41 protein-coding genes, 1 tRNA gene and 1 pseudogene are annotated in these 46,529 nt (G+C 70.4%); 32 read left to right on the top strand and 11 right to left on the bottom strand.

What is annotated here, in order from left to right; genetic code table 11:
* Positions 1–581 precede the first annotated feature (581 nt).
* Positions 582–1,085: a MarR family winged helix-turn-helix transcriptional regulator gene (locus tag ACZ4XD_RS24360; protein ID WP_468045272.1), complete on the top strand. Its 504-nt coding sequence runs from the start codon at positions 582–584 to the stop codon at positions 1,083–1,085.
* Between the two features lie 153 nt (positions 1,086–1,238).
* Here the strand turns inward: ACZ4XD_RS24360 and ACZ4XD_RS24355 are convergent, their stop codons facing one another.
* On the bottom strand, positions 1,239–2,084 hold the full coding sequence (locus ACZ4XD_RS24355; protein WP_468045270.1) for a hypothetical protein: 846 nt from the start codon (positions 2,082–2,084) through the stop codon (positions 1,239–1,241).
* A 638-nt stretch (positions 2,085–2,722) separates the two neighbouring features.
* Here ACZ4XD_RS24355 and ACZ4XD_RS24350 point away from each other — a divergent pair.
* The 5 genes from ACZ4XD_RS24350 to ACZ4XD_RS24330 all read left to right on the top strand — a co-directional run bounded on the left by ACZ4XD_RS24350 (position 2,723) and on the right by ACZ4XD_RS24330 (position 8,614).
* Complete coding sequence (locus tag ACZ4XD_RS24350) at positions 2,723–5,671, top strand: nitrate- and nitrite sensing domain-containing protein (protein WP_468045268.1); 2,949 nt, start codon at positions 2,723–2,725, stop codon at positions 5,669–5,671.
* Positions 5,668–6,165, top strand: a complete 498-nt coding sequence (locus tag ACZ4XD_RS24345) for a roadblock/LC7 domain-containing protein (RefSeq protein WP_042148678.1) — start codon at positions 5,668–5,670, stop codon at positions 6,163–6,165. The genes ACZ4XD_RS24350 and ACZ4XD_RS24345 overlap by 4 nt, the downstream gene beginning before the upstream one ends.
* Positions 6,166–6,238: 73 nt before the next feature.
* On the top strand, positions 6,239–6,634 hold the full coding sequence (locus tag ACZ4XD_RS24340; RefSeq protein ID WP_387244189.1) for a DUF742 domain-containing protein: 396 nt from the start codon (positions 6,239–6,241) through the stop codon (positions 6,632–6,634).
* Positions 6,635–6,671: 37 nt separating this feature from the next.
* On the top strand, positions 6,672–7,289 hold the full coding sequence (locus ACZ4XD_RS24335; RefSeq protein WP_468045285.1) for a GTP-binding protein: 618 nt from the start codon (positions 6,672–6,674) through the stop codon (positions 7,287–7,289).
* A 71-nt stretch (positions 7,290–7,360) separates the two neighbouring features.
* On the top strand, positions 7,361–8,614 hold the full coding sequence (locus tag ACZ4XD_RS24330) for a styrene monooxygenase/indole monooxygenase family protein (protein ID WP_468045265.1): 1,254 nt from the start codon (positions 7,361–7,363) through the stop codon (positions 8,612–8,614).
* Between the two features lie 91 nt (positions 8,615–8,705).
* Here the strand turns inward: ACZ4XD_RS24330 and ACZ4XD_RS24325 are convergent, their stop codons facing one another.
* The 3 genes from ACZ4XD_RS24325 to ACZ4XD_RS24315 form a co-directional block, all read right to left on the bottom strand.
* Positions 8,706–8,969, bottom strand: a complete 264-nt coding sequence (locus tag ACZ4XD_RS24325) for a hypothetical protein (protein WP_042148688.1) — start codon at positions 8,967–8,969, stop codon at positions 8,706–8,708.
* Between the two features lie 36 nt (positions 8,970–9,005).
* Complete coding sequence (locus ACZ4XD_RS24320; RefSeq protein WP_042149910.1) at positions 9,006–9,746, bottom strand: TetR/AcrR family transcriptional regulator; 741 nt, start codon at positions 9,744–9,746, stop codon at positions 9,006–9,008.
* A 73-nt stretch (positions 9,747–9,819) separates the two neighbouring features.
* A complete protein-coding gene (locus ACZ4XD_RS24315) occupies positions 9,820–10,767 on the bottom strand; it encodes an AurF N-oxygenase family protein (protein ID WP_468045262.1) in 948 nt (315 codons plus the stop codon).
* 180 nt (positions 10,768–10,947) lie between these two features.
* On the opposite strand from ACZ4XD_RS24315, the gene ACZ4XD_RS24310 reads away from it, so the two are divergent.
* On the top strand, positions 10,948–12,054 hold the full coding sequence (locus ACZ4XD_RS24310; RefSeq protein ID WP_468045260.1) for a ferritin-like domain-containing protein: 1,107 nt from the start codon (positions 10,948–10,950) through the stop codon (positions 12,052–12,054).
* A 30-nt stretch (positions 12,055–12,084) separates the two neighbouring features.
* On the opposite strand, the gene ACZ4XD_RS24305 is transcribed toward ACZ4XD_RS24310, so the two are convergent.
* On the bottom strand, positions 12,085–12,963 hold the full coding sequence (locus tag ACZ4XD_RS24305; protein WP_468045258.1) for an alpha/beta fold hydrolase: 879 nt from the start codon (positions 12,961–12,963) through the stop codon (positions 12,085–12,087).
* A gap of 117 nt (positions 12,964–13,080) precedes the next feature.
* Between ACZ4XD_RS24305 and ACZ4XD_RS24300 the strand changes: the two genes are divergently transcribed.
* Positions 13,081–13,548: a MarR family transcriptional regulator gene (locus tag ACZ4XD_RS24300; RefSeq protein ID WP_468045256.1), complete on the top strand. Its 468-nt coding sequence runs from the start codon at positions 13,081–13,083 to the stop codon at positions 13,546–13,548.
* A 95-nt stretch (positions 13,549–13,643) separates the two neighbouring features.
* On the opposite strand, the pseudogene ACZ4XD_RS24295 reads toward ACZ4XD_RS24300, so the two are convergent.
* The 5 genes and pseudogenes from ACZ4XD_RS24295 to ACZ4XD_RS24275 all read right to left on the bottom strand — a co-directional run.
* Positions 13,644–13,786 (bottom strand): annotated as a pseudogene (locus ACZ4XD_RS24295) (ABC transporter ATP-binding protein); the annotation flags it as partial.
* A gap of 263 nt (positions 13,787–14,049) precedes the next feature.
* Positions 14,050–14,535: an HD domain-containing protein gene (locus tag ACZ4XD_RS24290; protein WP_468045254.1), complete on the bottom strand. Its 486-nt coding sequence runs from the start codon at positions 14,533–14,535 to the stop codon at positions 14,050–14,052.
* Between the two features lie 55 nt (positions 14,536–14,590).
* On the bottom strand, positions 14,591–16,045 hold the full coding sequence (locus tag ACZ4XD_RS24285; RefSeq protein WP_468045252.1) for a penicillin-binding transpeptidase domain-containing protein: 1,455 nt from the start codon (positions 16,043–16,045) through the stop codon (positions 14,591–14,593).
* Complete coding sequence (locus ACZ4XD_RS24280; protein ID WP_468045250.1) at positions 16,042–17,652, bottom strand: FtsW/RodA/SpoVE family cell cycle protein; 1,611 nt, start codon at positions 17,650–17,652, stop codon at positions 16,042–16,044. Before ACZ4XD_RS24280 ends, ACZ4XD_RS24285 begins: the two co-directional genes overlap by 4 nt.
* A gap of 118 nt (positions 17,653–17,770) precedes the next feature.
* The gene (locus tag ACZ4XD_RS24275) at positions 17,771–18,133 is read right to left on the bottom strand and encodes an SH3 domain-containing protein (RefSeq protein WP_468045248.1); all 363 of its coding nucleotides are present in this window, start codon (positions 18,131–18,133) and stop codon (positions 17,771–17,773) included.
* Between the two features lie 771 nt (positions 18,134–18,904).
* Here ACZ4XD_RS24275 and ACZ4XD_RS24270 point away from each other — a divergent pair.
* Complete coding sequence (locus ACZ4XD_RS24270; protein ID WP_468045246.1) at positions 18,905–20,191, top strand: cytochrome P450; 1,287 nt, start codon at positions 18,905–18,907, stop codon at positions 20,189–20,191.
* 380 nt (positions 20,192–20,571) lie between these two features.
* Here ACZ4XD_RS24270 and ACZ4XD_RS24265 read toward each other — a convergent pair.
* Positions 20,572–20,643 (bottom strand) — tRNA-Arg (locus ACZ4XD_RS24265).
* A gap of 233 nt (positions 20,644–20,876) precedes the next feature.
* Here ACZ4XD_RS24265 and ACZ4XD_RS24260 point away from each other — a divergent pair.
* From ACZ4XD_RS24260 to atpD, 23 genes are all read left to right on the top strand, one after another.
* Complete coding sequence (locus ACZ4XD_RS24260) at positions 20,877–21,395, top strand: response regulator (RefSeq protein WP_468045283.1); 519 nt, start codon at positions 20,877–20,879, stop codon at positions 21,393–21,395.
* Positions 21,396–21,493: 98 nt separating this feature from the next.
* The gene (gene nrtL, locus ACZ4XD_RS24255) at positions 21,494–22,567 is read left to right on the top strand and encodes an ArgS-related anticodon-binding protein NrtL (RefSeq protein ID WP_468045244.1); all 1,074 of its coding nucleotides are present in this window, start codon (positions 21,494–21,496) and stop codon (positions 22,565–22,567) included.
* 26 nt (positions 22,568–22,593) lie between these two features.
* Positions 22,594–23,985 (top strand): diaminopimelate decarboxylase, encoded by a 1,392-nt coding sequence (lysA, locus tag ACZ4XD_RS24250; protein ID WP_468045242.1) that lies wholly within the window; start codon positions 22,594–22,596, stop codon positions 23,983–23,985.
* Positions 23,986–24,122: 137 nt separating this feature from the next.
* Positions 24,123–25,415 (top strand): homoserine dehydrogenase, encoded by a 1,293-nt coding sequence (locus ACZ4XD_RS24245; protein WP_468045240.1) that lies wholly within the window; start codon positions 24,123–24,125, stop codon positions 25,413–25,415.
* An 8-nt stretch (positions 25,416–25,423) separates the two neighbouring features.
* Positions 25,424–26,500, top strand: a complete 1,077-nt coding sequence (thrC, locus tag ACZ4XD_RS24240; protein WP_042148722.1) for a threonine synthase — start codon at positions 25,424–25,426, stop codon at positions 26,498–26,500.
* Positions 26,501–26,843: 343 nt separating this feature from the next.
* Positions 26,844–27,761, top strand: a complete 918-nt coding sequence (gene thrB, locus ACZ4XD_RS24235) for a homoserine kinase (protein WP_468045238.1) — start codon at positions 26,844–26,846, stop codon at positions 27,759–27,761.
* A gap of 373 nt (positions 27,762–28,134) precedes the next feature.
* Positions 28,135–30,177 (top strand): transcription termination factor Rho, encoded by a 2,043-nt coding sequence (rho, locus tag ACZ4XD_RS24230; protein WP_468045236.1) that lies wholly within the window; start codon positions 28,135–28,137, stop codon positions 30,175–30,177.
* 404 nt (positions 30,178–30,581) lie between these two features.
* Positions 30,582–31,706: an LCP family protein gene (locus ACZ4XD_RS24225; RefSeq protein ID WP_468045234.1), complete on the top strand. Its 1,125-nt coding sequence runs from the start codon at positions 30,582–30,584 to the stop codon at positions 31,704–31,706.
* Between the two features lie 174 nt (positions 31,707–31,880).
* Positions 31,881–32,102 carry a 50S ribosomal protein L31 gene (gene rpmE / locus ACZ4XD_RS24220; protein WP_042148733.1) on the top strand — a complete coding sequence of 74 codons (222 nt, stop codon included), beginning with the start codon at positions 31,881–31,883 and terminating at the stop codon, positions 32,100–32,102.
* A gap of 175 nt (positions 32,103–32,277) precedes the next feature.
* Entirely contained in the window at positions 32,278–33,357 is a 1,080-nt protein-coding gene (prfA, locus tag ACZ4XD_RS24215) for a peptide chain release factor 1 (RefSeq protein WP_468045232.1), read from the top strand.
* A 79-nt stretch (positions 33,358–33,436) separates the two neighbouring features.
* The gene (prmC, locus tag ACZ4XD_RS24210; protein ID WP_042148741.1) at positions 33,437–34,282 is read left to right on the top strand and encodes a peptide chain release factor N(5)-glutamine methyltransferase; all 846 of its coding nucleotides are present in this window, start codon (positions 33,437–33,439) and stop codon (positions 34,280–34,282) included.
* A gap of 70 nt (positions 34,283–34,352) precedes the next feature.
* A complete protein-coding gene (locus tag ACZ4XD_RS24205; RefSeq protein ID WP_432146428.1) occupies positions 34,353–35,000 on the top strand; it encodes an L-threonylcarbamoyladenylate synthase in 648 nt (215 codons plus the stop codon).
* Positions 34,997–35,674: an arsenate reductase/protein-tyrosine-phosphatase family protein gene (locus ACZ4XD_RS24200; RefSeq protein WP_468045229.1), complete on the top strand. Its 678-nt coding sequence runs from the start codon at positions 34,997–34,999 to the stop codon at positions 35,672–35,674. The genes ACZ4XD_RS24205 and ACZ4XD_RS24200 overlap by 4 nt, the downstream gene beginning before the upstream one ends.
* Positions 35,675–35,848: 174 nt before the next feature.
* A complete protein-coding gene (locus ACZ4XD_RS24195; RefSeq protein WP_468045227.1) occupies positions 35,849–37,237 on the top strand; it encodes a serine hydroxymethyltransferase in 1,389 nt (462 codons plus the stop codon).
* Positions 37,238–37,336: 99 nt separating this feature from the next.
* Entirely contained in the window at positions 37,337–38,692 is a 1,356-nt protein-coding gene (locus ACZ4XD_RS24190) for an MraY family glycosyltransferase (protein WP_468045225.1), read from the top strand.
* Positions 38,693–38,981: 289 nt separating this feature from the next.
* Positions 38,982–39,419, top strand: a complete 438-nt coding sequence (locus ACZ4XD_RS24185) for a hypothetical protein (protein ID WP_042148745.1) — start codon at positions 38,982–38,984, stop codon at positions 39,417–39,419.
* A 279-nt stretch (positions 39,420–39,698) separates the two neighbouring features.
* Complete coding sequence (gene atpB, locus ACZ4XD_RS24180) at positions 39,699–40,493, top strand: F0F1 ATP synthase subunit A (protein ID WP_042148749.1); 795 nt, start codon at positions 39,699–39,701, stop codon at positions 40,491–40,493.
* Positions 40,494–40,569: 76 nt separating this feature from the next.
* A complete protein-coding gene (atpE, locus tag ACZ4XD_RS24175) occupies positions 40,570–40,818 on the top strand; it encodes an ATP synthase F0 subunit C (protein ID WP_018087389.1) in 249 nt (82 codons plus the stop codon).
* A 38-nt stretch (positions 40,819–40,856) separates the two neighbouring features.
* Positions 40,857–41,423 (top strand): F0F1 ATP synthase subunit B, encoded by a 567-nt coding sequence (locus ACZ4XD_RS24170; protein WP_042148755.1) that lies wholly within the window; start codon positions 40,857–40,859, stop codon positions 41,421–41,423.
* On the top strand, positions 41,420–42,235 hold the full coding sequence (locus ACZ4XD_RS24165; RefSeq protein WP_468045222.1) for a F0F1 ATP synthase subunit delta: 816 nt from the start codon (positions 41,420–41,422) through the stop codon (positions 42,233–42,235). Before ACZ4XD_RS24170 ends, ACZ4XD_RS24165 begins: the two co-directional genes overlap by 4 nt.
* Before the next feature lie 214 nt (positions 42,236–42,449).
* A complete protein-coding gene (gene atpA, locus ACZ4XD_RS24160) occupies positions 42,450–44,042 on the top strand; it encodes a F0F1 ATP synthase subunit alpha (protein ID WP_398826703.1) in 1,593 nt (530 codons plus the stop codon).
* Between the two features lie 20 nt (positions 44,043–44,062).
* Positions 44,063–44,983 (top strand): F0F1 ATP synthase subunit gamma, encoded by a 921-nt coding sequence (locus ACZ4XD_RS24155; protein ID WP_468045220.1) that lies wholly within the window; start codon positions 44,063–44,065, stop codon positions 44,981–44,983.
* A gap of 5 nt (positions 44,984–44,988) precedes the next feature.
* A complete protein-coding gene (atpD, locus tag ACZ4XD_RS24150; protein WP_398826707.1) occupies positions 44,989–46,431 on the top strand; it encodes a F0F1 ATP synthase subunit beta in 1,443 nt (480 codons plus the stop codon).
* Positions 46,432–46,529 lie beyond the last annotated feature (98 nt).

Here is a 46,529-nt window from a genome sequence, read left to right as displayed (position 1 = left end):
GGTGGGCGCCCTGTCTCCGGGGGGTCACGCGGGGAGGGTTGCTGGTGGGGTGGGTGACGCCCCCCCCGTTCGGGGGAGGAGGGGGGGTGGGGGGCCCCCCCCCCCCCCCCCCCCGTGCCCTCGTGCCGGGCGATCTGGGAACCGGCCCAGTCCTGTCCGGGGTGGCTGGGTTCCGGTGCGCGCTGCGCGGCCGCTGCGCCGGCGGTGCCGGGCAGGCCGAGGAGGAGGGAGACGAGGGTGAGCAGGATCCCGGCCACGGTCGCGAGGGGACGTGCGGGGCGGTGGGGGGAGCCGGATCTGAGCACGGACATACGTGCCTCCGAAGATCTCGGTGGATGACCTGAGGGGGGAGGTACTGACGGCATGGCGCAGACGTGCTGACACGGAGGTGCGAGGTGCATGACGCCGCGGCGGGATACCCGGGCCGCTTGGTATGGCCATGCCAGAAATGACGATACGCGCGTAGACCGAGGTGACAAAAGAGGGTCCGTGGGCTGCCGTTGGTCTAATCCTGCGAAATACTGGCCGAGCTGCGGCTTCGACCGCCGCCGGCAGAAACTTTCAGGTGAGGAAACGCGGGAATGGGCGCTGACGTGCACAACACCGGAGCCGACGGGACCACGGCGGACGGTGAGCCGACTGGTGTGGACCACGTATTTCTCGCCCTGGAACGGGAATTGGCGGTATTTCTCCGCCGCGCCCGGGCCTCTTCCGGCGAACTGGCACGAGAGGTGCATCCCGACCTGGAGCCCGCCGCGTACGGCCTCCTCGTACGGCTGGCGGACGCCGGCTCCCAGCGCGCCACCGACCTCGCCGGCTACTTCGGGGTCGGCAAGGCCACGATGAGCCGCCAGCTGCACGCCTTGGAAAGGCTCGGCCTCGTCGCCCGCGAACCGGACCCGGCGGACGGCCGCGCGGTCCTGGTGCGCCTGACCGACGAGGGCCGCGAGCGCTTCACCCGCGTCCGCACCGGCCGCCGCGCCCAGTACGCCCGCCGCCTGGCCTCCTGGGACCGCGGCGAGGTCGCCGAGCTCGCCCGTCTGCTGCACCGGCTGAACGCGGAGCAGGAGAGCGACGAGGCGTAGGCGCGGTGCCCGCGCGGGGTTTGGGGCGACCCCGCGCGGACCCCGGCACAGCGCCGCATTCCCGCCGGTCGCGGCCGTGGTGGCCGCCGGACGGGGTTCGCCGCGCGGCCGTTCCCACCCGGCGGGAAAACATGCCCCGCCCGTCCGTGGTTGTCACGGCGCCACAAAAATCACCGCCGCATCGTCCCGCGCCTTCCCGCGCGGAAACGCCACGCCCGACGGGTCCGCCGCCTCCGCGGCCCGCACCCGGTCGATCAGCGCCTGCGGGCCCTGCCCGGCCACCAGGGCCACACAGTCCGCCCAGGAACCCTCCCGGAAGACCTCCACCCAGCGGCTCGCACCGTCGCTGAGCGCGGTCAGGGAGCGGACCTCGGCGCGCGGAGTACTGCCGGTCACCGCGCGGGCGGCCACCGACGGATCGGCGGCCGCCGTGAAGAAGCCGCCCTCCGCATTGCGCAGCGCCTCGACCGCCCGGCCGTACTCCCGGCCCGCCGCGGCCCGTTCCGCCGAGCCGCGGGGCAGCGCCCGTACGGCGGCCCGCAGCTCCCGGACCGCGGGCGGCAGTTCGTCCAGCCGGGTGTCGAGCACCGGCTCCACCGAGCCGTCCGTCCGCTCCAGGAGCAGCACCGAATCGGACAGGACCAGGTGCTCGACGCTGACCCCGGACCATCGTGCGGCGATCACGGTTGCCTGCGGAGTGCGGACGTGAGAAAGGTCACAGGAGTCCCGGTGGCTGTCGGCCGTCCGGGAGATGGCCGCGGCGAGCGCCTCAGTCAGCGTCATATCCCGGTGTGAAACCGACAGTTCGAGCATTGCGCCACCGAGCCGCGCGGTGAACCACGGCACCCCGTGGGTGCAGCCGTAGCCCTCCTCGGGTGGCGTCACGCCGTCCAGCAGGACCAGAGCTCCGCCCTGGCCGGAAGCCGGCAGAGCTACCGATGCGTAGTCCTCGTTTGGGTGTTGGGGGTCGCCCGGCTCGGTGGCGAGTGCGATGTGCATACCCGGAAGTCTGCCGGAGAGGGGGGTTCCGGCCCTGCCGGCGGGCACCGGTGGCGGCGTCGGAGTCCGGGCGGGGCGGGGGCTTACCGACGGTAGGGGGCGCCGGTCCTGCGGTGTGCGGGCGGGCATCTTTCCAGGACGGCGACGCATCTCCAAACCCGTTCGGGGGTTGCGCGGGGTTGCGGCCGAAACCAGTGGCGCACGGAAGTTGATGGTCAAACTCCGAGTGATGTTCACTCGTTCAGGTGGCCGGGCATGTGTTGCCGAGCCACTGCGCGGCGCCGGTGGAATGGTCGTTGCCCGAATCATGGGGTGAGGTCCGGACATTCGTCGCGACGCGCAGAGCCGGGCTGTTTCCCCTCGCGGAATGTGCGCTGCTGCGGTCTTCGCGCAGATCTGCTCCGCGAGCGGAGAGCGAGCCGGGTCCGCGACGCCATTTGGCGTGAGCAGGCGAGACAGGAATGCGAGCAGCGGTGCGGAAGATGCGGCTTCGAGGCGGCGCAGGGAAGCCGGGTTCACCGGCCGGTTCGATCCCGGGACCGGGCACGGGCTCGGCTCCTGGTAAGGGCCCCGGCACGAAGGGCGGTCCGGACGCGACGGGCCGTGACGAGAGCCCCACGGGACGGCGTCCCGCACGGGTGCGCAACCGGCTCGTCGGGGCGGTGGCCGTCGTGGCGGCCGCTGTCATCGGCGCCGGCGTCCCCGGTCTGACGGCGACCGCCGACGAGGCCAACACCGGCCAGCAACTGGTCGATCTGGCCGAACTGAACGCCCGCGCCATCGCGCTCGCGCACTCCCTCGCCGATGAACGCGACGGTATGACCGCCTACGCCGCCACCGGGCGGGGCGGCCGGGCCGCCGCGGGGACGGGTGCCGCCCGGGCCGACGCGGCCGCGGCCGCCCGGGCCCAGCGCGCCCGTGTGGACCGGCAGATCGACGAACTGCGCTCCGAGGCCCAGGACGCCACCGGCGACACCGCCGTGTACCGGGCCGCCGCCAAGGCGCTGGCCGCCCTGCCGCAAACCCGTCAAAAGGCGCTGTCGGGGCCGACATCGGCCGAGCAGATCTACGCCGCCTATACCGACGCACTCCAGGCACTCGGTGCGATCAGCGACGACATCGCCCGCGGACTGCCGGCCCGCGCGGACTCCGCCGACGCCGACACCCGCGCGCTGCCCGCCCTCGGCCGCGCCGCCGAACAGGCCGCGGGCGCCCGCGCGCTGCTGCTCGCCGGGCTCGACACGGGTGGCAGCCAGCCCCGGCTGGTTGCCCTGGCCCAGGTCGCCCACGTCCGCGAACAGGGCGCGCTGGGCGACTTCCGGCAGACCGCGAGCCAGGCCGCCCGGGACCGCTACGACCGCACCGTCACCGGCGCGGACGTCAACACCGCCGAGCGTTATCTGACCCGGCTGACCGACCAGCCCCGGCTGGACGCCACCGATCTGCGGCTCAACCACCGGCGGGTCCAGCAGACCCTCACCACCCGTATCGGCCTGATGCGGGGCGTCGAATCCGCCATGGCCACCGCGGACATCCAGCGGCTCGGCGCGCTGCGCGACGACGCGGTGACGGAGCTGGAGATCCGCATCGGGCTGGAAGCGCTGTGCCTGCTGCTGGCCGTCGGCGCCGGGGTATGGGCCGCCCGCTCCCTGACCCAGCCGCTCGCGGCGCTGCGGATCGGCGCCAAGCGGGTGGCCGCGGACCCGGCGCACGAGGAGCCCATCACCTACAAGGGCCGCAACGACGAATTCGCCACCGCCGTACGGTCCGTCAACGCGCTGCACGCCCAGGTCGGCGAGCTGGCACGGCGCACCAACGAGCTGGAGGGCGAGCGCAAGCGGCTGGTCGGCGGCCGGCAGCGGCTGGTCGCCGAGCGCGAGGTGCTCCAGGAGCAGGGCGAGACGCTCAAGGAGGAGATCGCCGATCTCACCGAGCGGCTGGCGGCCCTGCGCAGCGGGGTGCACGGCCGGTTCGTCAACCTCTCGCTGCGCACCCTCGGGCTCGTGGAGCGCCAGCTCGGCGTCATCGAGTCGCTGGAGGAGAGCGAGCAGGACCCGGAGCGGCTGGAAACCCTCTTCAAGCTGGACCACTTCGCCGCGCGGATGCGCCGTAACAGCGAGAACCTGCTCGTCCTCGCGGGCGCGGAGCAGCACAGCACCAACCACCAGGGCCCGGTGCCGCTGCTGGACGTGCTGCGCGCCGCGATCAGCGAGATCGAGCGCTACGACCGGGTGCGCATCCAGTCGCTGCCGCCGCACTCGCAGGTCGCCGGGTTCGCCGCGGACGACCTCAGCCACCTGGTCGCCGAACTCCTGGAGAACGCCACCGGGTTCTCGCCGCCGAACGCCCATGTGGAGCTGTCCGGCTGGCTGCTGGAGAGCGGCGAGGTCATGCTCTCGGTCCAGGACGAGGGCATAGGGATGACCTCGGAGCGGATGGCCGAGCTCAACGAGCGGCTGGCGGACGTCGACGCCGCCTCGTCCTCGGAGACCATCGACGAGGCGCTGGGCCTCGGGCTGTACGTCGTGGTGCGGCTGGCCGCCCGGCACGGCGTCCGGGTCCAGCTGCGGGACGCCAAGCAGGGCGGCGTCACCGCCGTCATCGTGCTGCCCGGCTCGATCCTGCCCACCCGCCCCGCCCCGTCGGCCGCCCCGGCCACCGCGCCCCAGTCCGTGGCGCACACCCCGAGCCTGCCCGGCTCGGTCGCCGAGGCGAACTCCAACGCGCTGCCGACCCGGGCCGCGCGGCCCGAACCGGCCCCGGCGGCCCCGGCGGCCCCGGCCGCGCCCCCGGCCCAGGACGCCCCCCGCACCCACGGGCCCGGCGCCGCACCGGCCACCGGCCAGGAGGACGCCCCGGACGCGGAACCGGCGCCCGCCGCCGACCCGTTCGTCGCCGCAGCGGAGCGCGCGATCGACGCCGCCGGACTCGGCGCCCCGGACAGACCGGCCCCGGCGCCCGCCGTGCAGCAGCCGTCCGGCCCCACCACCCAGGCCGCATCCCAGGCGAGCCCGTACGGCCCGCAGTCGCCCGGCCCGTACGGCGCCACCACCAGCGGCAGCGGCGAGCATGTGCGGCCCGGGGAGGAGCCGCGCCCGGCCGCGGACCCGGCGCCCAAGGGCAGCGGCCGGCACGCCGCCCCGGCCCCCGGGCCCACCACGTCCGACGCGCCCGCGGCCGACCCGTACGCCATCGGCCCGGACCAGCACACCCGGGCCGGGACGGACGCGGCACCCACGGAGGCGGCGGCACCCGCCGACGCGTCCCCGGCCGGTACGCCGGCCGACCCACAGACCGCTGCCGCCCCGTCCGAGGGGAAGCAGCGGACGACCATGGGGCTGCCCAAGCGCACGCCCAAGGTCGTGGCGCAGCAGCAGGCGCCCGCCGCCCCGCGCAAGAGCGGAGCGGCCAACGCCGAGGCGCTGCGGCGCCGGCTCGGCGGATTTCAGGCGGGGGCGCGAGTCGGCAGGCGTGATGTCGAGGCCGAGATCGCGGAACGTACAGCGGAGCAGACCAGCCCACAGACGGACACCGACGGAGCGGGGGCCCCGGGAGAGAGCCACATTGTCGAGGAGGCACGCGATTGAAAGCGCAAGCGCCCACTGCTTACGGCCAAGGGCTGAGCAGCCAGGCACGGAACCTGCACTGGCTGCTGACCAACCTGGTGGACGAGGTGCCGGGCATCCGCTCGGTCGCGGTGGTCTCCTCCGACGGTCTGCTGCTGCTGTCGTCCGACCCGGACCGGGTGGACGAGGCGGCGGCAGGGCCGGGCGGGGGTGACGGTCCCCGGGGGTCCAGCGCGGACCTGGCCACCATCGTGTCCGGACTCGGCAGCCTCACCAACGGTGCCGCGAAGCTCATGGACGGCGGGCCGGTCAAGCAGACAATGATCACGATGGACGAGGGCAGCGTGTTCGTCATGGCGATCAGCGACGGTTCGCTGCTCGGCGTGCACGCCACCCCGGACTGCGACATGAACGTCATCGCCTACCACATGGCGCTGTTCGTCGGCCGGGCCGGCCACGTCCTCACCCCCGAACTCCGCAGCGAATTGCGCAAGTCGATGGAGAACGTCCAGTGAGCGAACGTAGTGAGCGACCCGTTATGGGGTGCCTGCTGAGCGGATGCGAGGCCGAGCGAAGCGAGGTTTCGGCATGAGTAGTCACAAACTCCCCGTACGCGGGGACCGGAAGCCCGCGCGCGTGCGGCCGTACTCGCTCACCGGCGGCCGGACCCGCTTCGGCCATGTGCTGCTGGTCGAGACGTTCGTGGCGGCACTGGAGGCCCCCGAGGAGCGCCGTGAGCTGACCTCCGGCGGCTGGGGCGACCGGGTGATGCCGGAGATGCGGGCGATCGTCGAACTCTGCCGCCGGATGCGCTCGGTCGCGGAGATCTCCGCGCTCCTCAAGATGCCGCTGGGCGTGGTCCGGGTACTGCTCAGTGACCTCGCCGACCAGGGAAAGATTCGCGTCTACGGCACCGGGCACGGCTCCGGCCGGCCCGACCGCGCGCTGCTCGAAAGGGTGCTGAGTGGACTTCACAGGCTCTGACACGATATCGGCCGGATCGACGGCGGCCGCCGGTTTTGTGGGTCAGGCCGGTTCAGCGGCCGCGGCCGCCGACGCGGGGCTGCAGAGCTGGCAGACGGACCGCTCGCAGGCACCGATCGCCACCAAGATCGTGGTGGCGGGCGGCTTCGGCGTCGGCAAGACCACGTTCGTCGGATCGGTCTCGGAGATCACCCCGCTCCAGACCGAAGCGGTGATGACACAGGCCAGCGCCGACACGGACGATCTGACCGCCACCCCGGAGAAGACCACGACCACGGTCGCGATGGACTTCGGGCGGATCACCCTCGACCAGGAACTGGTGCTGTACCTGTTCGGCACGCCCGGACAGCAGCGCTTCTGGTTCATGTGGGACGACCTGGTGCGCGGCGCGATCGGCGCGATCGTGATGGCCGACACCCGGCGCCTGGAGGACTGTTTCCCGGCGCTCGACTACTTCGAGAGCTGCGGGCTGCCGTATGTCGTCGCGGTCAACCACTTCGAGGGGACCGAGGCGTACGCCGTCGAGCATGTCCGCGACGCGCTGACCGTGCCGCCGCAGGTACCCGTAGTGATCATGGACGCCCGGGAGCGGCCCACGGTGATCCAGTCGCTGCTGGCGCTGGTCGGCCACGCCCTGGAGACCGCACCGGAGTGACCGGTGGACAAGGTCTCGCTCCTCCCCCCCACTCTCCCCGAACCACCAGCAGTAATAGAGAAGAGCCCGCTATGCGGAAAATACTCATCGTCGGAGCCGGCCAGTCCGGTCTCCAGCTCGCCCTGGGCCTCCAGTCGCAGGGCTATGAGGTCACCCTCATGTCCAACCGCACAGCCGACGAGATCCGCGCCGGCCGGGTCATGTCGACGCAGTGCATGTTCGACACCGCGCTCCAGCACGAACGCGACCTCCAGATCAACTTCTGGGAGAGCCAGGCCCCGCGCATCGAGGGCCTCGGCGTCTCGGTCGCGGCGCCCGGCAGCCACGAGGCGCCGGAGGGCTCGCAGCGGGCCATCGACTGGGTGGGCATGCTGGACGGCTACGCCCAGTCCGTCGACCAGCGGGTGAAGATGGCCGGCTGGATGGAGACCTTCGCGCAGCGCGGCGGCCAGCTCGTCATCCACGGGGCGGCCGTGTCCGACCTCGACTTCTTCGCCAGTCGCTACGACCTGACGCTGGTCTCGGCCGGCAAGGGCGAGCTGGTGTCCATGTTCGGCCGCAACGCCGAGCGTTCCCCGTACGACGCCCCGCAGCGCGCGCTGGCCGTCGCCTACGTCCACGGTCTGGGCCCGCGCCCCGAGCACCCCGACTTCGACGCGGTGCGCTGCAACCTGGTGCCCGGCGTCGGCGAGCTGTTCGTCATGCCGACGTACACCACCTCCGGCCGCGCCGACATCCTCTTCTGGGAGGGCATACCCGGCGGTCCGCTGGATGTCTTCCAGGGCGTCAAGGACCCCGATGAGCACCTCGCCGTCACGCTGGAACTGATGGAGAAGTTCCTGCCCTGGGAGTACGCCCGCGCCACCAAGGTCGAACTGACCGACGCCAACGCCACGCTGGCCGGCCGCTACGCCCCCACCGTGCGCAACGCCGTCGGCCGGCTGCCCTCCGGCGGTCTGGTGCTCGGCGTCGCGGATGTCGTGGTCGCCAACGACCCGATCACCGGCCAGGGCTCCAACTCGGCCTCCAAGTGTGCCGCCTCCTACCTCGCCTCCATCGTGGAGCGCGGGGACCAGCCCTTCGACGAGGACTGGATGCGGACCGCCTTCGAGCGGTACTGGACCACCGCCCAGCACGTCACCAAGTGGACGAACGCGATGCTGGCGCCGCCGCCGGAGCACATCCTGAACCTCATCGGCGCGGCCGGGCAGCTGCAGCCGGTCGCCGACCGGTTCGCCAACGGCTTCAACGATCCGTCCGACTTCGAGAACTTCTTCTACGACCCGGAGAAGACGAACGCGTATCTGGCGTCGTTGACGAAGTGACGGGCCCTCCCACGTTTTCGGGAGCGGCAGCCGTGTGTGTCCCTCCCCGCTTTTGGCGGGGAGGGACTTTCTGTTGCCGGGGCATTCCGGGTCAGTGGGGCTTGCGCCAGGGCCACTTGGGTCCCGTGGAGGGTTTGCCGGCCGGGTCGTACTCGTACTTCCAGCCGCTGGGCAGGCCGAGGCGGCCCACCCGCGCCGGGACGCGCCGGTAGAAGTGGACGGTCGGGGGGCGGCCGTCGTCGTGTGGTTCGGGCACCTCGTACGTCTTGGGCGGCTGGCCTGTCATGCCGACCAGTACGGGCAGGACCCGGCCGTCCAGCGGGCCGCCGACGAAGAGGGTGTTCTCACTTCTCACGTCCTCAGTGTCACACCGGCCCGGCCCGGCGGCCGCTCACAGCAGATGCGCGGCGTCGCTCACGACGGGCAGGGTGCGGCGCGCCAGATCGCCGGCCGGGCCGTCGGAGGTCTCCAGCTTCAGCGCCGCCCGGGCCACCCGGGCGGTCTGCGGGTCCCCGGCCGCGGTCGCGGTGAGCAGCGCGATGAAGTGGTCGACCAGCCAGTTCCGCAGCTCGTCGAGGGTCGGCTGCTTGTCCTCGTCGAGCCAGATCAGTGAGGCGGCCTCGACCGCGGTGATCCACATCCGGACGGTCATCCGCAGCCGCAGGCCCGGCTCCGGTTCGCCCAGGTGCCGCAGGATCTGATCGGCCGCGGCCCGCCGTACCTCGTCGACGATCGCGGTCGTACGGGTGGTCTCCACGACGCTGCCGCCCTGGAGGAGCGCGCTGAACCCGGCGTCGTGCTCGTCGACGAACGCCAAGTAGCGGTCCAGCGCGCGTGAGAGCCGCTGGGTGAGCGGCCCGGTGTCCGGCTCGGCGAAGCAGCGCTCCAGGATGTCGGCCGCGCTGCGCAGCGCGGCCTCGTACAACTGCTGCTTGCCGCCGGGGAAGTAGCGGTAGACCAGCGGCCGGGAGACCCCGGCGGCCAGGGCGACATCGTCCAGGGAGACGTCCTCGGGCGCGCGCTGGGCGAACAGGTCCAGCGCCGCGGTGAGCAATTGGCTGCGGCGCTGCTCCACGCTCAGCCTGCGATAGGCGGGTCGGGGTACTGCTGGGGCGGTGCCGCTGCCGTTCATGAACAGCAGCGTAACCGGCCCGGATGTCGGCTCGTACAGGTGCTCGGGGTCTACGGGGCCCATTCCGTCCGCTTCAGGCCAGCAGGCCCGAGCTGCGCCACAACCGGCGGCCCATACCGCGCAGTACGCCGATATCGTCCAGGAAGTCGGTGAGCCGCCGGGCGCCGGACTGCATCACCTCGCGGCGGTGGCCACTGGCCCTGACCTGGGCGACGGCCGCCCGCTTGTCCAGCCCGACCTGCGCGTAGACCTCCGGATTGACGAAGGCGAGGGAGAACACCCGGGCCGCCTCGCCGGAGCTGATCCGGGTCAACTCCCGCTCCCAGCGCGGCGCGGTGACCATCTGGCGGCGCAGCTCCTCACGGGCGTAGCGCACATGCCGGGCCTCCTCGACGACATGGATACGGGTCACCCCGCGCACGATGCTCTGCACCCGCTCGTCCGGGAAGGTCAGCCGCTGCATCCAGTCCAGGATCTCCTCGCCGAGCAGGGTGCAGGCGAACGACCCCGGGGTGGTGGAGACCGTCTTGAGCACGCGGGCGAGGTTGTGGTGGAGGCGGGAGACCGGATACGCCGGTGCGCCGCCCTTCTGGATCATGCGCGCGAACATCTTGGAGTGCCGGCACTCATCGGCGATCTCGGTGAGCGCGTAGCGGACATGCGCGCTGGTCACCGGCTTGTCGTAGATGTGCCGGACGAGCAGCTGCATCAGGATGATCTCGAACCAGATGCCCAGCGAGGCGAGCGAGGCGGCCTCGTGCCGGGACAGGTCCTGCTGCTGCTCCAGGGACATCTTCCGCCACAGCGGGGTGTCGTAGAGCGAGACCAGCTCCGGCGGCCAGAACCACTTGCCGTCCTCCAGGGGAGCGTCCCAGTCGAGTTCGGTGTCGGGGTCGAAGGAGTGCTTGGCGGAGGAGTCGAGCAGTCGCTCGGCAACCTGTTCCCGGTCCTTGAGCAGACCGAGGGCGTCCCGCAGCACTTCGGTGTCCGTCTCGGTCATCGCGGTGGGCGCGCTCGTCATCGCTGTGGCTACCTCGCTCTGGGGTCGGGGCCTGTCCTGCCCGCGGTCATCTCTTATGAGACTGCGCGTCAGCAAGCTCGTCAATCCCCCGTGCACGACTTATTGACCCGTCGGTAAGAAACGTGTGAGCCTGCCAACGACCGCCCATGACAAGGCGTTTGGCGACCGTAGGAGGCGTCCGTGTCGACCCGAGAGCTCTACGTGCAGGACCCAGGCGACCCCGTGTGGAAGGTGCCCGCCTCCGGTGCGGCCCGCTTCAGCTGGGACTACGACGACGGACGCGAACGGCTGCTCGCGCTCTACCAGAAGGGCAAGGACAAGCAGTGGGACGCCAATCTGCGGATCGACTGGGACCTGGAGGTGGACCCCCAGGACCCGCTCGGCACCCCGGATGAGTCCATGTCCCTGTACGGCACCAAGTACTGGGACAAAATGACCGAGAAGGACCGCGGCGATCTGCGCCGGCACTACACCTCCTGGCAGTTCAGTCAGTTCCTGCACGGCGAACAGGGCGCGATGGTGTGCGCCGCGCGGATCGTCGAATCCGTTCCGGACCTCGACGCGAAGTTCTACTCCGCCACCCAGACCATGGACGAGGCGCGGCACGCCGAGATATACAGCCGTTTCCTCCAGGAAAAGATCGGGATGCTCTACCCGGTCAACGACAACCTCCAGGCGCTGCTTTCCGACACCCTCAGGGATTCGCGCTGGGACATGCCGTACCTCGGTATGCAGGTGCTGATCGAGGGCCTGGCGCTGGCCGCCTTCGGCATGATCCGCGACACCACCACCAAGCCGCTGCCCAAACAGATCCTCGCGTACGTCATGCAGGACGAGGCGCGGCATGTCGCCTTCGGGCGCATGGCGCTGCGCGACTACTACAAGCAGCTCACCGATGCCGAACTGCGCGAACGCGAGGAATTCGTCATCGAGGGCTGCTATTTGATGCGCGACCGGCTGCGCGGCCTGGAAGTCCTGGAGAACTTCGGCGTGCCGCATGACGAAGCCGCCGAATTCACCGAGAACTCCGAATTCCTGCACCTCTTCCGCAAGCTGCTCTTCAGCCGCATCGTGCCCTGTGTGAAGGACATCGGCCTGTGGGGCGAACGCCTCCAGCGCGCCTACGTCGACATGGGCGTCTTCGAGATGGGCGACTCCAACCTCGACCTCCTCATGGCCCAGGACGAGGAACTGGCCGAGAAGCTGGACGCGGAGCGCTTCGCGGCCGAGGAGGAGGCCCGCACGGCCGAGGTCGCGGCGGCCATCGAGCAGGGCGCGGAGGACTGACCGCCGGGCGGCCGGACCTCCGCCCGGCCGTCAGGGGGCCCCGCCGGGAAGCCCGGCGGACAGAAAGCCGAGCACCTCGCGGCCGAGCGCGTCGGGATCGGCGTACGGCAGCGAGTGGTGCGTGGCCCCCGCCAGGGTCGCGATCCGTACGCCCGCCAGGGTCCGTTCGGCCCGGGCCGCGACCCGGCGCGGATCGTGCGTCCGGCTCCGCCCGGCCGGCAGCACCAGGGTCGGTACGGCCCGGGTGGCATCCGGTCGCGGTCCCGTGACCACCTTCGCGCTGCGGAACTCCACGGCGCCCAGGCCCATCAGCCGCACCAGTTCGGGCGCCGGCGGCGCACCCCCGGTCTCCCACTCCAGGAACCGCCGGGTGCTCCGTTCCCCGGGCCGTACGAACAGCGGCAGCGCCCGCAGCAGATACGACGGCCGGAATCCCGCGAAGCACTGCGTCGGATCCAGCAGTACCAGCCGGTTCACCCGCCCCGGCCCCGCGTGCCCGGCATAGCTCAGCGCGAGCCACCCGCCGTACGAGTGCCCGAGCAGCGCGGCCGAGGTCAGCCCCAGCCCGCTGAACACCCCGTCGAGCCAGTCGAGCAGATCCGCCGGCCGCCGCAGCGCCCGCCCGGTGTGCACGCTGAGCCCCGGCCCGCCCATCTGGTCCACTGCGTACACCCGGTGCGTACGGGCGAGCGGGGCGGCGAGCGCGTACCAGACGGCCGAGGTGGTGCCACCGCCGTGCAGCAGCACCAGCGGCGGACCGTCGGCCGGGCCGCACACGGTGACCCGGGTACTGCCGAATTCCGACGGCAGATCGAGTCGTTCCACCGGGACCCGCCACAGCGCCATGGCCTGTTCGTAGGCCGCGCGAAAGGCCGCGGTGGGGGCGGGCGCAGGGGTGTCTGCTGTCATGGTGCACCTCCGGGACGAGACGAAGAGACGCACGAGGCCGTCACTCCTGCCTCGCTCGGCAAGTATCTCGCTGAGCGAGGTAATAATGCGGAAGTCCGGAAAGAAAGGCGGCGGTGCATGGCGAAGCAGCAAGTGGCGGACGAACCGGCGGGGATGGACCTGGTCCATCTGCTGCGGGAGGTGACCGTGCGACTCGACCTCGCCGGAGCCCGGTTCGCCGGCCGCAACGGCCTGCACCCCACCGACCTCCGGGCCCTGATCAGCCTGCTGGACGCGGCACGGGCCGGCGAGGAGTCCACCCCCGGCCGGCTCGGCGACCGGCTGGGCCTCAACTCCGCCGGCACCACGGCACTCATCGACCGCCTGGAACGGCTCGGCCTGCTCCGCCGGGTCCGCGACACCCGCGACCGGCGCCGCGTCCTGCTGGAGGTCGACGACCGCGCCCTCGCCCTGGGCCAGGACTTCTTCGGCCCGCTGATCGACCGCACCCTCGCCCTGCTCGCCACCTTCGAGGCCGGCGAACGGGCGGCGATCCGGCGGTTCCTGAGCGGGGTGGGGGAGGCGGTGACGGAGGAGGGGGCGTAGGGGCGCCTGAAGGGGCGCGGGGAACTGCGCGACCGGCCACGACGTGGCCGCGGACGCAGGACGGCGGACGGCGCCCCCGCACGTCCCGCGGAACGTCAGCGCTTGCCCGACCGCGCCAGCCGGCGCCCCTCGTGCCGGGACACCTCGATCGGACGGCCGAAGCAGGCCGTCATCCGCTCACCGGTCAGCACCTCGTTATCGGGCCGCGGGCCTGCACCCGGCCGTCGCGCAGCAGGCCGACGCCCTCCAGGGCGGCGGTCACCCGGGCGGCTTCGGGGCCGGCCGCGGTGCGGTCCGTCCGGACGGCGGCACGGGATCGGCGGACTCCCGGGGGCGCGAAGGCGGCGAAGGCTGCGTGGCGCTCATCGCCGCAGATGAGCTGTGTGGGGCATCTTTCTGTGCGGGTGTCCGATGCGCGGACCCCGGTGGAGAGCGGCAGCGGGGCGCGGATCCCCGGCCGCTACGGCGCGGGGAGCCCCGACAGCGCCCGCGCCCGGGTGGTTACGGCGCGGACAACCCCAACAGCCCCCGCACCCGCACGTACTTCGCCGTCAGCCGCTCGCGCGTCGGCGCGTCCAATACGGCCAGCCGGTCCGGATCCGCGTTGTGCGCCAGATCGGCCTCCTTGACCAGCAGCGCCCCCGGCGTGGCCAGAATGCGTGCGGTGTACTCCTCGACCGGCTCGCCCGCCCGCTTGGTGACGGCCAGGATCATCGCCTTGACCGCCGCACTCAGCGCCGCACCGGCCAGCCACTCCTCGCTCAGCGCCCCGTCCTCGACCGCGTCATGCAGCCAGCCCGCGGCGATCTGCTCGTCACTGCCGCCCCGTTCGCGTACGCCCGCCGCGACCGCGGCCAGATGCTCGGCATACGGGCGGCCCGCCTTGTCCGTCTGCCCCGAGTGCACGCGCCGCGCCAGCGCCTCCACTTCGGCCAGGGACAGCAGCGGGGGCGGGGCGGGCTCCATGGGCGGGATCGCGTCAGCCATGGGGCCATTGTGACGCGGACGGCCCGGTACGCAGCAAGGCGCCGGCCAAGGCATCTCAGCGCACCGCCGCCGCCATCACCGCTTGCGCGATCGGCGCCGCGCTGCCCCCGCCGCTGATGTCCGCACGGTCGGCGGCCGCGTCCTCGACCACCACGGCCACCGCCACGGCCGGCTCGAAGCCGTCCTTCGCCCGCGCCCAGGAGATGAACCAGGCGTACGGCGTTCCCTCGTTGCGCACCCCGTGCTGCGCGGTACCGGTCTTGCCGCCGACCGTCACGCCCTTGATGGCGGCCCGTTTGCCGCTGCCGTGCGCGACGACGTCGATCATCATCTCCTGGATCTGCTGGGCGGTGACCGGACCGATCACCTGGCGGGTGGGGCGGTGCGGACCGGCCGCGATCATGACCCCTCCGGCATCGGTCACCTTGTCGACGAGCGTCGGCGGCGCCAGCCGGCCCCCGTTGGCGACCGTCGCCGAGACCATCGCCATCTGGAGCGGCGTGGCGGCGGTGTCGTACTGCCCGATGGCGGACAGCGCGACCTGCGAGGCATCCATCCGGGTATCGAAGTTGCTCGGCGCGACCGGCGAGGGGATGCGCAGCCGGGGGTCGTTGAAGCCGAACCGCCGGGCCATGCCGGCCATGTCCCGCAGCCCGATCCCGGCGCCCAGCCGCGCGAAGACGGTGTTGCAGGAGGCCCGGAACGCGTCCTTCAGCGGGGCGTCCTCGCAGCCCTCCGCGGCATTGCCGAGCAGGGTGGCGGTGCCCGGCAGCGGGTAGGGATCGGGCGAGTTCGTCGGGGCGTCGATATCGGTGACCTTGCCGCTCTCCAGCGCGGCCGCCGCGGTGACGACCTTGAAGGTGGAGCCGGGCGGATAGGTCTCCTGAAGCGCCCGGTTGAGCATCGGCCGCGGCCCGGCAGCGTTCAGCCGGCGCCAGGCCGCGCCGACCGCGGCGTCGTTGCCGGACAGCTCACCCGGGTCGTACGAGGGCGTGCTCACCAGCGCCAGGACCTTCCCCGTACGCGGCTCGATCGCCGCCACCGCCCCCTTCTTACCGCCCAGCCCGTCGAACGCGGCGCGCTGCATCCGGGGATCGATGGTGGTGTGCACACTGCCGCCCGGCCGGTGGGTGCGGGTCAGCTGGTCCCACCAGGGGAAGGTGGCGAGCCGGTCGTCGAAGCCGGACAGGATGCCGTCCTCGGCGCTCTCCAGCAGCGAGGTCCCGTAGGTCTGCGAGGAGTAGCCGGTGACCGGCGCGTACAGCGGTCCGTCGGTGTAGGTGCGCTCGTAGCGCAGCCGCCCGCCGCTGTCCCGGGAGCCGGTGACCGGCCGTCCCGCGACGAGCACGGCCCCGCGCGGCTGCTCGTAACGGGCGATCACCCCCCGGCGGTTGGCCGTATTGGCGCCGTAGCTCTCCGTCTTGAAGACCTGCACCCGCGCCGCGTTGACCAGGAGCGCGACGAGGAGCAGGAAGGAGAACGCGGCGGTGTGCCGAATGCAGCGGATCAACGGCCCGCCTCCGGTGACGCGGTGTCATCGGCGGAGGCCGGGGGCTGGTTCTTCGCCTGGGACCGCGTCGGCTTCAGAAACCCCACCACCCAGCTCCGCGCCCCGAACCCCCCGGCACTTCCCCCGTCCTGCGCCACCAGGCTCCTCGTCGGGCTCCCCGGAGAACTCCCCGCCGACGCGCCCGCGCCGGCCCCGCCACGGCTCCCCGCACCCGCTCCGCCACGGCCGCCCACGCCGCTCCCCGAACCGCTCCCCTCCGGCCGTGGTGCCCGCGCCCGATCGCTGATCCGCAACAGCAGCGCGATGATGATCCAGTTCGTGACGACGGACGACCCGCCCTGCGCCAGAAACGGCATCGCCATCCCCGTCAGCGGAATCAGCCCCGTCACCCCGCCCGCGATGACGAAGACCTGAAGGGCGGGCAGCGCCGCCAGCCCCACGGCCAGCAGGCTGCCGAACGGATCCCGCAGCCCGAGCGCGGCCCGGTAGCCGCGGGCCACCAGCAGCGCGTACAGCAGGAACAGCGCGGTCAGCCCCGCCAGCCCGAGTTCCTCGCCGAAGGTCGCCAGGATGAAGTCGGACTTCATGGCGAAGCCGATCAGGTACGAGTGGCCCTGGCCGAGGCCGGTGCCGAGCATCCCGCCGGCCGCGAAAGCGAACAGCGACTGGGCGAGCTGACCGGGCCCCCGGCCCGCCGCGATACCGGCGAACGGATGCTGCCAGTCCTCGACCCGGCTGTGCACATGCGGCTCCAGCGTGCCGACGGCGGCCGCCCCGACGCCGGCCAGGATCAGCCCGACCGCGATCCATCCGGTCCGCCCGGTGGCCACGTACAACAGGACGACAAAGATCCCGAAGAACAGGAGCGAGGTGCCCAGATCCCGCTCCAGCACCAGCACCGCGACGCTGATCAGCCAGATCGCCACGATCGGCCCGAGCACCCGGCCGGTGGGCAGCCGCAGTCGCCCCATCCGGCGGCCCGTGTGGGCCAGCGCGCTGCGGTTGGCGGCCAGATAGGCCGCGAAGAAGACGGTGATCAGCACCTTGGCGAACTCGCCCGGCTGAATGGAGAATCCGGCGATACGGATCCAGATCTTCGCCCCGTTGATCGCGGGGAAGAGGATCGGCGCAGCCATGAGCACCAGCGCGAGCGCCGCACAGACATAGGCGTACCGCTGGAGCACACGGTGGTCGCGCAACAGCACCACCACCCCGATGAAGAGCCCGACGCCGACCGTCGACCACATCAGCTGGGTGGGCGCGGCATGGTCGCCCGGGGTGTCCAGATCGAGCCGGAAGATCAGCACCAGCCCGAGCCCGTTGAGCAGTACGGCGGTGGGCAACAGCAGCGGATCGGCATACGGGGCGCGGAAGCGGACGGCGAGATGCGCGAGCAGCGCGAGCCCGGCGAGCCCCGCCCCGTACCGGACCGCACCGCCCGGCAGCGCATGCCCTCGGGCCAGCCCCACGACGAGGTACCCGCAGACGCTGATCAGGACCGCGCCTGCGAGGAGGGCCAGTTCGATGCCCCGCCGCTTGGGCAGCAGCGGCAACGGGGGAGGGGTGTCCGCCGGGCGCGCGGCCGCCGCCCTCGCCATTGCCGTCATGCCTGGCAACGTAGCAAGCGGCGGCCGCTATTTCCGTTATGTCCGATGCGACGTTCGGGGTGTACGCAGCGGCGCACCGCCTGGGCGCACCGCCTGGGCGCGCCGCCTCAACGCCGCCTCAACACCACCGGGGCTCCGCCCCCTCGTTCACGATGTCCCGCGTCGAGGACCAGACGTACGAGGCGTCGCTGAGCTTGTACCAGACCGGGTTGTCCTCGATGAGCTGCCCGTTGAGCCGGCAGGAAATGCCGACGACGGACCCGTACTCCTTGAGGCCGATCGCGCGGAACTCGGTACTCGGCCCGGTACGCAGCACCAGGCCCTCCTTGGCCACGACCCGCCCCTCGTACTCCGTGCGGTCGTTGCCCTCACTGTCATGGGCCGCCAGGGCGGGATCGGCCGCGAGGACCCCGGCGAGCGCACCGGACAGAAAGCAAAGAGCGAACGTGCCGAACTTGCCGGACTTCGACTTCGGAAACATGCGCTTCCTCCTGCGAAGGGAGAGTCCCAGGGGAATCCCTGTGGGGTGAATCGAGCGGAGTCGCCGGGCGTCACTCAACGGACGGGCCGGGGCGGACGCCCCGCCGGTGCGGTGCCTGTCGCACCCTTCCCCGGCTGCGAGTGCGGCATCTCCGCCACGCGCCGCCCTCTCGCACCGCGCCGTACCGCCTGCCTCGCTCTCCTCTCACGCTAAGGAGGGCGCGGAGAGTCCGCAACTCATCACACTCTGTGATCGCGTGGGCGTGCCGGCCTACTGGAAGCGCCAGTTCACCGCACCCACCCCCTGGTCCGCGCGGACGGAATGACGGCGGAGCCGGACGATCGCCTCGCCGCTCCGGGCAACGCGTAGCGGCGAACGCGTGTCTAAGGGGGCGGGGCGCCCATCCAAGGGAGGACTCGGGGCGGACTCAGGGAGGACGCAGGGAGGAAGCGAGGACTCAGGGAGGAGTCAGGGATGAACCAGGGGCCTCCCAGGGGCATCCCGGGTTGTTCCGTGAACGCCGCCAATGGCACTTTGTAAACTCGTCCAGACCGAATAGAAGAAGAAGGCCGAGGCCGAGCTCGTCACGCTGATGCGGACGACCGAAGACTCCGGTCAATGGCATGGACCTGTGCCATGACCACCGCAAGCGAGGGGCTATGGCGTACGTCACACCCGTAGACGCCGAGTGGGGGTTCCGTGCTGTCCCGGCTGTCTTGGGCCGCCGAGCGCGGGTGACCGTCCCCCTCGACGAAAGGCAGTATTAGCGTCATGACGACTCTCCGTTCCCGGATCATCGCCTGGGCCGGCCGCATGTATCTGGCGAGAACACAGAAGAAAGGCTTCGACCTGTCTCGAATGTCTTTCTTGCCCGAGTCCGTCCTGATGCCATTGCGGCGTGACGGCCTCAACCCGGTGGGCGATTTGGCGGCCGTCCGGGAGCGGGAGCCCGTCAGCAAGCTTCCCGTGCCGATAGCCGCCAACGTCTGGCTGGTCACCGGCTACGACGAGGTCAAGGCGGTGCTGGGAAAGGCCAGTGCCTTCAGCTCCGACTTCACCAACCTCGTCGGCAAGGCCGGCGCCGGTGCCGAACAGAACCCCGGCGGACTCGGATTCGCCGACCCGCCCGTGCACACCCGTCTCCGCCGGCTCCTGACGCCCGAATTCACCATGCGGCGCCTCGGGCGGCTCACACCCCGTATCCATGAGATCGTCGAGGAACGCCTCGATGCGATGGAAAAGGCGGGAAAGGACGGCGACCCGGTCGACATCGTCCACTCTTTCGCCCTCCCCATTCCTTCCCTCGTTATCTGCGAGCTTCTCGGCGTCCCTTATGAAGACCGCGCCGACTTCGAACGCCTCAGCGCCGCCCGTTTCGACCTTTTCAGCGGAGCGAACGCGTCCTTCGGCGCCATATCTGAATCCCTTTCCTATTTCCGGGACATCGTCAAGAAGCAGCGCGAAAACCCGGGCGACGGCCTGCTCGGCATGATCGTGAAGGAACACGGCGACACCGTCAGCGACGAAGAACTGGCAGGTCTCGCCGACGGCGTCCTCACCGGCGGCTTCGAGACCACTGCCAGCATGCTGGCCCTCGGCGCCCTGGTCCTCCTCCAGGACCCGAAGCACTTCGCGGCCCTCCATGACGGCGACGACGTCGTCGACAGCTATGTCGAGGAACTCCTCCGTTACTTGACCGTCGTACAGGTCGCCTTCCCGCGCTTCGCCCGCGAGGACCTGGAAATCGGCGGCGTCCAGATCGCCTCCGGAGATGTGGTGCTGTGCTCACTGAGCGGTGCGGACCGGGACGGCAAACTGGGCCCGGAAATGGAACAGTTCGACCCCACCCGCAACGTTCCCTCCCATCTCGCCTTCGGCTACGGAATTCACCGCTGCGTAGGCGCGGAACTGGCCCGCATGGAACTCCGCGCCGCCTACCCCGCCCTGGTACGCCGCTTCCCGAACATGCGCCTCGCCGCCAAACCCGAGGACCTCGAATTCCGCAAACTCTCCATCGTCTACGGAATCGAATCCCTCCCGGTCCACCTGAACAGCTGACCCCACCCCTGCGCCCCTCCTGACCGGGCACTTGGCCGAGGCGCCGGGTGCCCGGTTTTGCGGTGTCCGGACCGCGCCCGGCCGCCCCTCCGTCCACCATGTGACTCACCGTCAAGTGACGCAAAGTGCACAGCGTTCCGGCCGCCGGCTCAGGAACTCCCGGGACACGCCCTCGAATACGACGGAGAAGTGGTCCGGTACGCGTACGTACCGGGACCCACGGGCCCCGTCCCTCTCGCTCCCCCAAGCACGCCGGACACGGTGCGTATCCGCTCCCGTCACAGCAGGTGCTCGCGCTTCATGATCGGGCACGCGCGGACATGAAAAGACCCCGCCCAGCATCTCTGCGCTGGCGGGGTCTTCAGGCACCTCATCCAAGGTGCCCCCGGCAGGATTCGAACCTGCGCACACGGCTCCGGAGGCCGTTGCTCTATCCCCTGAGCTACGGGGGCGTTGCCGCCTGTGTTCTCTTGGCGACGGGTAGAACACTACCAGCTCTGATGGGGTGTTCATGAACAGGTTTCGTCGGTGGCGGGTACGGGGGGTGTGGCCGGGTGGCCGGGCCCTAGCGCATCCGAGGGCAGTGGCGCGTGACGCTCGGGGAAAGGTCCCTCACATGGGGGCGGAAGTGGGGAAAACCGGGACGCAGTCGCAGGTGGGGTCCTAGTCTCATGGTGTGCCTGGCTTGTCCGGTCGGATCCTTGTTGTCGACGACAACAAGGTGATCCGCCAGTTGATCAGGGTCAATCTCGAGCTGGAGGGCTTCGAGGTCGTGACCGCGGCTGATGGTGCCGAATGTCTGGATGTCGTGCACCACGTGAGACCTGATGTCGTGACCCTTGATGTCGTGATGCCGCGGCTCAACGGTCTGCATACCGCGGCGCGATTGCGCTCCGATCCGCGGACGTGGGACATCCCGATCGCCATCGTCAGTGCGTGCACCCGGGGTGAGGTGGATAACGGCGAATCGGTGGGCGTGGACGCTTTTCTCGCGAAGCCTTTCGAGCCGGCCGAGCTGGTGCGGATCGTGGGGATGCTGGTGCGCGAGGGGCGGCAGCGGCAACGGGAGCGTGGGCCCGAGGGCGGGGCCGAGGAAGAGGACGGGGAGAGCGACGGGGGCGGGGGAGTGGAGGGGCGTGGTGCCTCGCCCGGTGAGGTCGCGGCGCCCGGTGGCGTCGGCATGGTGGACGCGGGCGGGGAGTAGCCGGAAGAGGTGACCGAGCGCCCTGGAGCGTCACGTGGAGTGTCCACAGGGCGAAACCGGGTCGCATGGGTACCCCAGGTCTCCCATACGCTTGTCCTGTGACCCCGGCTGAGCTCTCCCGTACCGTCCTGCGCTCCGTGCGTGGTGCGGTGGAGGAGCAGGAGCTCTCCGTGTCCGTGCCGGCGCGGATCGTGGTGCAGCCGCCGCCGCGGCCCGGGTGTGGGGACTACGCCTCCAATGTCGCGCTCCAGCTCGCCCGGCAGGCGGGGCGGCCGGCTCGGGAGGTCGCCGAGATTCTGCGGAAGCGGCTGAGCGGAAGCGCCGGGATCGCCCGGGTCGAGATCGCCGGGCCGGGGTTCTTGAACTTCACGCTGGGGGACGGGGCGCAGCTCGCGCTGGTACGGGAAGTGCTGGCGCAGGGGGACGCGTACGGGGGAGCGGCTGCGGGCCGGAGCCCGGTGACGGCTGACCCGGCGACCGACTCGGCGGTTGACCCCGCGGCCGGCTCGGCGGGTGACGCCCGTGCCGCCGTCGTCGCCGAGGCGCTGGCGCGGATCGACGCGGTGGCGGGGCCCGTCGGCCACCGCCAGGCCGGTGGACAGCCCGCCCTCGCGCCCGCTCCGTACGACCTGGCCACCCTTGTCGCCCGCCTCGGCGCCGATGAAGCGCGCTGGGTGTTGTTGCGGCCGGCCGCGCAGGATCCGGTGCGGGTGCCCGAACGGCCCGTGCAGCGGGAGAGCAATCCGCGGTTCCGGGTGCAGTACGCGCAGGCGCGGGCACGGGCGCTCGGGCGTTATGCGCGGGAGCTGGGATTCGGGAGCGAGCCGGGGGACGTGGGTGCTCCGGTTCGGGGGCAGGCCGCGGACGACGGCTCGTCGGACGGGGCCGGGTCCGCCGCGCAGGCCCTGAAGAGCTTTCACACCCTCCTCGCCACCTACCCCTCCGCCGTCGAGAGCGCCGCGCGGCTGCGGGCGCCGGACCGGGTGGTGCGGCATCTGGAGGCGACGGCGGACGCGTTCTTCCGGTGGCATGACGTCTATCCGCCGCTGCCCGTCGGGGAGCAGAAACCCTTGGCCGTGCATCGCGCCCGGCTGGCCCTTGCCGAGGCCGGCCGGACGGTGCTCGCCAACGGCCTGCGTCTGCTCGGCATCTCCGCTCCCGAACACCTCTGAACGATTTTGAGGGGATCTCCACTGTCATGAGCCGTTCCGCGCACCCCGCAGGACCCCGGCACGCCGATGTGCTGCCCGAGGGGCACTACGCCGGGCCGCCCGCCGATCTGAACATCCTCGACCCGCAGGTCTGGTCCCGTACGGTCCAGCGTGACGCCGACGGTGTGGTCACCGTCGGCGGGCTGGATGTCGCCGCGCTCGCCGCGGAATTCGGCACCCCGGCGTATTTCCTGGACGAGGACGACTTCCGGGCGCGCTGCCGGGCCTGGAAGGACGCCTTCGGGCCGGGAGCCGATGTGTTCTACGCCGGGAAGGCATTCCTGTCCCGGGCCATCGTGCGGTGGCTGCACGAGGAGGGCCTGAACCTCGACGTCTGTTCCGGGGGCGAGCTGGCCACGGCGCTGGCGGCCGGAATGCCTCCCGAGCAGATCGCGCTGCACGGGAACAACAAGAGCACCGAGGAGATCACCCGGGCCGTCGAGGTGGGCGTCGGGCGGATCGTGCTCGACTCGTTCCAGGAAATGGTGCGGGTCGCTCATGCCGCGGAGCGGCTGGGCAAGCGGCAGCGGGTGCAGATCCGGGTCACGGTCGGTGTCGAGGCGCATACGCATGAATTCATCGCGACCGCGCACGAGGACCAGAAGTTCGGTATCGCGCTGGCCGGTGGGCAGGCGGCGGAGGCCGTGCGCCGGGCGCTCAAGCTGGACGGCCTGGAGCTCGTCGGAATTCACAGCCATATCGGGTCGCAGATCTTCGACATGGCGGGATTCGAGGTCTCGGCCCGCCGGGTGGTGCAGCTGCTGACCGAGGTACGGGACGAGCACGGCATCGAGCTGCCCGAGATCGACCTGGGCGGCGGCCTCGGTATCGCGTACACCTCCGACGACGATCCGCGCGAGCCGCACGAGATCGCCACCTCGCTGGGCGACATCGTGCGCCGGGAGTGTGAGTCGGCGGGGCTGCGGATGCCGCGGCTGTCGGTCGAGCCGGGGCGCGCGATCGTGGGCCCGACGGCCTTCACGCTGTACGAGGTCGGCACGGTCAAGGAGCTGGAGGGGCTGCGGACGTATGTGTCCGTGGACGGCGGGATGTCGGACAACATCCGCACGGCGCTCTACGACGCGGAGTACAGCGTCGCGCTGGTGTCGCGCACCTCCGACGCCGAGCCGATGCTCGCGCGCGTGGTCGGCAAGCACTGTGAGAGTGGCGACATCGTCGTGCGCGATGCCTTCCTGCCGGCGGATGTGGCGCCGGGGGATCTGCTCGCGGTGCCGGCGACCGGTGCGTACTGCCGTTCCATGGCGAGCAACTACAACCACTCGCTGCGGCCGCCGGTCGTAGCGGTCAAGGACGGTGCGGCCAGGGTGATCGTCCGGCGGGAGACGGAGGAAGATCTCCTGCGGTTGGATGTCGGGTAGGGCCGGATCGCCGGATCCCGACCTCGGGTGAAATAAATGTCTCGGCATCTGGACGACGGGCGGAAACTGCCGTCCGGTGCGTGAGACTTGTGCATGAGCAAGCTGGAATTCGCTGATCGATGAGAAGCAGAGGTCGAATGATGCGTACGCGTCCGCTGAAAGTGGCGCTCCTGGGCTGTGGTGTTGTCGGCTCAGAGGTGACGCGCATCATGACGACGCACGCCGACGACCTCGCCGCCCGCATCGGTGCGCCCGTGGAGCTCGCCGGGATCGCCGTCCGCCGCCCCGACAAGGTGCGTGCGGGCGTCCCGGCCGAGCTGGTCACCACCGATGCGACCGCGCTCGTCAAACGCGGTGACATTGATGTCGTGATCGAGGTCATCGGCGGGATCGAGCCGGCCCGCACGCTGATCACCACCGCCTTCGAGCACGGCGCGAGCGTGGTCTCCGCCAACAAGGCACTGGTCGCGGCGGACGGTGCGGCGCTGCACGCGGCGGCCGAGACCAATGGCGCCGACCTGTATTACGAGGCCGCCGTCGCCGGCGCGATCCCGCTGGTGCGGCCGCTGCGCGAGTCGCTGGCCGGCGACAAGGTCAACCGGGTGCTGGGCATCGTCAACGGCACCACCAACTTCATCCTCGACAAGATGGACTCCACCGGAGCCGGCTACAGCGAGGCCCTGGACGAGGCCACCGCGCTCGGCTACGCGGAGGCCGACCCGACCGCCGATGTCGAGGGCTTCGATGCCGCCGCCAAGGCCGCGATCCTGGCCGGTATCGCCTTCCACACCCGCGTGACCATCGACGATGTGCACCGCGAGGGCCTCACGGAGGTCACCGCGGCCGATATCGCCTCCGCCAAGCGGATGGGCTGCACGGTCAAGCTGCTGGCCATCTGCGAGCGGGCCGCGGACGGCGCGTCGGTGACCGCGCGGGTGCACCCCGCGATGATCCCGCTGACGCATCCGCTCGCCTCCGTCCGGGAGGCGTACAACGCGGTCTTCGTCGAGGCCGAGGCGGCCGGGCAGCTGATGTTCTACGGGCCGGGCGCGGGCGGTGCGCCGACCGCCTCCGCGGTCCTCGGTGACCTCGTCGCGGTCTGCCGCAACAAGCTCGCCGGAGCCACCGGGCCGGGCGAGTCCGCCTACACCCGGCTGCCGGTCAGCCCCATGGGCGCGGTCACCACGCGCTACCACATCAGCCTCGATGTGGCCGACAAGCCCGGCGTGCTCGCGCAGGTCGCGAACATCTTCGCCGAACACGGCGTATCGATCGATACGGTCCGTCAGCAGGGCAAGGACGGCGAGGCATCCCTCGTCATCGTCACCCACCGAGCGGCGGACGCGGCCCTGTCGTCGACCGTCGGGGCACTGCGCGAGCTGGACACCGTGCGCGGTGTCGCCAGCATCATGCGGGTCGAAGGGGAGTAAAGGAACCCATGTCTGCCAATTCCACCGCGAGCCGTCAGTGGCGCGGAATCATCGAGGAATACCGTGACCGGCTGCCGGTCAGCGACACGACCGAGGTCGTCACCCTCCGGGAGGGCGGCACCCCCCTCGTCCCGGCGCAGCTGCTCTCCGAGCGCACCGGCTGCGAGGTGCACCTCAAGGTCGAGGGTGCCAACCCCACCGGTTCCTTCAAGGACCGCGGCATGACGATGGCCATCACGCGCGCCAAGGAGGAGGGCGCCAAGGCGGTCATCTGCGCCTCCACCGGCAACACCTCCGCCTCCGCCGCGGCCTACGCGGTCCGCGCCGGCATGGTCTGCGCCGTCCTCGTCCCGCAGGGCAAGATCGCGCTCGGCAAGATGGGCCAGGCGCTGGTCCACGGCGCGAAGATCCTCCAGGTCGACGGAAATTTCGACGACTGTCTGACGCTGGCCCGGAGCCTCTCCGACAACTACCCCGTCGCACTTGTGAACTCCGTGAACCCGGTGCGCATCGAGGGGCAGAAGACCGCGGCCTTCGAAATCGTCGACATGCTCGGCGACGCCCCCGACATCCATGTGCTGCCCGTCGGCAACGCCGGCAACATCACGGCGTACTGGCGGGGCTACAAGGAGTACGCGGCCGACGGCATCGCCTCGCACACCCCGCGGATGTGGGGCTTCCAGGCCTCCGGCAGCGCGCCGATCGTGCGCGGTGAGGTCGTCAAGGACCCGACCACCATCGCCACCGCGATCCGCATCGGCAACCCGGCCTCGTGGTCGTACGCCCAGCAGGCGCGGGACGAGTCCGGTGGCTTCATCGATGATGTGACCGACCGTCAAATCCTGGCCGCCTACCGCCTGTTGGCGGCGCGGGAGGGTGTCTTCGTGGAGCCCGCCTCGGCCGCCTCGGTGGCCGGTCTGCTCAAGGCCGCCGAAGAGGGCAAGGTCGACCCGGGCCAGCGCATCGTCTGCACGGTCACCGGCAACGGTCTCAAGGACCCGGACTGGGCGGTGGCCGGAGCGCCGCAGCCGGTCACGGTCCCGATCGACGCGGACGCCGCGGCCGAGCGCCTGGGCCTCGTCTAGGACCCGGCGGCCGTACGGGCGGATACGCGGGTACGGCACACGGTGACGGGGCGGCTCGCGCCCCGTCATCCCCCGCGCAGCAAATTGCGCAAAGGCTGCAAAGATCACCGAAGGCAGCGTCGGGGCACAGGAAGGCGCGCGACACGCATCGTGCGCCTCCTGTGCGCCCTGTGTCGCGACAGAACCTTCCTTCGATAGGCTGGCAGCCAACTCCCCTCCCCACGGCATAACGCAGTGGTGTTCAGGGCAGGTCAGAACAGACCCCAGGAAGCCGGCCGGGCACTTCGGTGCCGCGGCGCTCCGGGGCAGTACCGCAGCATCAATCAAGGAGAGTCATCGAGCGATGGCCGGTCCCGCGTTCCGCGCCGCCGCCGTCCGGGTGCGCACCCCCGCTACCAGCGCCAATCTCGGTCCCGGCTTCGATGCCCTGGGTCTTTCCCTGGGCCTGTACGACGATGTCGTGGTGCGCGTCGCCGACTCCGGACTGCATATCGACATCGCAGGTGAGGGTGCCGACACCCTCCCGCGCGACGAGAGCCATCTGCTCGTACGGTCGATGCGTGCCGCCTTCGAGCGGCTCGGCGGGCAGCCCCGCGGCCTGGAAATCGTCTGCGCCAACCGCATCCCGCACGGCCGCGGCCTGGGGTCCTCCTCGGCCGCCATCTGCGCGGGCATCGTCGCCGCCCGGGCCGTGACGATAGGCGGTGAACAGAAGCTCGACGACGCCGCGCTGCTGGAGCTGGCCACCGAGATCGAGGGCCACCCCGACAATGTCGCCGCCTCGCTGCTGGGCGGATTCACGCTCGCCTGGATGGACACCGGAACCGCGCATGCGATCCGGATGGATCCCGCTGATTCCATCGTTCCGGTGGTCTTCGTGCCCGGGAAGCCGGTGCTGACCGAGACCGCCCGTGGACTGCTGCCGCGCACCGTCCCGCATGTGGACGCCGCGGCCAACGCCGGCCGCGCCGCACTGCTCGTCGAGGCCCTGACCAGGCGCCCCGAGCTGCTGCTCGCCGCGACCGAGGACCGACTCCACCAGGAGTACCGCGCCCCCGCGATGCCGGAGAGCGTGGCCCTGGTGAACCGACTGCGCGCGGACGGCGTCCCCGCAGTCGTGTCCGGTGCGGGCCCCACGGTGCTCGCACTGGTCGAGGACGCGGCGGCCGAGAAGGTCGCGGCACTGGCGGGAGAGGGGTGGGCGGCCAACCGGCTGACCCTCGATGCGGCGGGCACCTGCGTGCTGCCGCTCGCCGGGTGATCACGCGGGTGATCGACGATTGCCGGTCTTGGAGAGGGGGAATGTTTGTTGGACCCGGTAGTGTTAACCTCAAGTCAGTACTCGACGCCTGAGTGGCGCGGTGCTTCGTGTCCCCCATAGGGACCACTTTCTTCCGGGAGCCTCCCAAACTGCTCGGAGCAATGGCCTGAGCAGGTGTGAGCACGCTCCGGAATCGGCGTGACGACATGGGCCACTCTGCATCTCTTCACGCCGGCGCCATGAACTGATCTCTCCGCCACTTCCGGCGGGACCACCGCCCCGGCACCGGTCCACCAGACCAAGGACCCAGCCGGACAGCACAACCGGTCGCCGAGCCAGACAGGCCGACGCCCGCTCCAGGGAAGGACCCTTCGTGAGCGACACCACCGATCTGATGGGCGCGCGCACCGATGGCAGTGCCACCGCGCCCGCCACGGACGCTCCCGCCGCGCCTGCTACCACGCGGCGCCGCCGTTCCGGCACCGGCCTTGACGGCATGGTCCTGGCGGAGCTTCAGCAGGTCGCCTCAGGCCTCGGTATCAAGGGCACCGCGCGGATGCGCAAGAGCCAGCTGATCGAGGTCATCAAGGAAAAGCAGGCCGGAGGCTCAGGCTCCGCCAAGGCCGACGCGCCTGCCGACACCGAGACCAAGCCCAAGCGCCGGACGACCTCCAAGGCCCGCACCGGCGACGACGGCGCGGAGCAGGCCGCCGGCAAGGCCGCCAAGTCCGCCAAGGGCGACAAGGCCGCGGACCAGGCCCAGCAGCAGATCGACATCCCCGGCCAGCCGGTCAGCGACGAGCAGCCGGCCGGCGAGCGCCGCCGGCGTCGCGCCACCTCCGCCGCGGGCAGCCCCGAGGCCGCCTCGGGCGACCTCAAGACCGACACCAAGGTCGAGGCGAAGACCGAGGTCAAGGCGGAGGCCAAGACCGACACCGCGGTCTCCCCGCAGGAGACCGGCGAGGGCCGGCCCGGCAAGGGCGGCGAGCGCCAGGACCGCGGCGACCGTCAGGACCGCGGCCAGAAGGGTGACCGTGGCGACCGCGGTGACCGTGGCCAGCGCCAGCGTGACCGCCGCAAGGGCGACGCCGGCGACGGCGGCGGCCAGGGCGGTCAGGGCGGCCAGCGTCAGCGGGACCGCGGCGACCGCCGTACCGATGACGACGACGACTTCGAGGGCGGCCGCCGGGGCCGTCGCGGCCGCTACCGCGACCGCCGGGGCCGTCGCGGCGGCCGTGAGGACTTCGGCAACGAGCCGCAGGTGTCCGAGGACGATGTCCTGATCCCCGTCGCGGGCATCCTCGACATCCTCGACAACTACGCGTTCATCCGGACCTCCGGCTACCTGCCCGGTCCGAACGACGTCTACGTCTCGCTCGCCCAGGTCCGTAAGAACGGTCTGCGCAAGGGTGACCACGTCACCGGCGCGGTCCGCCAGCCCAAGGACGGCGAGCGGCGCGAGAAGTTCAACGCGCTGGTCCGCCTCGACACGGTCAACAGCGTGGCGCCCGAACAGGGCCGCGGACGGCCGGAGTTCGGCAAGCTGACGCCGCTGTACCCGCAGGAGCGACTGCGCCTGGAGGGTGAGTCGGGCGGTCTGACGACCCGGATCATCGACCTGGTCACGCCGATCGGCAAGGGCCAGCGAGGGCTGATCGTGGCCCCGCCGAAGACCGGCAAGACCATGATCATGCAGGCGATCGCCAACTCGATCACCCGCAACAACCCCGAGTGCCACCTGATGGTCGTCCTCGTCGACGAGCGTCCGGAAGAGGTCACCGACATGCAGCGGTCGGTGAAGGGCGAGGTCATCTCCTCGACCTTCGACCGCCCGGCCGAGGACCACACCACCGTCGCCGAGCTGGCCATCGAGCGCGCCAAGCGCCTCGTCGAGCTGGGTCACGACGTGGTCGTCCTGCTGGACTCGATCACCCGTCTGGGCCGTGCGTACAACCTCGCCGCCCCGGCCTCGGGCCGCATCCTGTCCGGTGGTGTCGACTCGACCGCGCTCTACCCGCCGAAGCGCTTCTTCGGTGCGGCGCGCAACATCGAGGACGGCGGCTCGCTGACCATCCTGGCCACCGCGCTGGTCGAGACCGGCTCGCGGATGGACGAGGTGATCTTCGAGGAGTTCAAGGGCACCGGCAACCTGGAGCTCAAGCTCGACCGCAAGCTCTCGGACAAGCGCATCTTCCCGGCGGTGGACGTGGACGCGTCCAGCACCCGTAAGGAAGAGATCCTCATGGGCAGCGACGAGCTCGCCATCGTGTGGAAGCTGCGCCGGGTGCTGCACGCCCTGGACCAGCAGCAGGCCATCGAGCTGCTGCTGGACAAGATGAAGCAGACGAAGTCCAACGCGGAGTTCCTGCTCCAGATCCAGAAGACGACGCCGACCGCGGGCAACGGCAACGACTGACGCCCGCCGGGCGCGTCCTGGCGCCGTACACCGAGCCCCCCTCGCCCTCACGGGTGAGGGGGGCTTCGTGCTGGGCGGCCCGTACGGCACGGGCCGCGGACGGTGATCTGTGACCTGAGCCGCACACCGAGGACTCCCGCAAGGGCGCGCTTGAGACCTTCCGCACAGATCCGTGGGAACCCACACGGTTCCAGCCATGGCGGAAAAGGGACGGAAAGCCCAGGTCGGGAAGGCGAAGGTCCCGGGGCCGTCCGCCCGGCCGCCGCGGATTTCTAAGAAAGCGCTCATGACCCGCTGTGCAACCCTTCCCGTCGACCTCCCGTCTGACAAGGAGCAAAAGGCCGTGGCAGCACTCCGCACGGCGGCGGCGAGGGGCAGCCGAGCGAACGAGGACTGAGGAGCAGATGGCGGACAGCAGCGGGAGCGCGAAGACGGCCGAAACCCGTGGCCGCTCCATACGTCCCAAGGGGCGCCGGCGCAAGGGGCCGACCCGACGCCGCCGAGTAGCGACCATCACGGTGTGCGCGTTGACCAGTGTGGTGCTGCTCGGTGGTGCCGGACTCGGCTACGTCTACTTCAAGCTCAACGGCAATCTGAAGGGCGTCGACATCAACGCCGCCCTCGGACACGACCGGCCGAAGAACGTCGACGACGGGTCGATGGACATCCTCGTGATGGGCTCCGACTCCCGCGCCGGCAAGAACAATGAGTACGGCAGGGACGAGGGCGCCGCGCGTTCCGACACGGCGATGATCGTGCACGTCTACAAGGGCCGTAAGAAGGCCAGTGTGGTCAGCGTCCCCCGGGACACCATGATCAAGCGCCCCGACTGCTCCAAGGACGGCAAGGACGTCCCCGGAGCGAACCGGGCGATGTTCAACACCGCGTTCGAGGTCGGCGGCCCGGCCTGCGCCGTGAAGACCGTCGAATCGATCAGCGGCATCCGGATGGACCACTTCGTCGAGGTCGACTTCACCGGCTTCAAGAAGCTCATCGACGCGCTGGGCGGGGTGGAGATCACCACCAGCAAGGCGATCGACGACAACAGCAGCCATCTGCATCTGAAGCCCGGCACCCACACGCTGGACGGTGAGCACGCCCTCGGCCTCGTACGGACCCGGCACGGCGTCCCCGGCGGCGACGGCAGCGACCTCGGCCGCATCCAGCTCCAGCAGACCTTCATCAAGGCCCTGCTGAAGCAGGTCAAGAACATCGGGCTGCTCACCAACCCCACCAAGCTCTACGACATCGCCGACACGGCCACCAAGGCCATCACCACCGACACCGACCTCAATTCGGTCAGTGAACTGACCGGGCTGGCCAAGAGCCTGGGCAACATCGGTGCGGAGAACATCGACATGGTGACGATGCCGGTGACCTACGACCCGCAGGACCCCGACCGGGTGCTGCCGCTGACCAAGCAGAGCCGCCAGGTCTGGGACGCGCTCCGGCAGGACAAGGAGATCCCCAAGTCCGCGATCAAGGGCTCGGCCGGTGACAAGGGCGGCACGGACAACTACGTGAAGTAGCCGATGTCCTGTGGTTCCGGGGCCCGGCGGCCCCGGAACCGCACGGGGAATAGTTGCGGCCGCACCCCGGTTTTGGGAGATACGGCTAGTCCTGGCAGACTGGACCGTCGGCCCCGGTTCACGTGACGCAACCCGCGACACGACCCGGTGCACTCCCGAACCTAGGAGAATCCCTTGAAGCGCGACATCCACCCGGAGTACGTCGAGACCCAGGTCAGCTGCACCTGTGGCGCGTCCTTCACCACCCGTAGCACGGTCGCCAGCGGCACGGTCCGCGCCGACATCTGCTCCGAGTGCCACCCGTTCTACACCGGCAAGCAGAAGATCATGGACACGGGCGGCCGCGTGGCCCGCTTCGAGGCCCGCTTCGGCAAGGCCGCCGCTGCCAAGAAGTAGCGACCCTCAAGGCGCCGGTTCCCGGTCGCCCCTGCTCAGGGGTGACCGGACCGGCGTTTTGTCGTCCTGGCCCTTGGCTCCCGTACGGGGGTCCCGGGGCCCGCGGCGCAGCACCCCCGACGGGCCGGCGCCCCGGTACTCCGGTCATCACAGCAGCCAGTAGAGGAACTCCACGATGTTCGAGGCGGTCGAAGAACTGATCGGCGAGCACGCCGATCTCGAGAAGCGGCTGGCCGACCCCGCGGTCCACGCCGACCAGCGTGAGGCCATGCGGCTCAACAAGCGCTATGCCGAGCTGACCCCGATCACCGCGACGTACCGCGACTGGAAGCAGACCGGCGAGGACATCGAGACCGCGCGCGAACTCGCCGCGGACGACCCGGACTTCGCCGACGAGGTCAAGGAGCTCGACGCCCGGCGCGAGGTGCTGACCGAGAAGCTGCGGCTGCTGCTCGTCCCGCGCGACCCCAGCGACGACAAGGACGTCATCCTTGAGGTCAAGGCCGGTGAGGGCGGCGAGGAGTCCGCGCTGTTCGCCGGCGACCTGCTGCGGATGTATCTGCGCTACGCCGAGCGGGCCGGCTGGAAGACCGAGATCCTGGAGGCCAACGAGTCCGACCTCGGCGGCTACAAGGACGTCCAGGTCGCCGTGAAGACCAAGGGCGGGGGCGGCGCCACCGAGCCCGGACAGGGCGTCTGGGCGCGGCTGAAGTACGAGGGCGGGGTGCACCGTGTCCAGCGGGTGCCCGCCACCGAGTCGCAGGGCCGTATCCACACCTCAGCGGCCGGTGTGCTGGTCACGCCCGAGGCCGAGGAGGTCGAGGTCGAGATCGGCCCCAACGACCTGCGGATCGACGTCTACCGCTCCTCCGGCCCCGGCGGCCAGTCGGTCAACACCACCGACTCCGCGGTGCGCATCACGCACCTGCCCACCGGCATCGTCGTCTCCTGCCAGAACGAGAAGAGCCAGCTCCAGAACAAGGAGCAGGCGCTGCGCATCCTGCGCTCCCGGCTGCTGGCCGCCGCCCAGGAAGAGGCCGAGCGGGAGGCGTCGGACGCCCGGCGCAGCCAGGTCCGCACGGTCGACCGCTCCGAGCGCATCCGGACGTACAACTTCCCGGAAAACCGCATCTCGGACCACCGGGTCGGCTTCAAGGCGTACAACTTGGACCAGGTGCTCGACGGCGAGCTCGACCCGGTCATCCAGGCGTGTGTCGACGCCGACTCGGCCGCCAAGCTCGCCGCCGCCCAGTAAGCCCGCACGACCCGGTACGCCCCGGCCGGTCGACGGCGAACCCGCACATGAAGACGCAGCGCACTAGGAGGAAGGCCCCGTGAACCTTCTGCTCGCCGAGGTGGCCCAGGCCACCCAGCGGCTGGCCGACGCCGGTGTGCCCTCGCCGCGCTTCGACGCCGAGGAACTCGCCGCGTTCGTGCACGGCGTCAAACGGGGGGAGCTGCACCACGTCAAGGACGCGGACTTCGACGCCCGCTACTGGGAGGCCGTCGCCCGCCGCGAGGCCCGTGAGCCGCTCCAGCACATCACCGGACGGGCGTTCTTCCGCTACCTCGAACTCGCCGTCGGGCCGGGGGTGTTCGTCCCCCGCCCGGAGACCGAATCGGTGGTCGGCTGGGCGATAGACGCCGTGCGGGCCATGGACGTGGTCGAACCGCTGATCGTCGACCTGTGCACCGGCTCGGGGGCGATCGCCCTCGCCCTGGCGCAGGAGGTGCCCCGCTCGCGGGTACACGCCGTGGAGCTGTCCGAAGAGGCCCTGGACTACGCCCGCAAGAACGTCGAGGGGTCCCGCGTCGTTCTCCATCACGGCGACGCGCTGACCGCGCTTCCCGAACTGGACGGGCAGGTCGACCTGGTCGTCTCCAACCCGCCGTACATCCCGCTGACCGAGTGGGAGTACGTCGCACCCGAGGCCCGCGACCACGACCCCGAGCTCGCGCTGTTCTCGGGCCAGGACGGCCTGGACACCATCCGGGGCATCGAGCGGACCGCACACCGCCTGCTGCGCCCCGGCGGCGTGGTCGTCATCGAGCATGCCGACACCCAGGGCGGGCAGGTGCCGTGGATCTTCACCGAGGAGCGGGGCTGGGCCGATGCGGCCGATCACCCGGACCTCAACAACAGGCCCCGTTTCGCCACCGCGCGCCGGGCGACGCCATGACGTGGCCCGCTTCGGCGCCTGATGCAGCCGATGCATCCGAAGTATTCGTTTCGCACGAGGAGGTCCCGTAATGGCACGGCGATACGACTGCAGCGACGCGACCGACCGCACCACCGGTCTGCGCGAGGCCGCCTCGGCCGTCCGCCGCGGTGAGCTGGTCGTGCTGCCGACCGACACCGTCTACGGCATCGGCGCGGACGCCTTCAGCGCCGAGGCCGTCGGCGACCTGCTGGAGGCCAAGGGCCGCGGCCGCGGTATGCCCTCCCCGGTCCTCGTCGGGTCCCCCAACACCCTGCACGGCCTGGTCACCGACTTCTCCGAGCAGGCCTGGGAGCTGGTCGACGCCTTCTGGCCCGGCGCGCTCACCCTCGTCGCCAAGCACCAGCCGTCGCTGACCTGGGACCTGGGCGAGACCCGCGGCACGGTCGCCGTACGGATGCCGCTGCACCCCGTCGCGATCGAGCTGCTCACCGACTTCGGTCCGATGGCCGTCTCCAGCGCCAACCTCACCGGCCACCCGTCCCCGCAGGACTGCGACGCCGCACAGGAGATGCTGGGCGACTCGGTCTCCGTCTATCTGGACGGCGGCCCCACGCCCGCCGCCGTACCGTCCTCGATCGTCGATGTCACCGGCAGGATCCCGGTGCTGCTGCGCGAGGGCGCGATCAGCGCGGAAGAGCTGCGCAAGGTGGTACCCGAGCTCGAGGTGGCCAATTGATGGCGCCCCTGGGGCGTGGCATAGCGGGACCAGGCGGCGACACTCCGGTACCCCCTTCCTCCCCTTTTCGGATCCTCCACGTCAGCACCGGCAACGTCTGCCGCTCGCCGATCACCGAGCGGCTGCACCGCCATGCCCTGGAACTGCGGCTCGGTACGGCCCGCAGTGGCGGGCTGCTCGTGGAGAGCGCCGGAACCTGGGGCCACGAGGGCGCCCCGATGGAGACGCACGCCGCCACGGTGCTCACCGACTACGGCGCCGACCCGGCCGGCTTCCTCGGCCGTGAGCTGCTCGACGAGCACGTCATCCGCGCCGACCTGGTGCTCACCGCCACCCGCGACCACCGCGCCCAGGTCATCTCGATGGGCCATTCGGCGGGGCTGCGCACCTTCACGCTGAAGGAGTTCAACCGGCTGGTGCGGGCCATAGACCCGGCCACGCTGCCCGAGCCCGATCCGGACCTGCCGGACGGCGGGCTGGTCGAGCGCGCCCGTGCGCTGGTCGGCGCCGCCGCGGCGCTGCGCGGCTGGCTGCTGGCGCCCAACCCGGAGTCCGACGAGGTCTACGACCCCTACGGCGCCCCCATCACCTTCTTCCGCTCCATCGGCGACGAGATCAACCAGGCGCTCGACCCGGTCGTCACCGCCCTCACCGGGCTCCCGGCGCGCGCCTAGACGTCCCGGCGCGGGACCGGGCGCGCTGTCCCGCCGGACAGGCCCCGGAGCCCGTGCCGAGCGGTCCGGGTCCCGGGGTGGCCTGCGGGCCCCCGAGCGGCCCGCACACCGCGCCCGATCGCCCCGCCGCGCCTACATTGGGACTACGTCCCCGTACGAGGCCCGGAGCAAGCGATGCCTGCCACCACCGCGTCACCCCGTAGCGAGACCCCGGACACCCGTTCCCCGGCCACCGCGCCCGCTGCCGGCGCCGGTCCGGACGAGACCGTCGAGGACCGGGCGCGGGCCGCCCGTGAGGCCGGGACCCGGCCGGCCGGCTCCCCGGACTTCGCCGCCCTGCTGCGCCAGGACCCGGAGATCGCCGGCGTACTGCTCGGGGAGAGCGCCCGGCAGAGCGACGGACTCCAGCTGATCGCCGCGGAGAACTTCACCTCGCCGGCCGTCCTCGCCGCCCTCGGGTCCCCCCTGGGCAACAAATACGCCGAGGGCTATCCGGGGGCCCGGCACCACGGCGGCTGCGAGATCGTCGACCTCGCCGAGCGGATCGCGGTGGAACGCGCCAAGGCCCTCTTCGGAGCCGAACACGCCAACGTCCAGGCCCACTCCGGGTCTTCGGCCGTTCTGGCCGCCTACGCCGCCCTGCTGCGCCCCGGAGACACCGTCCTGGCCATGTCCCTCCCGCACGGCGGCCACCTCACCCACGGATCACCGGCCAACTTCTCCGGCCGCTGGTTCGACTTCGTCGGCTACGGCGTCGACGAGGAGACCGGCCTGCTCGACTACGACGCGATCCGCGAGCTGGCCCGCGCCCGCCGGCCCAAGGCCATCGTCTGTGGCTCCATCTCCTACCCCCGGCACCTCGACTACGCCGCCTTCCGTGACATCGCCGACGAGACCGGCGCCTATCTGATCGCGGATGTCGCTCACCCCCTGGGGCTGATCGCCGGGGGAGCGGCACCCAGCCCCGTCCCGTACGCCCATGTGGTGTGCGGAACCACACACAAGGTCCTGCGCGGGCCGCGCGGCGGGCTGATCCTGTGCGGCACGAAGCTGGCCGAACGGATCGACCGCGCGGTGTTCCCCTTCACCCAAGGGGGCGCCCAGATGAACGCCGTCGCCGCCAAGGCCGTGGCCTTCGCGGAGGCCGCCACGCCCGCCTTCGGCGCGTATGCCCATCAGGTCACGGCCAATGCCCGCGCGCTCGCCGAGGCGCTCTCCGGACACGGTCTGACGATCACCACCGGCGGTACCGACACCCATCTGATCACCGCCGATACCGCCCCGCTGGGCCTGGACGCGCGCACCGCCCGGGGCCGGCTGGCCGCCGCCGGTATCGTGCTGGACACCTGCGCGCTGCCGTGCGCCGAGCCCCCCGGCGTGCTCGCGACGCGCCGGACCGGCATCCGGCTGGGAACCGCCGCGGTGACGACCCAGGGCATGGGCGAGACCGAGATGAAGGCGGTCGCCGAGCTGATCGTGGCGGCGCTGGAGGAGGACGGCGCGGTCCGCTCCCGCACCGTCGCTTTGGTCCACGGTTTCCCGCCTTATCCCGATCACGGATGACGGCGGGAACCATCCGCTGACGCCCGGCGTCTTTTCCTGTATTCACGGCCAGGGGGCGGACACGCATAGGGTGTGGGGCTGTGATGGCCAGCTATACCAATGGGGCAGCCCGTGCGTGAATACCTGCTGACGCTGTGCGTCACGGCCGCGGTGACCTACCTGCTGACCGGCCCGGTGCGGAAGTTCGCGATCGCGGCCGGGGCGATGCCGGAGATCCGCGCGCGTGATGTGCACCGCGAGCCGACGCCACGACTCGGCGGCATCGCGATGTTCGGCGGGCTCTGCGCCGGTCTGCTGGTCGCCTCGCATCTGACCAACCTCAAGACCGTCTTCGAGAACTCCAACGAGCCCCGGGCGCTGCTCTCCGGTGCCGCGCTGATCTGGATTCTCGGCGTCCTGGACGACAAGTGGGGCGTGGACGCGCTGGTCAAGCTCGGCGGCCAGATGATCGCCGCGGGCGTGATGGTCCTTCAGGGCCTGACGATCCTCTGGATCCCGATCCCCGGTGTCGGCACGGTCTCCCTCACCCCGATGCAGGGCACCCTGCTGACCGTCGCCCTCGTCGTGATCACCATCAACGCGGTGAATTTCGTCGACGGCCTGGACGGTCTCGCCTCCGGCATGGTGTGCATCGCGGCCGCGGCGTTCTTCATGTACGCGTACCGGATGTGGTTCGGCTACGGCATCGAGGCGGCCGCGCCCGCAACGCTGTTCTCGGTCGTTCTCATGGGCATGTGCCTCGGCTTCCTGCCGCACAACATGCACCCGGCGCGGATCTTCATGGGCGACTCGGGATCGATGCTGATCGGCCTGGTCATGGCCGCGGGCGCGGTCTCGGTGACCGGCCAGGTCGACCCGGACCTGCTCAACGTCAAGGCGGGCGGTCTGCGTGAGGCGACCCACGCGATGGTGCCGGTCTACATCCCGCTGCTGCTGCCGCTGACGATCATCGCGGTGCCGGTCGCCGACCTGATCCTGGCGATCGTGCGCCGTACGTGGAAGGGCCAGTCGCCGTTCGCCGCCGACCGCGGCCATCTGCACCACCGGCTGCTGGAGATCGGCCACTCGCACAGCCGGGCCGTCCTGATCATGTACTTCTGGTCGGCGCTGATCGCCTTCGGCGCGGTCGCCTACTCCGCGAACAACGCCAGCATGTGGATCGTGCTGGGCATCGTGCTGCTGAGCGCGGTGGGTCTGGTGCTGCTCCTGCTGCCGCGCTTCACGCCGCGGGCGCCGCTCTGGGCGGAGTGGATGGTGCCGCCGCGCTACCGCCGGGTCGCCTCCGTCGCGGCACCGGCCGCGACGACGGACGCGGCCGGCGTGGCCATGGACGACGCCGGCGCCGCCGAGCCGGAGGAGGAGCGGGAGCCGGTCCCGGCCGGCCTCCACGGCGCCACCGCGATCGGGGACCGCTCACGCTTCGTGGGCCGCCGGAAGGCGGACAGTCACCGCTGATCCAGAGGTTCGATCGCCCGAACGTGCCTCAAGAATCGGGACGGTTGACTCCATACCAGACATAAGGCGGCCCGTCAGTGCACCAACGCGCACGTTCACGCTCAGGTGTGACAGGGTCCACACGAACCAGGTAAAGACCTCATCAAATAGTTTGTGATACCGTTCACGAAACCCGGCGACAGAGCCGAAGGGCCGTAGTGCGACTGTCCTTGGGCCGCAGGTTCCGCCTCAGGCCGGGTCTACGCTCGTCCATGACGACACACCCCACATCTTTTGCCGGAGCGCCGCCATGCAGTCGAATGACGCCCGACTACTCCTTCACGCCGTTGTGCCCACCCTCGCCATCGGCGCTGTCGCCGTTGCCGTGAGCGGTGCGGTCGCAGGTGTGACGGGAGCGCTCGGCGCCGTCATCGGCACCGTGCTGGTGCTGCTCGTGATGGGGGCCGGCCTCGTCGTCCTGCAAAAGACCGCGAAGAACCACCCGCAGCTGTTCCAGATGATGGGCCTGCTGCTGTACACCGTGCAGATCCTGTTCGTGGCGGTCTTCCTGATCGCGTTCAAGGACACCACGTTCTTCGATACCAAGGCTTTTGCGTTCACCTTGCTCGGCGCCACCCTCGTGTGGATCGCGGCACAGACCCGCGGTCATATGAAGGCGAAGATTCTGTACGTGGAACCCGACTCCGCCGGGACGAAGAAGGCGGAGACGGCGGGGTCGCCGACGTGACACGTAGGGCCGAGATAAAAGCCCACTTGCGGGCCTGCTATCGTCCGGTTCCAACTGCGGCACAGTTGGCGCAGGCGGCTGAGCTCCCGGGTTCCACTCGATGGAACGGGCAGTTCTCGCGGCCGATGCCTGTGATGTGGCCGGGCCCAGCGCCCGCCAGCCGCCCCCAAATCCGTAAGACCAGTCCAGTGCCGCTCCGTGGCTCAACGCCGCGCCGACACAACGAGGTTGCCGTACCCATGCGCCACGCTGAAGGAGCTCGCGGTGAGTGCTGAAACGATGCTCGCCTTCGAGACCGACTGCCACATCTTTTCCGGGTGCGGCTTCCCTGCTCCCGGGCTTCATTCGTTCGTCTTCCAGCCGCTGTTCACCATCAACGGCTTCGAGTTCAACAAGGTCATGCTGCTGGCACTGCTCAGCACCGTCGTGGTCGTGTGGTTCTTCTGGGCGGCGTTCGGTAAGGCCAAGGTGGTCCCGGGCAAGCTACAGATGATCGGCGAAGCGGGCTATGACTTCGTCCGTCGCGGGATCGTCTATGACGCCCTCGGGAAGAAGGAGGGCGAGAAGTACGTCCCCTTCATGGTCTCGCTGTTCTTCTTCGTCTGGATCATGAACCTCTGGTCGATCATCCCGATCGCCCAGTTCCCGGTGACGTCGATCATCGCCTTCCCGGCCGGTCTCGCCGCGATCGTCTACATCACGTGGGTCACCCTGACCTTCAAGAGGCACGGGTTCGTCGGCGCGCTGAAGAACTTCAGCGGCTACGACAAGTCGCTCGGTGCGGTCCTGCCGATGCTGATCGTCATCGAGCTCCTCTCGAACCTGATCATCCGGCCGTTCACGCACGCGGTCCGGCTCTTCGCGAACATGTTCGCGGGTCACCTCCTGCTGCTGATGTTCACGATCGCCACCTGGTACCTGCTGAACGGCTTCGGTGTGGTCTACGCCGGCGCCTCGTTCATCATGACCATCCTGCTGACCGCGTTCGAGCTGTTCATCCAGGCCGTGCAGGCGTACGTCTTCGTGCTCCTGACCGCGAACTACCTCCAGGGCGCGCTCGCCGAGCACCACTGAGCCCCCGCTTTCCCAACCCCGATAGACGCCCGGTGGCCAACCCCCACCGGTCCGTGAAAGAGAAGGAAGTAACGGCATGTCCGCTGCTCTCGAGACTGTCAACCTCGCCGCCGGCGTCACCGGCAACCTCGGCTCGATCGGTTACGGCCTCGCCGCGATCGGCCCCGGCGTCGGCGTCGGCATCATCTTCGGTAACGGCACCCAGGCCCTGGCCCGCCAGCCCGAGGCTGCCGGCCTGATCCGCACCAACCAGATCATGGGTTTCGCCTTCTGTGAGGCGCTCGCCCTGATCGGCATCGTCATGGGCTTCCTCTTCAAGGCCTGACGGACTGCTGCAATCACCGACAGACGGAAGGCACTGATGTGAACGCCCTGGTGAACATGGCGGCGGAGGTTCCTGAGAACCCCCTGATCCCGCCGATTCCAGAGCTGGTCATCGGCCTGGTCGCTTTCTTCATCGTCTTCGGCTTCCTGGCCAAGAAGCTTCTCCCGAACATCAACAAGGTTCTGGAAGAGCGCCGGTCGCTCATCGAAGGCCGCATTGACGAAGCCGAGGCGACTCAGGCCGAGGCCCAGCAGGTGCTCGCGGACTACCGGGCACAGCTCGCCGACGCCCGCCACGAGGCCGCGCGTCTGCGCCAGGAGGCGCAGGAGCAGGGCGCGACGCTCATCGCTGAGATGCGCGCCGAGGGCCAGCGGCAGCGTGAGGAGATCATCGCTGCCGGTCACGCCCAGATCGAGGCGGACCGGAAGCAGGCCGCGCAGGCGCTGCGCCAGGACGTGGGCAAGCTCGCCGTCGACCTGGCCGGCAAGCTCGTCGGGGAGTCCCTCGAGGACCACGCCCGGCAGAGCCGGACCATCGACCGCTTCCTCGACGACGTCGAGGCCAAGGCGGCTTCGGACGCGACGAAGGCTGAGGCCGGACGATGAACGGAGCGAGCCGCGAGGCACTCGCCTCCGCACGTGAGCAGTTCAACGCGCTGGCGGACAACACCTCCGTCGACGCCGCGAAGCTCGCCGCGGAGCTGGCTGCCGTCACCGCTCTGCTCGACCGCGAGGTGTCGCTGCGTCGGGTCCTGACCGACCCGGCGCAGGCCGCCGAGGCGCGCGCCGAACTGGCCGGACGACTGCTGGGCGGCAAGGTGGGCGGCCCGACCGCCGACCTGGTGTCCGGCATGGTCCGCGCCCGCTGGTCGGGTTCGCGTGACCTGACCGACGCGCTCGAGGAGCTGGCCTACAGCGCCGACCTGGTCGCCGCGCAGCGGGCCGGCCAGCTCGACGACGTCGAGGACGAGCTCTTCCGGTTCGGCCGGATCGTCAGCTCCAACGGCGAGCTGCGCGGTGCGCTGACCGACCGGAACGCCACGGTCGCGGCCAAGACGGAGCTGCTCAATGCGCTGCTGGGCGGCCGGGCCAACCCGGTCACCGAGCGCATCGTGATCCGTCTTGTCGTACAGCCGCGGGGCCGTAGCCTGGAAGCGGGGCTCGACGCCCTCTCCAAGCTGGCGGCGAGCCGCCGGGACCGCATGGTCGCGGTGGTCACCTCCGCGGTGCCCCTCAGTGAAGGGCAGCGGCAGCGCCTGGGTGCTTCCCTGACGCAGCTGTACGGACGGCAGGTCCACCTGAACCTCGACGTGGACCCCGAGGTCCTCGGCGGAGTCCAGGTCCGGATCGGCGACGAGGTCATCAACGGGACCATCGCGGAGCGCCTCGACGAGGCGGGCCGGCGGATGGCCGGCTGACCCAGCCACCAACTCAAGAGCTGCACAACCGGCGGCCAGGCGCCGGACCAGCCGGCCGGACCACGAGGTCCGGCTGCGGTCCGGAAGAAGCCCCGGGGACCAGCACAAGCATGACGGCGGCCCGAGTTGGGCCGTAAGCGGAAACCCCCTGGGGGACAGCCCCCCAGACACCCGCAAGTAACTTCGGGCCCAACAAGGAGAGCAGGGAACCCAGATGGCGGAGCTCACGATCCGGCCGGAGGAGATCCGGGACGCGCTGGAGAACTTCGTCCAGGCGTACAAGCCGGACGCGGCCTCGCGCGAGGAGGTCGGCACGGTAAGCGAGGCCGGAGACGGCATCGCGAAGGTCGAGGGCCTTCCCTCGGCGATGGCGAACGAGCTGCTGAAGTTCGAGGACGGCACGCTCGGTCTTGCGCTGAACCTGGAAGAGCGCGAGATCGGTGCGGTGGTCCTCGGTGAGTTCAGCGGCATCGAGGAGGGCCAGCCGGTGCAGCGCACCGGTGAGGTGCTCTCGGTCGCCGTGGGCGAGGGCTACCTCGGCCGCGTCGTCGACCCGCTGGGCAACCCGATCGACGGCCTCGGCGAGATCGAGTCCGAGGGCCGCCGCGCCCTGGAGCTTCAGGCCCCGGGCGTCATGGTCCGTAAGTCGGTCCACGAGCCCATGGAGACCGGCTACAAGGCCGTCGACTCCATGGTGCCGATCGGCCGTGGCCAGCGTCAGCTGATCATTGGTGACCGCCAGACCGGCAAGACCGCCCTGGCCGTCGACACGATCATCAACCAGCGCGACAACTGGCGCTCGGGCGACCCGAAGAAGCAGGTCCGCTGCATCTACGTCGCCATCGGCCAGAAGGGCTCCACCATCGCGTCCGTGCGCGGTGCGCTGGAGGAGGCCGGCGCCCTGGAGTACACCACCATCGTCGCCGCCCCGGCGTCCGACCCGGCGGGCTTCAAGTACCTCGCGCCCTACACCGGCTCGGCCATCGGCCAGCACTGGATGTACCAGGGCAAGCACGTCCTGATCATCTTCGACGACCTTTCGAAGCAGGCCGACGCCTACCGCGCCGTGTCCCTGCTGCTGCGCCGTCCGCCGGGCCGTGAGGCCTACCCGGGCGACGTCTTCTACCTGCACTCGCGTCTGCTGGAGCGCTGCGCCAAGCTCTCCGACGACATGGGCGCCGGCTCGATGACCGGCCTCCCGATCGTCGAGACCAAGGCGAACGACGTGTCGGCGTTCATTCCGACCAACGTCATCTCCATCACCGACGGCCAGTGCTTCCTGGAGTCGGACCTGTTCAACGCGGGCCAGCGCCCGGCGCTGAACGTCGGTATCTCCGTCTCCCGTGTCGGTGGCTCGGCCCAGCACAAGGCCATGAAGCAGGTCTCCGGCCGGCTCCGCGTGGACCTCGCCCAGTACCGCGAGCTGGAGGCGTTCGCCGCCTTCGGTTCCGACCTGGACGCGGCCTCCAAGGCGCAGCTGGAGCGCGGTAAGCGGATGACCGAGCTGCTCAAGCAGGGTCAGTACGCCCCGTACTCCACCGAGGACCAGGTCATCTCCATCTGGGCCGGCACCAACGGCAAGATGGACGACGTCCCGGTGGAGGACATCCGCCGCTTCGAGCGGGAGCTCCTCGACCACCTGCACCGGGAGAAGAAGGACCTCCTGACCAGCATCGTCGAGGGCGGCAAGATGTCCGACGACACCATCGGTGCGATCTCCGAGGCCGTCGACGGCTTCAAGCGGCAGTTCGAGACCTCGGACGGCAAGCTGCTCGGCGAGGACGCCCCGGCCGGCACCAGCAAGTGACGACGGAAGGGACCTGATCCATGGGAGCCAAGCTCCGGGTCTACAAGCGTCGCATCCGCTCCGTCACCGCGACCAAGAAGATCACCAAGGCGATGGAGATGATCGCCGCCTCGCGCGTCGTCAAGGCGCAGCGCCAGGTGGCGGCGTCGACGCCGTACGCGAGTGAACTGACCCGCGCGGTGACAGCGGTTGCCACGGGCTCGAACACCCAGCACCCGCTGACGACGGAGGCGGAGCAGCCCTCGCGGGCCGCGCTGCTGCTCATCACGAGCGACCGTGGTCTGGCCGGCGGCTACTCCTCCAACGTCCTCAAGGCCGGCGAGCAGCTCACCGAGCGGCTCAAGGCCGAGGGCAAGGAGGTCGACGCCTACATCGTCGGGCGCAAGGGTGTGTCGTACTACAGCTTCCGCGAGCGCAAGGTCGTGGAGTCGTGGACCGGTTTCACCGACAGCCCGACGTACGCGGACGCCAAGGCGATCGCCGCGCCGCTGATCGAGGCCGTTCAGCGGGACACGGCCGAGGGCGGCGTGGACGAACTCCACATCGTCTTCACCGAGTTCATCTCGATGATGACGCAGACGGCGCTCGACGACCGGCTGCTGCCGCTGAGCCTCGACAAGGCGGCGGAGGCGGACGAGTCGGCGAAGGCCGGCGAGATCCTTCCGCTGTTCGACTTCGAGCCGTCGGCCGAGGACGTCCTCGACGCCCTGCTTCCGCGCTATGTCGAGTCGCGGATCTACAACGCCCTTCTGCAGGCCGCCGCCTCCAAGCACGCCGCCACGCGTCGTGCGATGAAGTCGGCGACCGACAACGCAGAAGAGCTCATCAAGTCGCTCTCGCGGCTTGCCAACGCGGCCCGACAGGCCGAAATCACCCAGGAAATCAGCGAGATCGTCGGTGGCGCCAGTGCTCTGGCCGACGCGACCGCGGGGAGTGACTGACCACTATGACCACCACTGTTGAAACGGCCACGGCTACGGGCCGCGTCGCGCGGGTCATCGGCCCGGTCGTCGACGTGGAGTTCCCCGTCGACGCGATGCCGGACATCTACAACGCGCTGACCGTCGAGGTCGCCGACCCGGCCGAGGAGGGCAAGCTCAAGACGCTCACCCTCGAGGTCGCCCAGCACCTGGGCGAGGGCCTGGTCCGTGCCATCTCCATGCAGCCCACCGACGGTCTGGTCCGCCAGGCCGCGGTGACCGACACCGGCACCGGGATCACCGTCCCCGTCGGTGACATCACCAAGGGCAAGGTGTTCAACACCCTCGGTGAGATCCTCAACAAGCCGGAGGCGGCGTCCGAGGTCACCGAGCGCTGGGCCATCCACCGCAAGGCTCCGACCTTCGACCAGCTCGAGTCCAAGACCGAGATGTTCGAGACCGGCGTCAAGGTCATCGACCTGCTCACCCCGTACGTCAAGGGTGGAAAGATCGGTCTGTTCGGTGGTGCCGGTGTCGGCAAGACCGTTCTGATCCAGGAAATGATCTACCGCGTGGCCAACAACCACGACGGTGTGTCGGTGTTCGCCGGTGTCGGCGAGCGCACCCGTGAGGGCAACGACCTCATCGAGGAAATGACGGACTCGGGCGTCATCGACAAGACCGCGCTGGTCTTCGGTCAGATGGACGAGCCCCCGGGCACCCGTCTCCGCGTCGCCCTGGCCGGTCTGACCATGGCGGAGTACTTCCGCGATGTGCAGAAGCAGGACGTGCTCTTCTTCATCGACAACATCTTCCGGTACACCCAGGCGGGTTCCGAGGTGTCGACCCTGCTCGGCCGGATGCCCTCCGCGGTGGGTTACCAGCCGAACCTGGCCGACGAGATGGGTCTCCTCCAGGAGCGCATCACCTCGACCCGTGGTCACTCGATCACCTCCATGCAGGCGATCTACGTCCCCGCGGACGACCTGACCGACCCGGCGCCGGCCACCACCTTCGCCCACCTGGACGCCACGACCGTTCTGTCGCGTCCGATCTCGGAGAAGGGCATCTACCCGGCGGTCGACCCGCTGGACTCGACGTCCCGGATCCTGGACCCCCGCTACATCACGCAGGAGCACTACGACTGCGCCTCGCGCGTCAAGACGATCCTGCAGAAGTACAAGGACCTCCAGGACATCATCGCGATTCTGGGTATCGACGAGCTCGGCGAGGAGGACAAGCTCACCGTCCACCGCGCCCGTCGTATCGAGCGGTTCCTGTCGCAGAACACCCACGTGGCGAAGCAGTTCACCGGTGTCGACGGCTCGGACGTCTCGCTGGACGAGTCGATCACCGCGTTCAACGCGATCGCGGACGGCGACTACGACCACTTCCCCGAGCAGGCGTTCTTCATGTGCGGTGGCATCGAGGACCTGAAGGCCAATGCCAAGGAGCTGGGCGTCTCCTGACCCCGGCACCGGTCCCGGGGGGGGGGGGGGGGGGGGGGGGGGGGGGGGGGGGAGGGGGGGGGGGGGAAAAGATGGCCGAGGAGGGGGGGGGGGGGAGA

It is taken from the genome of Streptomyces sp. NPDC029466 (assembly GCF_055574515.1).
Note: the sequence above shows the minus strand (reverse complement) of the source record. Positions and strands in the feature narration are given on the sequence as shown.

What these genes read in the sequence shown, in the direction of transcription:
- ACZ4XD_RS24360 (WP_468045272.1), top strand. Translation starts at nt 582, where the DNA reads ATGGGCGCTGACGTGCACAACACCGGAGCCGACGGGACCACGGCGGAC.
- ACZ4XD_RS24355 (WP_468045270.1), bottom strand. Translation starts at nt 2,084, where the DNA reads ATGCACATCGCACTCGCCACCGAGCCGGGCGACCCCCAACACCCAAAC.
- ACZ4XD_RS24340 (WP_387244189.1), top strand. Translation starts at nt 6,239, where the DNA reads ATGAGTAGTCACAAACTCCCCGTACGCGGGGACCGGAAGCCCGCGCGC.
- ACZ4XD_RS24330 (WP_468045265.1), top strand. Translation starts at nt 7,361, where the DNA reads ATGCGGAAAATACTCATCGTCGGAGCCGGCCAGTCCGGTCTCCAGCTC.
- ACZ4XD_RS24320 (WP_042149910.1), bottom strand. Translation starts at nt 9,746, where the DNA reads ATGAACGGCAGCGGCACCGCCCCAGCAGTACCCCGACCCGCCTATCGC.
- ACZ4XD_RS24315 (WP_468045262.1), bottom strand. Translation starts at nt 10,767, where the DNA reads ATGACGAGCGCGCCCACCGCGATGACCGAGACGGACACCGAAGTGCTG.
- ACZ4XD_RS24305 (WP_468045258.1), bottom strand. Translation starts at nt 12,963, where the DNA reads ATGACAGCAGACACCCCTGCGCCCGCCCCCACCGCGGCCTTTCGCGCG.
- ACZ4XD_RS24300 (WP_468045256.1), top strand. Translation starts at nt 13,081, where the DNA reads ATGGCGAAGCAGCAAGTGGCGGACGAACCGGCGGGGATGGACCTGGTC.
- ACZ4XD_RS24290 (WP_468045254.1), bottom strand. Translation starts at nt 14,535, where the DNA reads ATGGCTGACGCGATCCCGCCCATGGAGCCCGCCCCGCCCCCGCTGCTG.
- ACZ4XD_RS24280 (WP_468045250.1), bottom strand. Translation starts at nt 17,652, where the DNA reads ATGACGGCAATGGCGAGGGCGGCGGCCGCGCGCCCGGCGGACACCCCT.
- ACZ4XD_RS24275 (WP_468045248.1), bottom strand. Translation starts at nt 18,133, where the DNA reads ATGTTTCCGAAGTCGAAGTCCGGCAAGTTCGGCACGTTCGCTCTTTGC.
- ACZ4XD_RS24270 (WP_468045246.1), top strand. Translation starts at nt 18,905, where the DNA reads ATGACGACTCTCCGTTCCCGGATCATCGCCTGGGCCGGCCGCATGTAT.
- lysA (WP_468045242.1), top strand. Translation starts at nt 22,594, where the DNA reads ATGAGCCGTTCCGCGCACCCCGCAGGACCCCGGCACGCCGATGTGCTG.
- ACZ4XD_RS24245 (WP_468045240.1), top strand. Translation starts at nt 24,123, where the DNA reads ATGATGCGTACGCGTCCGCTGAAAGTGGCGCTCCTGGGCTGTGGTGTT.
- thrC (WP_042148722.1), top strand. Translation starts at nt 25,424, where the DNA reads ATGTCTGCCAATTCCACCGCGAGCCGTCAGTGGCGCGGAATCATCGAG.
- thrB (WP_468045238.1), top strand. Translation starts at nt 26,844, where the DNA reads ATGGCCGGTCCCGCGTTCCGCGCCGCCGCCGTCCGGGTGCGCACCCCC.
- ACZ4XD_RS24225 (WP_468045234.1), top strand. Translation starts at nt 30,582, where the DNA reads ATGGCGGACAGCAGCGGGAGCGCGAAGACGGCCGAAACCCGTGGCCGC.
- prfA (WP_468045232.1), top strand. Translation starts at nt 32,278, where the DNA reads ATGTTCGAGGCGGTCGAAGAACTGATCGGCGAGCACGCCGATCTCGAG.
- ACZ4XD_RS24205 (WP_432146428.1), top strand. Translation starts at nt 34,353, where the DNA reads ATGGCACGGCGATACGACTGCAGCGACGCGACCGACCGCACCACCGGT.
- ACZ4XD_RS24195 (WP_468045227.1), top strand. Translation starts at nt 35,849, where the DNA reads ATGCCTGCCACCACCGCGTCACCCCGTAGCGAGACCCCGGACACCCGT.
- ACZ4XD_RS24190 (WP_468045225.1), top strand. Translation starts at nt 37,337, where the DNA reads ATGGGGCAGCCCGTGCGTGAATACCTGCTGACGCTGTGCGTCACGGCC.
- ACZ4XD_RS24185 (WP_042148745.1), top strand. Translation starts at nt 38,982, where the DNA reads ATGCAGTCGAATGACGCCCGACTACTCCTTCACGCCGTTGTGCCCACC.
- atpB (WP_042148749.1), top strand. Translation starts at nt 39,699, where the DNA reads ATGCTCGCCTTCGAGACCGACTGCCACATCTTTTCCGGGTGCGGCTTC.
- atpE (WP_018087389.1), top strand. Translation starts at nt 40,570, where the DNA reads ATGTCCGCTGCTCTCGAGACTGTCAACCTCGCCGCCGGCGTCACCGGC.
- ACZ4XD_RS24165 (WP_468045222.1), top strand. Translation starts at nt 41,420, where the DNA reads ATGAACGGAGCGAGCCGCGAGGCACTCGCCTCCGCACGTGAGCAGTTC.
- atpA (WP_398826703.1), top strand. Translation starts at nt 42,450, where the DNA reads ATGGCGGAGCTCACGATCCGGCCGGAGGAGATCCGGGACGCGCTGGAG.
- ACZ4XD_RS24155 (WP_468045220.1), top strand. Translation starts at nt 44,063, where the DNA reads ATGGGAGCCAAGCTCCGGGTCTACAAGCGTCGCATCCGCTCCGTCACC.
- atpD (WP_398826707.1), top strand. Translation starts at nt 44,989, where the DNA reads ATGACCACCACTGTTGAAACGGCCACGGCTACGGGCCGCGTCGCGCGG.